A 57,671-nucleotide genomic window follows, 5' to 3' on the forward strand; every position below is an offset into this window, starting at 1 on the left:
CTGCACGAATCGTCTTTAAGGTAACATTACCCGATGCCTCAATTTTAATGTTGTTGTTGCGTACGCGAATTAGCTTAACTGCTACCTCCATCTGCTCAACTGGCATATTATCCAACATGATAATATCGGCATTGTGGGCGATCGCCTCTTCTACTTCTGCGAGGTTTGTTGTCTCTACTTCTATGGTCATAGGATAGGGAATAGTCTTACGAATTCGAGCGATCGCTTCCCCAATTCCCCCAGCGGCTTGAATATGATTATCCTTAATCATCACCGCATCATCCAACCCCATGCGATGGTTAATGGCTCCTCCCACTTGAGTTGCATATTTTTGCAATAGTCTTAAACCTGGAGTTGTTTTGCGAGTATCCACCAACTGGGCGGGCAAATCAGCAATTTTTTCCGCATACTGACGGGTTAGGGTAGCAATGCCACTCAGACTCATAGTTAGATTTAAAGCTACCCTCTCTCCCATCAACAAAGCATCAAATGGTCCGTGAAAACGAGCAATGGCTTGGCTTGGCTGACAACTTTCTCCCTCTGCTACTAGGGGGATGAAGCTGACCTTTTCATTTAATAAATAGAACACCCGCGCTGCAATTGGCAGTCCCGCAATTGTACCTGCTTGCTTAGCGATCCATTGTCCGTTTCCAGAACTAACTTCTTGAGCGAACAAACCTTGGGTGGTGCGATCGCCTCTACCAATATCTTCTTTGAGCCATTGATGCAGTAGAGAGTCTAACACTATTGGGGGAGGTAATATTGCCATAACTCTTAACCAATTTAATTTCCTATGCAGCAATTATACTAATATTTATACTTCCTATATCCGGGAGTATTTCCTATCTTATTGCAAAAAAAAAATAAGGAAATACTCCTCATTTAAGAGTTTAGCAAAAAAGCAGTTAAGTTAATGAAGATGGCACTCCCATTTGTCGTTGCCATTTTTCTTGAATTTTATCGTAATTGCTGTAATAGTCGTCTGGCTCGAATCCTGGCATGGGTTCATAGACATCTATTTCCTGCCACAGAGGCTGCAAGGACTCCATAGATTCTAGAGATTGCTGGACGATTTTTTCTGGCTTGAGCCAATATTTTTTCTCTTCAGCTGTTGCATTGGGTCGCAATTTGTTTTCATTACCTGTGTCTGTAGTACTCACATTGATAAACCGTCCCCTGATTAGTCCTTGCCAGTCTTCTGACTGAGCTAGGTCTTGGATGTAGCTCCGTAAGGTATCTTTGGCGTAAGTATAAGAGCGCCAGAAAGGGATCTTATATTTATCCGTAACAGAACCGAAACCACAAAGAGCAAGGGTCGTCTGGCGATTGCATTGATGCTCTTGGTTAACTTTTTCGACAAGTGGCTGGGCTAGGTTGACAAAGGTATGGTAGTTTGATGAAAATATTTCATCATCAATTCCCTTTTCATCCCAGTCTGCCTCGGTGGTTTCTGTCTCGATTTCATATTTGAATTTGCCTACGCCATGGATAAGGATGACATCAGAAACTTCGGAAAGGTCGAGATTAGTGATGGCTTGCTCTGCGGCTTGGCTATCGAGAAGATCGAATTGGCAATGCAGGGCATCCGTTTCCATAGGCGATCTAGAAATGGCTACGCAAGTGGTATTTTCTTGCTGTATAAAGTGTTTAACAAAACTATTACCCAGAGCGCCGCTTGCACCTGTGACGATTGTTAGTCGAGATTTCATGATTTTTATTAAAAAGGTAAATTTTACTTGATTTTGAAATTGGGATTGGGCGTTGCTTAATAATGGAATGATTTTAAGAGTGAGGTTTAATGGGCTTTTGCTATGTAATAGGCTTTTGCTATGTAATGGGCATCTTGCTGTGTAATGGGCATCTGGCGTGGAACTGGCATCTTGCCAGTTTCAATATATTTTCAGGCGGGCAGGATGCCCACCCCACTCATATTAATTCCTTGATTCAGCAATGCCTGGAATTGGTCACATCAAAATTGTAGAAGCAATGAACGCTCCACGCTCTGCCATGGTGTATAAACCAACATGATGAGCGATTTCCTGGGGATGGATTGCCGTCTTTGGCAAACCCTGCTGGGCTGCCATCTCTGCGGAGAGGTCGAAGGTGGAACAACCTTCGGTATAGACGGCAATATCTTTTAACGTTGGTACCATATCATGATTGCGTGCTGATAGCATCGTAACCACGAAGTCCATTACACAAATATCTGTGCAGATGCCCACAACTACTAAGGCTTCTAGCTTGTGCTGGTTTATCCAGCGAATTAAACTATTGTTGCCACTATCTACATCAATGGAACCAATAAAACCATTGATGCAGTCTTTTTTAATTAAGGTGGTGTGGGGATGAGTTTCTAGCCATTCCAGTTCAGGAACCAGCTTTTCTTCCCCAGACCCTTTCTCGCAATGAGGAGGATAGGGAGGTTCTGGTTTGCCTGGTTCGTGGGTATCTAGGAAAGCTAAGACTGGCCAACCTTTGGCTGTGAAAGCTTTGGCTAGGCGATCGCTTTCTGATACCATGGTGGCTATTTGTTGATTTGGTTCTGTTGGAGCCAAAGGACCAAAACCAACAGTGCAAAAGCCATTGACCACATCCACAACGATCAAACCCGTGGCGCGATCGCCAATAGTATAGGGCTGAGGGTCAATGGGTAAGGCGGCTTCAATTGCTGCTAAGGTTGCATCGGGAGTGCTTAAAGCAGTTACCATCAAAACCTCCTGGTTATTCTTGGTATGGACAATTTAAAAAGCTCAGTTATTATTTCTTATCCTACTGCGAAGTCAGTAAATTTCCTGAGGTAAGGGGCATGATAGGCCAGAACAATATCTTGGTGAGGGATACCGCGTTCAACTAAGACGTTAGCAATCCCAACTTCTGTACCATCATTTTGAATACAAATCTTATTATCTTTAAGGTCAATGTGGATTGTGGAACCATAAATACGGCGATGATTACTCCATCCGGCATGGACAAGCTGGTAGCGGTCTCTTTCGGTATCAAAGATTAATTCCACTTCTACTTCACCATAAGCGGGTTTGTGGCTACTATATTCGGTTATAATTTCTTTGACGAGTTGCCGATATTACTCTAGGTTTGCCATTGAACAATTTCCTACTTAGTTGGCTCGAATACAATCAATTTCAGTTGATACTCTTGGGTAATCATTTGAACGAAGCGACGGGCAAAGAAGGTCTCGTGAATTTCAAGAGGAATAGCTAAATACAAGAGTCTCTCTGGATCTTCGGCTTTGAGGGCAAAGCGATAGTTAAGGAATTGTACCAAAACCGTATGGAATTCAGGGTGACTTTAGGCAACTGCAAACCCTGTGTGCTTCCTCACTCCGGGTGATTTAAAGCCTAGAACAATAAGCTCTTTGGGAATCCCTGCTTCTAGGAGTTCCCCAGCGATGCCATCCTCTGTCCCATTAATAGCAAAATTTTAGTTCAGCGATCGCAATACCTTGTTCCCCTGCTACTGAATAGAGTAAGTACAGCTTTTCTCCCTCGGTGTAGATAGCTGGGTCGTGCAGTTCTCGCACCGGTTCTTCTGCAATACCAACCTCCGAAGAAACAATAGGCAAAGCAACTCCTTCATAATCCATTTCTGGTTCCATAACTGTCACTGGTTCTGAAAGAATCCACTTGTCCCAATCCTTGGTTAAATCCACGTAGCTCATTAAAATACGTTCGGGAGCATCACCATATCTGGAGTAGAATAGGAGCAACCAGTCACCTTTTACCAATACAGCACCGTGTCGTAGGTTAGGTATAAAATCTTGTCCTGGCTCAAAAGCACTAACACCTTCTTTTGACCGCAGTAAAATTCCAGCTATGGGACGATTATTCATCACTGTACCATACCAGTTGTTGGCAATAGCATAGTGGAATTCATTGTGCTGGAAAACTCGAAAATAGTATGGTCCAAGTATCTCTGGCAAAGCAGTAAAATGCAGACCATCTTCAGATTTTGCCAGCATTGTCACCTGATCGTACTTATCTCTCCCTTGATAATCGCCATGAAAGTACATCCGTATTTCTTTGGCTTCATTGTCAACATGGACATCTGGAGAAGCAATATGATCCAAGCAAGCTGTTTCGTCCAAGTGTAGGGTTCCCTGATCATAGATCTTCCACTCTCCTTCTAGAGAGTCGGCATAGGCAAGACGAATATATTTACCCAAGTGATGAGCAAAATAAAGATAATAGCGTCCTAGGGGATTTTCAATCCAGTCAGGAACGCGAATCAGGGATGGACCATTAATATTAGTACCAAGATCGCCTGTATTACCTGGCATTCCCTGCTTAATAATTGGATTTATTGGCAAACGTACAGCTTTAATTGGAAATTTCATCTATCTTAAAATGGGTTTTCCAGGAACATTAAATTGTCAGCTGTTGTGCATCCTAAAGTCTGGGTTCACGACTAAAAATCGATTCGAGTATCGGTCGGAAATAGGACAGAGGCATTGTGTCATAATTTGGGTCAAAAGACAGTTGATCCCAGTCATCGCAAAAAATAATTGTTTGTTCAAAAGCGGGATGCCCTTTGAATTTATCACGCTCATTGCGATCTAGACCCATAAAGTCGCGAAAGTAATAACCTTGAAAAATCTCATGATTTTCTATCATCCAGGCATTTTCCGGGGACACATAAGGTCGTAAAATCGCTGCAGCCACTTGACCATGATTATAGGGCGCAAGGTTATCGCCAATATCGTGTAGCAGGGCACAAACAACCATTTCTTCATCAGCACCACTCCGCAATGCCCGAGTGGCTGTTTGTAAGGAATGTTCGAGCCGGTCTACTTGAGCTCCCATTCTACCACCCCGCAGGTCTAGCAAGGCTTTAACAATCTGATCTGTCACACCATTGACAAGTTCTTCAAGACATTGACTGCTAAAATCCCACTGATCTTTAGTAAGAAGATCCATTCTCGTGTAACCTGTGATTTCCATTATGGTTCTCCTATATTTTGGATGTATTGATCTACAGTTGTTAAGTTACGACAATTTACTTCAGGAAGCAAAACACATTTATTTTTGTAGATATAAATGTTTGAATTGTCTAAAATTTTGTCTTGCTTTAAAGTACTCCCAATCTAAGAATCCTCCTTCAAGATGTCTAGAGCCATAATTAGCATCATAGGCTTTTCTTCCATGCAATATTCTGAAGTTCTGTACCATCAAACAATCTCTTGGTTTTAGGCGAAATTCATATTGATAATCAGGGCTTTTTAAATACTTAAAAAAAGTTTTATAAGCTTCATAAAAAGATTCTAATTTGTCGAATATTAAATTTGGCTTGAAGTTTTTGTGACTGAAGTAAACTTCACTGACTTCACCTTTTTGATTGAGTTTTAATATGGGAGTTTTATTAGATAAATAATATTGACGCAATGAATCAAATTGTTTAAAATGCACTGGGGTTTCAGCTAAGATATTAAAGTATTCAGGATGGTTTTGGCGAAAATCTCTAGCTACACGATAGCCATCTATAACTATTGACTCGCCACCAGAAGCATTGTTTTCTTCACAATAAAGAAACATTACTACTCGCCCTACATTGAGGTAAGTTAAATCCACATGAGGTGACAAAGGATGACCCACAGATGAAAAAGCTAAATCTACCGCTTCAGTACCCTTGATTGGCTTTACTGCTATTAATCTTCCATAGTAAGTTTCATGAATAGGACCAATCGAGCCAAGAAAAGACTCTAATTCTTCTGTGTCTTTGATGTTTTCTAGTATTGTAAAACCCAATTGAAAAAGTTTATTCATCCACACATGAGAATTACAATTTTGAATATCTTGTCTTACCGTTCGCTCTTTTTGTAACTGAGCGTTGTTCCATAAAATAATCTCTTTTGAAGATTCTACTGGATTTTTCAGCTCATTAGCATGAGCCATTAACCAATCAATGGAAAATTCACTTTTGTGAATAGGTTGTTCTTTCCAAGTAATAGTTAATTTCTCGTTATTTTCCACTATAGATAAAGGTTCTGGGGGAGATTGAGCTTCACTAATGTCATAGATTTTCTGAAATGAATTAGAATCGCGACATTCTGGACATAGGCAGTTATCCCGCAACCACATGTAGTCAAAGCGTTTACCATTAATTGTGACAAAATTTTTGTTTACCATGGGTTTAATTGATAATATGTTGATTAACTTTACCATCAAATTTAATCGATAATAAGCTTATGTTCGTAAAGCTTTTCGTAATAAGGCAAACAAAATTTATAAGCATTTTGTAAGTGCTCATTATCTTCCACTGCCACATAATTATCTTTCTTTTGTTCCTTGAAGCCACTACTAGACATTGCGTTATCGATCCAAGTTCCCCCGTCCCAATTAGTAAGTTCGGGACGGGATTTCGGTTCCCATTCTAGGGCTTCTCTAATGAACGGTATACCAACAGCATCGCAGTAAGCTTTAACTGTTGCTTCGGGCTTTTGCACCAAATCGTCCGAATCAATTACCACTGGAGTTTTACCGTTGAATTCCTTAGCCATTTCAAAGAGTTTGTAGAGTTCAGCATAACCAGTTTCCTCTAAAGTAAAATCAGGCCACTTGTCGTAAAATGATGGCAGCATTTTAGCGGGATGACGCACCAGAAAAGTATTTTCAAATATAGACAAAAATTCTCGATCGGCTACGTGGAACATATAATAAGCCATATCCTTGATAAAAACCGCCTGGGAATCTGCCTGTTGTTTTAGCCTTTGCCAGCTTGTTTGGTAATTATATTCAGGATTGAGTTCTATATCTGGATAACGATTAGTATCGCGACGCTCTGGGGAGTTGTAGTAAGATAAGCCAAAAGGTTCGTGAACAATAAGAAAATCTCCTCTTTGGAGCATCATTGTTTCAAAGGCGGTGGAGGTTGAGCGAAGGGTTGCCCATAAAGCTAATATTTTTTTCATGGTTTTTCTATTTGTTGGTAATTTTATAAAACACAAGGGAACAGGGAACAGGGAGTAGGGAGCAGGGAGCTTCGGAAAAGGAAAAGAAATTGGGCTCTTCCATTCATAGGGGGTGATGCACCGCCCGTGGGTAGCTTTCCAGACAAGTCCTAAGGGTTTGGGCTAGAACTCCAACATTTGGTTCTCGCATCATCGTGAAATGGTTACCTGGAATCTTGTGAATTGTCACAGGTTGAGCAGAAATCTCACCCCACCCCCAAGTTGGGTCTTCCAGTATTGTTGTTTCACCGAGGGTAGCTTCAAAGACTTCTGTTTCCATAGCTCGGAAGAAAGTAATTGAAGTTGGGTAACTCTCCTGTGGAATATAGTCAACATCAGCTTGAATACTAGCTTTGTAAACTTTAAAAATGCGTTTTAGTTCACCTTGGCTTAAATTCAAACCAGCTATGGTCAATCTTTCCAGAAGGTAATCTAACTTGCGGTCTTCTCCAATAGATTGAAGTGTTTCAGGATCAACTTTGACCGCTTCTCCCAAAGAACCTTGATAGAAACTGCTTAGATCGTCGATCAGTTTGCTATTGTCCCACTCAGCAAAATCTTGATATTTTTGCAGATTTGTCCCTAAACCATCCATAATGGCAAGTAAAGCCACCTCCTGTCCCTGATTTTTTAACTGTTGAGCCATCTCAAAAACCACCTTTCCTCCTGCTGAATGACCGCCCAGAAAGTATGGCCCTTCAGGCTGAACGGCTTGTAAGGCTTGGATGTGATGGGCTGCTATGTCTTCCATCCGGGTTAATGGCTTTTCCCTCTCATCTAAACCAAGGGCTCGCAAGCCGTATAAAGGTTGCTCTGAATCTAGGTGTTGTGCCAAGGGATAGATATCGAAAACATTTCCCAAGACTCCGGGGACAAAGAACAGAGGAGGTTTAGAGCCATTTGGCTGAATCGATACTAAGGTAGAGTGGTAAGAGTCATCCTCAACTATACCTTGTTTGATGGAGCCATTGCTTAAACTTTTTGAGTCCTCCAAGTGAGCAACTTCTCTCACCAAATAACTAGTCAACGCTTCTGGTGTGGGATAGTCAAAGAGTAAAGTAGAAGGCACAGACAAACCCAGACTCAATTGAAGAGCATTTCTCAACTCAATAGACATCAAAGAATCTAATCCTAAGTCTATGAGTTTTTGCTCTAATGTTATTCGCTCAGGAGAAATTCCCAGTACCCTAGCTACCTGCGCCCGGACGTGAGTAACCAATAATCCCTGACGCTCTCCCACAGGAGCTGTCTCCAATTGCTTGCGGAAGGTAACTGGTGTAGATGATACTTGATTTTGGGAATTATTTTGTTGTTTTACAGATTTAAGCTTGACCCATCGATCGATACGAGTTTGTAAATCTCCACTGGAAACAAGAATTTGATTGAGTTCTTGAGTGGATAAAACCCTTTCAAAGGCTTGGATACCCTCTTCTGGAGTTATGGCAAATTCAGCCAGCCCTGCTGCAATCTCATAATTTTGATCTTGTTTCTCGAATTCCCAAGTCTCCCAGTTCACACTCAGCCAAGGAACGGAATTACTTCGGTTCTGCTGGTGAACGAAAACATCCATAAACAGATTGGCTGCCGAGTAAGCAACGTCCCCCAAACCTCCCAGTACTGATGCTATGGAGGACATTAAGATGCAAAAGTCAAGGTTTTTGTTGTGCAAAACCTTTGATAAAACTATGGTTCCCTGTACTTTTCCTTGAAAGTGCTGCCAAATATCAGTTTTAGTTATCTCCTTGATGGAACACAATGCCTTGTCTCCAGTAAACATAACACTGTGGATGACTCCATTGATGTTACCAAACCGAGCCTCTGCTTGTGCGATCGCTTCTTCCATTTGTTGTCCATCGGCTACATCAGCACTGAGTACCATCACCTCCGCTCCCATAGCCTCCATAGCCTGCAATTTCTGAATTTTGCGACTAATCCGATCCTCTGCATTGTGAGTAGCTAGCCATTGAGACCAATCATCCCTGGCAGGAAACTGCGAACGCCCTATTAGGATTAGTTTGGCCCGTACAGTTTTTGCCAAGTGTAACCCTAGGGACATACCAATCGCCCCTAGTCCACCGATAATCAGATAAACCCCTTCTTCTGTCAGAGGTAATGTCCCTGCTTCCGGTTTTTCTAATCCCATGGGTTCAAACTTTTGCACCCAGCGATGTTTACCCCGGTAAGCGATGGTTAAATCTTCCGACTGTGCTTTAATTTCCCCCAGTAGTTGGGTAACAAGTTTTTCCTGGTTTTGCTTTTGGGATGGCGGAAGAACAAGATCGATACTGCGACAGTTTATATTTGGATATTCTTGTCCAATAACTTTACAGGCTGCCAGCAATGTTGCTTTCTCTGGAGATAATACTTCCTCTCCGCTCACTTCCTGCAGGTTGTTTGATACAATTGTAAGTTGGAGTGGATCAATAAAATTCAGTTTTTCAAGGGCTTGGACAAGAAATATCAGGCTGTATAAACCCAAATCCTGAGATGCTTCAAAAGATTCTATTCCTAATTCTGTGTGGTTATTTGGGGTGACACTCCACAGATGAATAATGCTACTGGGGTTTTTATTCAGTTGTTTCAGTTCTTGGAGTAGGGTATGGTAGTCATCAGCTTGGGTCGGATTAATGGTGTAGACGCGATCGCTTTGCTTAGCAAACTCCGAACCGTGACTCACCCTTACAACGTCACTCCCCTGTATTGCCAGTTTTTCTGCGAGTTTTTCTCCGAGTCCGCACTCATCGATAAATACTAGAGTGTCAGACTCAAGCAGCTTTTCACCTGGTTGATAAGCGGGGGTAATAGACCGTTTCCAAGATGGAATATAAAACCAGTCAGCAATATCCGGCTTTTTACCTATATCTTTTGGTGCGATCGCTTTTAGCCCTGGCGCTACCGCGCCAATCGCTCCTGGGGATGTTGAAGGGGCAGTTATTCCCATTAAACTATCCTCTGGACTCACCCAATAACGTTGCCTTTGAAAAGGATAAGTCGGTAAGGGAATGCGGTGACGAGCAAAGTCTTGGTCAAAACCGAGCCAATTGACTGGCACACCATGCAAATATAGTTCTGCCAAACTGGTTAATATTTGTTGCCAATCTTCTTGTCCAGGACGCAGACTAGGTAACCATAACCCTTGATGTTCTGGGAGACACTGACGACCCATTCCTAATAAAATTGGTTTGGCTCCAATCTCTACCAATACATCTATCCCTTGCTGTGCAATGGTTGACATACTAGCCATAAATTGCACAGGCTGCCGGAGATGATCGCACCAATATTTGCTAGTGGTTATTTCTTCTGTGGCTAGTTCTCCGGTAACATTACTGATTAGTTTTAACTGTGGTAGATTAAACCGCACCTGTGCCACCACCTGCTCAAATTCTCCCAATATCGGTTCCATCAAAGGAGAGTGGAAAGCATGGGAAACAGTTAATTTCTTGGTTTTGACTCCCTTTGCGGCAAGATTGCGCTCAATGGTGTTAATCGCGGCTCTTTCTCCCGAAATTACCACACTCTGGGGTCCATTAATCGCAGCAACAGACACATCCCGGCCATAGGGTTTAATTGCTTCTGCTGCTTCTGCAACTGAAGCTAACAACGCTAGCATTTCTCCGTCTTGGGGTAAGGATTGCATCAACCTACCCCGTTGGGCAATTAGTTTCAGTCCGTCTTCTAGGCTAAAAACCCCAGCAACACAAGCCGCCACATACTCCCCAATGCTATGACCCATTACTACATCCGGTTCGATACCCCAGGATTTCCACAACCCGGCCAGGGCATATTCAATGGCAAAGATGGCAGGTTGGGTATAGCTTGTTTGGTGAATGGGTGAGTCAGGTTCTGTTCCCTGTTCCCTGTTATCTAAATCCGGGTAGAGAACTTCTAACAAGGGAATATCTAAGTAGGAACGGAGGATGCGATCGCATTCGTCTAAAGTTTTGCGGAAAGTGGGCTGAGTTTCGTAGAGTTGACGACCCATACCAATATACTGAGAACCTTGTCCGGTAAACACAAAGGCAATCTGCTTGGTAGAGTCTGCTTTGAGGGAGTGAATTGTTGGGGGTTCGGAACTATCGTTGATATCAACAGGCTTTCCAAACCTTTGCAACTGCTCGAGAAGGTCTTGAGTGGAGCCAGCAATAACAGCCAAACGATGGTTAAAATGCTGACGTCCACCATTGGCAGTAAAACAGATATCACCAATCTCTGCCTTTGGATCGGACTCCAGATAAGTTATATAATTCTGTACCGACTCTGCCACAGCCTGCTCTGTTTGCCCTGATAGAGTCAAAATATGCAGAGAACGTTCACTTTTGACTTTTGCATCACCCCCGTCGATCCCCCTCCCGTCCCCCTTAGCAAGGGGGACGCCATGGGATGCTTCGCTTATGCCCCCCTTATTAAGGCCATGGGATGCTTCGTTTATGTCCCCCTTATTAAGGGGGAAGCCATGGGATGCTTCGCTTATGCCCCCCTTATTAAGGGGGGTTAGGGGGGATCCACTTTCAACTTGTTTCGGGGCTTCCTCTAGAACAACATGGACATTGGTTCCGCCCATACCGAAAGAACTGACTCCAGCACGAAGAGGCGTGACCTTTGGTTCCCATGGGGTGAGGGCTGTATTAACGTAAAAGGGACTATTGGGGAAATCTATGTTGGGATTGGGTTCTTTAAAGTGCAAGCTTGGCGGGATGGCTTTATTGTGGAGTGCCAGCACTGTTTTAATTAGACCTGCTATCCCTGCTGTGACATCGAGATGCCCGATATTAGTTTTAACCGATCCAATCGCGCAAAAATTATTGTCTTGGCTGTTCGTACTTTGTCGAAACGCTTTTGTCAGTGCTGCAATCTCAATTGGATCTCCCAGGGGTGTCCCAGTTCCATGGGTTTCCACATAACTCACCGTCCTAGGATCTATGTTAGCCATAGCCAGTGCTTCGGAAATGGCTGCTATCTGTCCTTCTATACTAGGAGCTGTGTAGCTAACTTTAACCGCCCCATCATTATTAATTGCTGACCCTTTGATGGTGGCATATACATGGTCTCCATCAGCGATCGCTTCCTCTAATCGCTTCAATACAACTATGCCAACTCCACTACCAAATAAAGTTCCTTGACCTTCAGCATCAAAAGCACGACAGTGACCATCGGGAGACAACATCATGCCTTCTTGGTATAAATAACCAGTCTTTTGAGGAACGAAGATCGAAACCCCCCCAGCTAGTGCTAAGTCAGATTCACCACTGCGTAAACTCTGACAAGCTAAGTGAACCGCAACTAGTGAGGTGGAACAGGCAGTTTGAACATTAAGACTAGGCCCTTTTAGGTTCAATTTGTAGGAGACCCGCATGGGTAAGTAATCTCCCCCATTGCCTAGGTCGGTATGGACATCTTTAGTGCCCCTAAATAGACAATGGGTAAGCAAAGGACTTGTCCGAGAAGATCCTAAGCTATGAGATATATTGTTAATTAGATAGGTGCTGGGACTCGAACCCCCATAAACTCCCACCGCACCTGGATAATTTCCAGGATTATAGCCAGCATTTTCCAGTGCTTCCCAAGCACATTCCAGGAAAAGCCGATGTTGGGGGTCCATTAGTTCAGCTTCTTTATCGCTGTAGCCGAAGAACTCAGCATCAAATAGGTCAATATCTGGCAAGATAGGACTGGCTTTAACATAATTGGGGTGTTCGATCCAGTTTGGATCTTCTAGCTCAATTTCGCGATCGCTAAAGAAAGAAATTGATTCTACCCCATCTCGTAAATTGTTCCAGAAAGCATCGGTATTGTTTGCCCCAGGAAACCGACAAGACATACCAACTATGGCGATATCAGACCCATGCCCGATGGATTTCTTTCTTTTATGGTACTGTTTAGCGGCTGTTTTTCCTCCCTTATCTTGCTCCAAGTGTTGAGCTAGAGTAGCGATGGTTGGGTGTTCAAACAGTGTTGTTACAGGTAGATGAATTGCAAAGATTTTGCTCAGGTTTTTGTGAACCCGGATCAGCAGTAAAGAATTACCACCTAAATCAAAGAAATTATCATTAATTCCTACTTCTTCTAACTGAAGTACTTCTTGCCAAATCTGAGCAATACGTTTCTCTGTATCCGATTGGGATTTGACTAAAGGTACTGCCAATTCTGGGCGAGAATGGTCTAGACTTGGTAGTTGGCGACGATCCAACTTACCCATCGGTGTCATGGGAATTTTATCAATTACCACAAACACCGATGGAATCATATGAGGAGGTAAATGGTCTTGTAAATGATGACGTAATCTTAATTTTAGCTCCCTAATCTCCTGGGCTTCAGTGATTTGTTTCTGAGGGACGAAATAGGCGATCAGTTTCTTTTCTGCTTCTTCTTTTCCTTGAATAATAACTACACAGCTTTTTATTTCCGGATGTTCTAATAAGGTGTTTTCAATCCCAGCTAAAGATACATTATATCCCCGCAGATTGACCATATAATTACAACGACCCCTAATTTCTAGTTTGCCGTTGGGTAAAATAGCTGCTAAATCTCCTGTTCTAAAAAAGCGATTGCCGTTCAGGTCAACAAGCTTTTCAGCAGTCAATTCTGGTTTATTAAAATATGCTTGAAATAGGCAGGGACTCTTAATATACATCTCCCCTTCTTTCCCTGGAGTAACTTGCTGCCCATTCTCATCCAATAAAATTATTTCATCGTCTTCAAAAGGAATCCCAACAGCACAGAATCCTGATGGTAAATCTTCGCTTTCTCGCAGGTTATCAATAGTAACTGTAAAACATTCATTTATCCCATAAAAATTGAATAAGCGAGCAGATGGTAGTCTATCTATCAATTGATATTTTAGTTTTTGTGTTAGTGCTTCTCCGGTTACCCAAACAACTTCCAAACCTGATAATTTGGCAGTAATAGTTTCGATTTCAACTGTATTAAATATACTTTGTATTAAGGAAGGAGATATGGTGAGTTCCTTGATTTTATTTTGAAATATTAAATCTAAAAATTGCTCATGATCGTAAATTATTTCATCATGAACAATATATAGAGTTGCACCTTTAATCCAAGGTCTATATATTTCCCATGGAAATAATAAATAGGTTATGGGATATCCTGATTTACTGGAACTTACTTGCTCTCGCCTTAATTCCCCAGTAATAATCGCTTTATGGGTTAATATTATGCCTTTTGGTTCTCCTGTACTTCCCGATGAGTAGATTATATTAGCGATATTTTCAGTAGCTATTGATGGTAGTTTTAAATCTAATGTGGGGGGTGATTTCCAATTATTTTCCCTATCTATAAGTAAATTTTTGATACCAATTTTACTGCTTATTTTTTTTGTATATGTACTTTTGGTAATAATTAAACTAGGTTTAGCATCTGCTAGCATTTTGGCAAGTAAAGCATCAGGATATTTTAATTCTAGGGGCATAAATATTCCCCCAGCTTTCATAATAGCTAGAGAAGCAATAATAAAGTCTTGAGATTTTTCCAGTAAAACTCCAACGGGTTGATTTAAGGTAACCCCTTGTTTTTGAAGGTAACCCGCTAAGTTATCTGTCAACTGGTCTAGTTTTTGATAGGTAATTGAATTTGCCCCATCTACGATGGCAATTTTATCTGGTGTTTTTTTTGCTTGTAATTTAAATAGTTTAGGTAAGCTGATCAAATTTTGTTTTGCATAAATTAAGTCTTTGTAAATTATCATTTCTGATGTTATAGCGGTTTTCACTTTAATTCAATACAATATGATTGGGATGGGCATCACTGCCAGTCAAAATTTTATCACATTAAATCAAATAAATTTGTATTCCATTCAACTGAAAACCGCTATATATTATTATCGAAAATTCATCTAACAACTTTCCGTCTCTAGGCGAGACAAAAAAAGGTTGTAATTAACCTACCATCATAGGCTTATTTATCTAATTAACTAAGTATTAAAGTATTTTGCTACAGGATGATGAGCAACAAACGCCGTGGTAGACTGTTCCGGTAGTAGATGCTCGCTTTCATTCATATACACATCGATGCGAGAGGTATCGAGTAAATCCATTTGTTTGAATTGATCTGCCATATTAGGACAAGCAGGATAACCGAAACTATAACGAGAGCCTCGATAGCGTTGGCGCATTATATCGGTTATATTATCGGGTTCTTCCGCCCCAAATCCTAACTCCTTACGGATTCTAGCGTGCAGCCAGTCCGCTATAGCGTCTGCCATCTGCATCGCCACACCATGGTAATAGTGGTAGTCAAGATAACTATCGGCTTCAAATAGCTTCTGTGCATGGGTGGTTCCTATTTCACCTGCTGTTACAATTTGCATGGGGAAGACATCAATTTGACCTGATTCTTTAGTGGCATAGAAATCCGCAATACAAAGACGTTTTCCTCCCCGTTGACGGGGGAATTCAAAGGTTGTTAGTAGTTTATTGTGATCTTGTGGATCGTAGACATACACTGTATTCCCTTCGGCGTTACAGGGGAAATAGCCATAAATTGCTGCCGGATGTATTAGGTCATCGGCAATAACTTTCTCTTTCCATTCTTCTAAAATTCCATAAGCTTTTGTGGATAAAAACTCATTATAATCTTCTTGTGATTGATCTTTTAGCTTACGGAATCGCCACCGTCCGACGTATAAAAGCTGTACATCTACATAAGGGTAAATGTCTTCAATTGATATGTCTCCATCTTTTAATACTTGAGTTCCCCAAAAAGGAGGAGTAGGGCGTTCTACATCTAAAGTTACTACATGGGAACGCTTAGTATCAATTACCACAGATTTTTTTGCCGATGATTCTTTTGCCAAAGATTCTTCAGTATAAACAAATGAGTCATTCATATAAAGTTTATATTGATTTGCTTCCGCAAATGGCATTTGCCCCATCTCTTCTAAGGTTAGTGGGGGGGGAGGTGAAGTTTCTTCATCTAAAAATCCTTTCAGGTCGTCCCAATTATCTTCAGCTTTTGCTGCCATTAGTTTATCCATAAAATGCCAATCAACAAAAGCATTTTTACCATATACAACTTGACCTTTATAGGTATTTTTGCAATCCTTTTCCACAAACTTAGGAGTTAATGCAGCGCCACCTAAGATAACAGGAACGGTAATGCCTTTTTCATTAAAAATTTCTAAATTCTCTTTCATAACTGCCATAGTCTTGATCAACAAGCCACTCATGGCAATGCAGTCTGGTTGATGTTCTTCGTAGGCTTTGAGAATGTTATCGATTGGTTGGTTAATGCCTAAATTAATTACTTTGTAACCATTGCTAGAAAGGATAATATCAACTAGATTTTTCCCAAGATCGTGAAGGTCACCTTCTACCGTCGCAATCAGACATTTACCCTGAATAATATCCTCAGCTTCTTCCTTATCCATATGGGTTTCTAAATACGCTAGCGCCGTTTTTTTAGTCTCCGCCGATTTTATAACGGACGGTAACGGAATTTCTCTTGAACCATATAATTCGCCGACAGTCCTCATAGCCTGTAAGAGGCAAGTGTTAATAATCTGTCGGGGGGAATAGTCTTTTAAAGCTTGATCTAAAGCTTCCTCTAAACCAATCGATTCGCTATCAATAATATGTTGCTTGAGACGTTCTAAAACGATTTTGTTCATTGTTAGTTGTGGGAGATCGACACCCATTGATAAAATACCTAAAGTTTTTATGGCTAAATCAATAGTGATTTGGTTGATACCCTTCAGTATACAAAGCTAGCCATGTTGCAATTTCCCTATTGTATGTACCTCGGGATATTCCACCATGTGAGTCAACAACACAAATTACAAATTATTATTTAGCAAACAGAATATATATAAAGTTTTCCATAACTTACTAGAGTAAGTCTAGGAAATTGATGTAAATTTTTGTAAAGCAGCATTTTTACCGGCGATTCTACCAAACACCAGGCATTCAGTTAAAGAAGAACCCCCTAGGCGAGAGGCACCATGAATACCGCCTGTCACTTCTCCTGCAGCATACAAGCCTTTTATGGGCTGGCCATTATTATCAATAACTTGAGCTTTATCGTTGATGGTAACGCCTCCCATAGTGTAATGTACCTTAGGCCACAATCGCATAGCATAATATGGAGCATGGAGAGGTTTTGCCTCTAATGGAATAGGCTTTTGCCAACTCTCATCTTTTTTATTCTCGACATACTTGTTGTAGCGATCGATAGTTTCTTTTAAAGTTTGATAAGGCAGAGAATATGCTGCAGCAAGTTCCTCCAAGTATTCAAACCTTTTCACAATATTCCTGCTTAAGTACCGATCCATACTGTGACCAGAAATGTTCATACCTTCCAAATCAGCAATACCAATGCTGGGTTGACCAACGTCTAAAATTGAATCTGCTCTAATTTTTCTGTCCGCTAATTCATTAAAAAACCGCTTTCCTGTTAAGGGATGAACCACTATCCCATAGGGAAAAACTGTATAAAAAAATTCGGTAGCAATTTTATCACGTTTCTCGTCAGGAGAACTCCAAGATGATAACTGAATATATTCTAAATGCACAGAACTAGCACCAATCTTGATCGCCTCTAGCATTCCTTCTGCTGTAGTATCCAAACGATTAGTATTACCTACGGTGCTGGTTAGACGAGCATCATGAAGGATTCGGAAAGCAACATCTCCGCCAAAACCACCAGTAGCTAAAACGACACCGGTATTTGCATAGACTGCTCTGGCTTGGTTTTCCTTTTTGTCATAAACTTCAATCTCTCGAACATCCTTTCCGAACTTTGTGAGGCAAATATTGGTTTTGATATCAATGCCCAACTCCTTTACCTTTGAAAGAAGAGGTTTCACAATTGCTGTTCCAGAAAAATTGTGTAGCAGATGGATACGAGGAACAGAATGGCCGCCAAAGATTATGGGCTTATCTCTAAATTTGACAGCTAAATATTCAGTAAGCCACTCTAGTACAGAATTAGACTGTTGAGCAACTATCTTAGCCAGAGATGCATCATTCATATTCAAGCCAGCTCTCAACATATCCTCATACATGAGTTCCCAAGAATCTAGAATACCGTATTGTTTCTGAAAATCAGTCCCCGCAAGCGCCACCCCTCCATCACTCATGATGGAATTTCCGCCACAGCTGCTGCGTTTTTCCAGAACAACTACCGATGCACCAGCATTTTTGGCTTCAACCGCAGCCGCTAGTCCAGCAACTCCACTACCAACAACTACCACGTCTGCCTCTGTATCCCAATTAGAGAAAGTAGACTTATCCATCACTTCACTGCTATTGTTAATCTGCTGTTATAGCAGTCGCCAGGGCAGTTAGGACATAACAAAAGTCTCAAAGCTAAGTAAGCGCAATAGTTTTACTTCTGACTTCTGACTTCTGACTTCTGACTTCTGACTTCTGCTATAACCTCTCCCTTTAAGAATCATTTTACCATAGGCAGGACAGATAAATATGAAAGCGCCTAAACGGCTCGGTTTAAGTCCCTGCTTAAAATACAGGGGTTTTCACCATCGTTTCTCGGTAATTTTATATGGATTAGCTATTTTTTGAGCAGCTGTTTTTTTTTCGATATGATAGCCTTGAACTAATTTATAATCAATTTATGTAATTGTGCCGAAACAAAATTCTTTTAAACAAATTCCTTCGCCAACTTTTTGGTCGTCTATTTCTAGAATAGCGGGTCTGTATTCCAAGCATAGCTTACTTTCCATAGTCGATGGTTGATTTCGCAGGATACTCGACCAATTGGCAAAAGCATTATTGTCGAATTTCAAGTGATATATTTTGTCTTGAATGCGGCCATGGGCACTTGTTTTGCGATGGTAAGAATCTTCTCCGTTTAACAATATTTCTTTTTCTGTTTGGGAGGTGTTGAGTAGCTTGAAATAATTGTATTTTTCTTCGCCAAATGTGGCTTCAGCACTCCAAATGATTCCGTAATCAGGGAAAAAGGCATGAACAAAGTGGTAGCCCCAAAACTTGGGGTAATCTCCATCATAAATTTTGCAATAACCTATAGCTTTTTGAGTGCGATCGCCTGTGTTCACAGTGCACAGGAGTTTTGGTTGGTGAATGACGGCGCGATGATTTTTTTCAGCGGGAACCGCCCAAGTGAATTCGGCGGCAACTTGGAATTGAATTTCTATATTAGCTTCTGGCAAACAAATGGTTCCGGTTCCATCGTTGTTTTTGATAGAGATGTGTTGATCTGAGCGTTGGTGTTCGGAGGTATTGATAAGTTCCAGGGAGTAGCCCTTGGTGTCGCTCCACCAGGCTGAATAATGCTCGATTGTTCCTGTTTTGAAATATCTTAGAGCAAGTAGAGAACCATCTTCGAGAAAGAAATGGTATTGTTCACTATAGACAGAGGTTACAGAGCAGAAATATGTATCAGGTACTTGGTGAATTTTTGGAACACAAGGTTTTTTTGCAAGGATGGAGGAGCCACCAATCTTCCCGCTTTGAAACAAGTCGCTAATGGTTTGATAAAATTGACGACGGTGTTCATAAACGTTTTCACCGAATAGTTTGATTGATTCTTCTTTTGATTGGAGGAATTTTTGATAGCGTTCTTTTACCCAACCTTTCCATCCTGTTGTTAAATCGATGAAACAAATGTCAGCAAATCCTACACGCTCGAGGTGATTGCGGTAGGTTTCGCGGGTTGGTAAATAAGAGGATTGAACTACTTCTTCTAGAGTGGTTTTAACGTCTGGTGTCAGAGGGCCATTAGCCACGTAGTCTTCGATATAGATCAGGCCGTTGTCCTTCAAAGAGCGAAAACAAATTTCCAGTATTTTATCGCGGTTTTCAATGTGTAAAAATGATAAAAAAGAAATGATGCTGTCAAATGAGCTTGGTAACAGGGCGTCAATGACTTGGGGACTTAGAATATTGCCTGTGAGGTATTGGATGCGTTTGTCAAGTCCCACTCGTTGGGTGAGTTCTTGGGCAATTTCGTTAAAATTATTTCTTAATTCCACACATTGGATGTGACATCCCGTTTTATAACTAATGTATCGAGCAGGCCCACCAACACCGCTGCCAATGTCCAAAACTCGCGAGTTGGGGGATAGTGCCAAACGGTTGATAGCGCGATCGCAAGCTTTGGTGCCAAAGTAGTGGTATTGGTCTAGGTGATCCAATTCTAGCAAATCTTCAATTTGCAAAGGACCTGTGGCTTTTCCTTTTTGTTTCAGTGCTTGGCGAATACTATGGATGCGCCAATCGTAAATCAAAGCTTCATCTTTTGAGAGAGGATATTCTTTTTCTGGTTGTGATAGTGTCATGGTTATTCCAAGGTAATTTCGTGTTTAAAAAGTCAACAATCCTGGTTATGTGGGAAGGATTTCGGATCAAGCATTTCGGATGGAGTACAGAAAAATGGCTCTAGGGAACCTAGTATGCAGAAAAACGCGCTTATTGCCCAGTAAGTATGAGCCCACTAAGTATGATTGGGCAGGTTATTTCTGAAAAATCCTTATCTGAACAACTAAAACTCCCGCCCAATCAAGATTAGATTAATTATTTACTGACAGTTTTACATCCCCAATCCGGTAGAGCCAGAAAACCCTTACAAGCTCCAACTTTAATTAACAGTTCTACCTTTTTCCGGACTGGTTTAGGTACTTTGGGTATGTACCAGTTTTTCGGGCTCTTTTTTAGGTGTTACTGAATCTTTGAATGAATAGGAGTAGAGTGGGCATCCTGCCCGCCCGAAAATATATTGAAACTGGATTGAAACTGGCAAGATGCCAGTTCCACCAAGATGCCCATTCTACAAAATGCTTAAAATCATTCCATTATTAAGCAATGCCCCAAATTCAGTAAGAATAACTGCCTTCATTAACTCTGTCATGGTTGTTCGGAATTCCTCCTGCTCAAGATTCCCTTAAGATAGCTCGGATTTCCATTAAAATTTCTCCCAGGCGATTCTTACCGCTCCTATCTTTACCACAACCCCAATAATAATCCTGGGGAGCATCTTCCACAATTAGTTCGTCCCCTGTCCCCAGCAGAATTTCGCGGATATCAGCATGGGTTTGAAACTTACAGAGTAAGCCTCGCCCCATAACATCCTCTTTGATTTCTTCCCAATCCCTGCGCAGAGGACGAGTACGCTCTCGTCCCATGCTCGCAGCTTCTGCGGGAGTCTTGCAAGAGCGAATTTCTTCTACATGGGACGTACCAGCAAATTTCTGGGCTTGGAAATAATGCTCTGAGGTGGGCCACCAGAGTCCGTCCAGTTCAAACCCATGGGGGGAAAAGTTGGAGAAACAACCATAGGGCTTTTCGCTAATGTCGTAAAAGTAAATGGTCACAGCTTGACTCCCAAAATTTTACCCCAGGCGAAAATGCCAAATGCCCCACTGCATGTACCCTTTTTCGTAATACTCGATCCAGGGTTCAATGCTTTTCAAGGTTTTATCGGCAAATTCGGTGGAAGTAATTCTGACTACCTCCTGATAGCGTACGCGCACTTCTTCCCCAAATCGTCGATAATGGGTAGGCACATGTTCAGAAAGGTCAATAAAGTGCAATTCCTCAAAACCCAATTCCTGGGCTGTCTGACTATAAAAGCGATAGGAACCCATATCCTTGATACCCAGACGGTCAAAGGCTGGTTGCAGTAGCCCTGGTGGACAAGTCTCCCTTTGCATGGGGTCAGTAAAAATCAACTCTCCCCCTGGCTGCAAAACCCTCTTAATTTCTTCAAAGACCTGAGTGCGATCGCTACTGTGTAAAATGGCATCCTGGGACCAGACAATATTAAAGGAATTGTCTGGATAGGGAATATCCTCAAAACTCCCCTGAGTTACCTCAACTAAGTGGGCTAAATTCTGCTCTTGGTTCAGTTGGCGGTTGCGTTGATTTTGCCGCTCGCTTAAATTGAGACAGCAGACAGAACAACCGTAGGTTTTGGCCAGATACCGCGCCGCCCCTCCATAACCAGCACCTAGATCGATGACTCGTGAATCGGGAGCTAGATTTTCCAGAGTTTGGGCAATTGTTTCCACCGTGCGCTTGGAGGCATCATGGATCGGTTCATCCGAACTCTTGTATATCCCATAAGTGATATGCTCACCACCCCAGAAAGTAGCATACAATCGGTCTGTTTCTGCACCATCATAATAGGTTTGCGCTGTTTTCACCGCTTCTGAATAAGTGGTATTCATACCGCTATCTCCTTGGGTTCTAACCTTAGAGAAAGTTGTGGAGATTTCCACCAGCGCTCGCCCTGTAATAAGGTGTGAACTTGCCAACTGGGTGAGGTTTGGGGATAATCCCTGCGGTAATGTCCGCCCCGACTTTCTGTGCGCAATGCTGCACTTTTGAGAATTAAATGGGCAATATCCAGGAGATTGAAGGTTTCTGCAGCCGTTCGCAATTGCTGCTCGGCTAATGGTGACTCAAATTTAACTGTTTGGTTGGGCTGTAAATCGAGCAAGTATTGACTCACCTCTAAGCCAGCCAATTCAGAGCGCCAGGAATTAACTTCAGCAAGGGCTGACTCCAAAACTTCCTGGGAGCGACAAATTCCTGCACTTTGCCACATCAGGGAGGGTAAACTTTGCCTTACTGATGCTATCTTCTCGATGTCCCTTGCCCAGTCACCTTTCTCTTTTATAAAGGGTAGGGATTCCTGCAGAACTGGATTAGGAGCTGTTTGAATTTCAGCTAATTGGGCGGCAAAAACCAAACATTCCAATAAGGAATTACTCGCTAAGCGATTGGCACCATGAACCCCCGTACTAGCTGTTTCACCAATGGCATATAGCCCCGGAATCGAGGTGCAACTGCTCAGATCGCAAGCCACTCCTCCCATCCAGTAATGGGCAGCAGGTGCAACGGGAATGGGTTGTTTGAAGATATCAATGCCCCAATGTTGACATACGTTAATAATATTGGGGAAACGATAGCGAATTTGCTCTGGCTCAATGGGTTGCAAGTCTAAATAAACATTCCCGTGGCTAGGATCGGCGGAGGTTTTTTCTAAGTGACTAAAAATTGCCCGACTTACCACATCTCTAGGAGCCAATTCCCCTGAAGGGTGGTAATTAAAAGCAAAGCGATCGCCTTTGTGATCTACTAAATGTGCCCCCTCTCCCCGGACAGCTTCTGTAATCAAAAATCGAGGTGCCCCTGGTTTGGTTAAAGCTGTGGGATGAAATTGGAAAAACTCCAAATCTCTAACAATTGCCCCAGCCCGCCAAGCCAGTGCTACTCCATCTCCTGTACTTACGGCTGGGTTAGTGGTCTGGGCAAACACTTGACCGCCACCACCTGTTGCTAGGATTACCGCAGAGGCTCTTAGCCAAGATATCTGACCTTGATGGAGGAGGCTAATCCCCTGACAATGACCAGTTGCTGGATTGAGCCATAAACTCAAAGCCACTGCGTGAGATAGCACCTGAATATTTGGACGCTCTAAAACTTTACCAGTCAGCGTATCCACAATTGCTCGACCGGTGGTGTCTGCGGAATGGAGGACGCGGGGACGAGAGTGGGCTGCCTCTAGGGTCATGGCTAGCTTTTTGCCTTTGCGGTCAAAGGCTACTCCCATCTTCACTAGAGAGTCAATGGCAGCAGAGGCATTTTCCACCAGATACGTTACCGCCTCGCGATCGCAAAGACCAACACCCGCTCGCTGGGTATCCTCTAGGTGAAGCTCTGGGGAATCAGATGGGTCAATAGCAGCAGCAATTCCTCCCTGAGCCCAGTTGCTAGAGCCTGTTTTCAGGGTGTCTTTGGTAATCAAACCTACCTGCAAATGAGCAGGTAGACAAAGGGCTGCATAAAGCCCAGCTGCACCACTGCCGACCACTATGATGTCAAATTGGGAGGGAGTATTGGCAGATCTGGAAGACTCGTCAGGGGATGATTTAAAATCTTGCACGATAGATCATATGTCACTAATTTTTGATTAATCCCTAAGCAGTTATTCGTTTTCACAAGACAAATTGCTTAATAAGTTATAAGCTCTAACTTATAACTTATACTTTTGTCAAGTAATTGTGTCAACCTGCTCAGGGGCACTACAGCACTACACTGATAACTCCAACATCCGTTGAATTGGTCGCAACGCCGCTACTCGGATATCTTCCGGCATAGTAATTTCTGGTGTTTTCTGCTTCATGGCTAGATACAGCTTCTCCAAAGTATTGAGCCGCATGTGAGGGCATTCGTTACAGGCACAATTGCTATCCATACCTGGAGCAGGTATGAAATTTTTCTGGGGTGCCCTCTTTTGCATTTGGTGAATAATTCCTGGCTCAGTAGCCACGATAAATTTTTCCGTTGAACTTTGCTGGATATACTTTAACAAACCTGTTGTGGAACCAATGTAACTGGCATGACGCAATAGAGGGGGTTCGCATTCTGGATGGGCAATAAACTCCGCTTCAGGATGCTGTATTTTCAGTTCCACGATCTTTTTCTCAGAAAAGGTTTCATGGACAATACAGCTCCCCTCCCACAGGACTAACTCCCGTCCGGTTTGCTCCATGACATAGCGACCTAAGTTCTTATCTGGGGCAAAAATAATCGGCTGGTCTTTCGGAATTTGGTTGACGATTTTAACTGAGTTAGAACTGGTGCAAATGATATCGCTCATCGCTTTAATGGCAGCGGAGCAATTAATGTAAGATACCACCAAATGGTCAGGATGGGCTGCTTTGAATGCCGCAAATTCTTGGGGAGGGCAACTGTCAGCTAGGGAGCAACCTGCGTTTAAATCGGGGAGTAGTACCAATTTATTGGGGTTAAGGATTTTGGCAGTTTCTGCCATAAAGTGAACCCCAGCAAAGACGATAACATCTGCATCTGTAGCCGCCGCTTGTTGAGAAAGACCTAGAGAATCGCCGAGATAGTCAGCAATATCTTGAATATCTGGTTCTTGGTAATAGTGAGCGAGAATAACTGCGTTTAATTCTTGTTTGAGGTCTTCAATCGCTTCAAAAAGGTCTTTGGGCGGATACTCCAACTCTAGGGTTGTTTTTGGGAGGACATTTGTAAACATCGTATTATTTACCTATTTCTGACTAGTTTACTAGTTTTTGAATATTTTCTTTCTTTAATAATTATTAAATCTTCGGGAGCCCTCCCACTGGGTGTTGTACTACTAAACTTTACTTAAGTTATGCTATCTTTATGCTGTCCTCGACTAGGCTGACCTCATGAGATCGCCAAATGAAATGATCTAGGGCGGTTTGCATAACTATCAGGTACACAGGATTGTTTTCCGACTTCCGACTTCCCTGCTCCCTGCTCCCTGCTCCCTGCTCCCTGCTCCCTGCTCCCTGCTCCCTGCTCCCTGCTCCCTGCTCCCTGCTCCCTGCTCCCTGCTCCCTGCTCCCTGCTCCCTGCTCCCTAAAAACCTAGAACTTTTTACATAACTGAATTCCAAACCGCTGTATGTGCATAACTTCAGCAGCCAGCTCTATTAGCTTTGGGCGCATTTCAATGAATAAAATTAGGAAAAAGTGAGATGCACCCGATTCTATTTAACTATTATTATTTCCTACATCTTTTGTCCGAATTGGTTGTTCGTTAATTTTCAATTACCAATTTTCCCCCTTGATTTAAACCTTATTTTATGAAGGTATCACCAATAGCATGACCCTTAGTTTTGAAAACACTCTTCATTAACAGTTCATGCACCAACACGGCTACAATAAATCCTGGACAAACTTCCGATAGGATGTTATTAAATCCTAAAATTCGCCAGAGGATAGCAGTACTCAATCCCGCCAACATCATAGAGTTCAATGCTAAATAATGAGTGCGCCTTTTCAATAATATCATCAGCATGGCTGGACCGAGGGAACTGGCCACAGCTCCACTAGCAAAAAGAACCAATGAAAACACTGTGGAGGAAATAGAAATCGCGGCAATTACAGCGAGTATTCCCACCACTAAGGTCATGAATTGCTCGTATTTAACGCCATATTTCCGGGACATCCTCCGATGCAAAGCCGGGGAAATATCTCTAGCAAGCGCACTGGAACAAACGAGAAGTTGGGAATCTGCTGTAGAGGCAATCACAGAAAAGACACCAGCCAACACAATACCGACTAAAAAAGGATTAAACTGTTGTGTGGCGTACAAGGGCAAGGCTTGTTCGGGATCACTAATGTTAGGAATTAAAACCCGGCAAGCAATCCCAAACAAAACCATTGCTATCCAGGTCGAATACACGTAACCAAAGTACACCCACTTCGCTTCTTTCACCTCTTGGGGACTCCGCCCAGCTAGCAATCTCACCAGCACTTGCGGCTGAGAGATATCGAATCCCAAGCCAAAAAAGAAAAATCCTACTAGGTAGGCGACTAAGGTTAACCAGCTAAATCCTGCGGTGAGATTCATCAATTGAGGATCAATCTGATTGAGTCCTGAGATAATTTCTGACACCCCACCCCCGTTGATAACGGCTACTGCCAGCATGCCAAAGCAAACAAACATCACCACAAAAGCCTGCACCACATCAGTCCAGATTGAGGCTCTGATTCCTCCCGTTACGCAGTATACTAAAATGGAAGCTGCGGCGATCAAAGCTCCAATGGTAGGGTCAACTCCAAAAAATACATCAAGGGTCTTGGCAGCTGCAGCAAATTGTGCGGCAGTATAGGCTCCGATAAATACAACAGTGATCACAGCAACAATCAACGTGATTATTCGTCTGCCTTGAGGCTTTTTGACTGTAGAGCCTAGGAATTCCGGAATAGTTTGGGAGTTTTGCTTTCTGGAGATCTGGTTGATTTTATCCGGGAAAAAAGTCCAAAAGGTTACCTCACCTAAGAACATGGCAATTACCATCAGCAGAGCAGAAACTCCCATGGAGTAAGCCATTCCCACGGCTCCAATCATAATCCATCCACTGTTTCCCGTTGCGCCAGCACTCAGACCAACAAAGACTTTCCCAAAAGAGCGTGAGCCAAGTAAGTAGTCTGATTCTGTATTATCGGAAGATTTAGCAGCTAGAGCCCCAATCCACAAAAAAATTACTAGAAACAATCCAAAACTTAAAATTGTAATACCTGATTCCATTAGTTTTTATCTAAGGTTTTTGAGGTTTAACTGCTCCGGTTGGCGAACTACCAAGCTATGAATACCATGTATGAATACTATGGGATAAAACTGCTCCCAATTCTCCCGGATGTCTGCCACTAAAAATTTTTATTCGCTTTTGGTAATGGGTAATGGTCGTCCAATTAAGGATTAGCCATGACGCCATAATCAGCTCTCTAATTTCTTTTATAGAAAGGGGATTAGAGAGCTTTAAAATTTCAAGGCGATACCGTTTCCTACAAGCTATTACACCGATCAGGAAAAAGTTTTTCCTATAGTATCATATTCGATTAAATACCGATAATTTCGGGGGGTTGCTTATACCAAGTTGTGTTCTTGCTATGTTAATCCCGTTGTTACTCGCGTTGGAAGAATAATATTATTGCAAAGCTTAGTGTTCAGTGCTTAGTGTTCAGTGTTGTGCAGGAAGCGTAAATTGACACTCCCCGCCCGCTTATGAGCGGGGATTCTTGGCTCTACGACTCGTCGTGGCTCTTTCAAACCGGAGTCAGAAAAAGTAGAGGACAAATCTCCCCAAGCGTTTAGATCATAGATCTAGGTTTCGGTGTGCCCCACCGTACCTTTTTTATATGAATAGACAGAGGTGCGACCCGTGGCGAATTAAATTCGCCAAGGTCAAGCGCACCTTTATACTTTTTTATCTAAGTTTTTCATAGACGTTGTAGTCGTTAGACCAAATTACGCAATACGTATCTCATACATATTTTTTACGTTGTCTACTTATGATTAGATAGTATTTATCTAGCTTTTTAGTTTATTGTAAGGGTTTTTATTATAACACGCTCTGTGAAAACTGTCAAGTTTTAGCTGAAAAAGAAAGCCGTCCTATAAGGACGGGGCGCGATTACCCAATTTTTTCGGTAAAACGTACTTCCCACTCCAGGCTCAGACTCTACCCCAATCTGTCCCCCGTGATTTTCCACAATCTTCTTGCAGGTGGCTAGACCAATACCAGTGCCAGGATAGTCTACGGGCTTTACTGAAACCTTGACTTGGGGGGATTTCCCTGGTGCTTGAAATTTAATGGCATTGCTGATCAGATTTTGAAAGAGAACAACTTCTAGCTGCTGCGCGAGTATCAAATGAGCGATTGGCAATTGGCTCATCAACCAGAGTCCATAATCTTTCTGCTGGTTGCAATTCCGGTGAGTGAGAAGGTAAAAATATTAAATGCAATCCCTCTGGTAATTCTACCCCCTTACTGGTATGCCATCCAGGGTAAGCGCAAGAAAAACGAACTCATAATATGCTAGGGGAACCGATGTCACAATCAAGGTATCCAATGGTCATTGGCTTCGATCAACCCACTAAAACCACCGCAACTTGGATTCAGTTGTCTCTATTCGACCAGTGCGGGACTTATCGCTCCCCCAAACCCCCTCATCAGTTAACTTGCACTGCCCTAAGCAACTGATTTATTGTTGACGGTTAACGGTTAATGGTTGAGGGTTAACACTCAACCCTCAGAATCTTTCTAGGTGGTGAGATCCCCTTCAACTCAACCCAGTTAGATACATAGAAAACCTGTTGTAGTTTTTTGAGATAAGTGGTATAAAGCGCTACAGAAAAAAAAACGGGGTGTAATCAGGAGTGATGGCTCAGTCAGTTGTGGTTGACTGGTGCAGACGCGATCGCTCCTGTTTTCTTTTGTTATAGGAATTACACAGTTGACTTGGTTTTGCCTACCTAACCCCCTTCCTCTGCCTGAGCAACCCCAGTTTGCGGAGATCCAGTATGGGTAGTGAGCAATGCGCTAGAGTAGGATAGATAGGGTAATTGAGATTAATTAACGGCGTAAGTCAGCCGACAGAAGGATGAGCTCTTGGCGCGATCGCTTAAATAAATTTGGTGGCAAAACTAGATTTGTAGTTTTTCGTTTGTTTGTACACTTAGCTGGTTCAGAAGTAACACCCTTGTTGGGGGTACTCAATCGTGCGGCACGGGAAGCCGTTGAATCAGATGGGGATTTGAAGGTATTAGGGGAAGAACTGGTAGCAATTTGTCAAAACCTCCTACAGCTGCAGATCTACTGGCAATCCGCAGCGAATGAAGGGGATGTCTTCTGGAAAGAAGGAGAAGCTGGGGACTACGTTAATGAACTGTTTACTGACTCAGCTGGGCGCTATCTGTCTGAACCAGATTTCACTACACCCTTAGGTGAAAACGAACCTTTATCCCTACCTGTGACCCAAAACGTAATTGTTATGATCACAGTAGCTTACGAAGGGGAAGTTCCTGAACTAGAAACTAACCTAGCTAGTGTTGAGTACCTCGAAGCAGGTCTAAAGGCATTGATTAATCTCCACTATCAGGAAAGTTTGCAAGCTATTCAGGTTCACTTCTCTCCAGCACAGTTGGGTGATGAACTGACTGATGAGCAAATTTTACTCAATTTCCCGGAACTGGTTCCCCTGTAATCATAAGTAAATTAAATAAATATAGATAGTGTTATAGTTGTCACTATCAGTAAATCAGGTGATGGGGTGATGGGGTGATGGCCAAGACGAACGAAACATCATCCCCAAGTTTTCGTCTTGCAAAGAACGCTAGCCCATAGCAAAGCGCGATTAGACAATAATGATTTAACAGAACAATAGTGATTTAAGAAAACTTTTTTAACTATATGTTACGTACAATTGCGATTTTTGTTCTATCTCTAACCCTATGTTGGACTACAGTAGGGTGTGGTTCTCCTAACTCAAGCCAAGTGTCGCTGAATCGGGGTGGCAATACTTCCTTTACTCCGACTCGGTTGAGTGATGGGAAATATCCCGTACAACAGGCAACCTACGATGATGTTAATGGGGTATATACCCTAATGGTGCTCAATACTCCTGCGGGTAGTCCACCAGTGTTTCGGAGCAGGGATTTGCAGATGGCACGTCTGACTGATGAGCAGGTTGCTGCTGGGGAAAATACGTATCTGAGTATTGATGACAATCAGCCGGTGATGTACCTGACTGAAGACTTCCGGATTGAATATGTCCACAATGTCACTGAGACTAGACCTAATCCTCAAAGTGGTCAACAAGAAACAGTAATCGTGCGTCAGCAATCCAGTTTCTGGGCTCCGTTTGCTGGTGCTTTGGCTGGTCAAGCTATCGGTAGTATGCTATTTCGACCTCAATACTATGTTCCACCAGTTTATCAACCGGGAGGAGTTTTAACTGGTTATGGTGGGTATGGTAACAGCTATAGTCAAGCAGTGAAGCGATATGAAACAAGGTACAAAGCACCGCCACCTGTGGTTAAAAATACTCGCTCTTTCCGCACGACTGGTAGCTTAAGAAAATCTCCTGCAGCTAATCAAGCAACTACTCGTAAAGCCTCACCCAACGCTAATCGCTCCACAGGAAAGGGTTTCGGCTCAAGTCAGTTACGCACCTCTAGTCCATCGAGTACTAAGAAAGCCAAACCCAGAAGCAGTGGTTTTGGCAGCACGAAGCGGACGCGTTCTGGCTTTGGTAGTAGTCGTGGTGGTAGTCGTTCCTTCAGACGCCGCCGCTAGTTTTAACGCCCCTTAAAAACCTAAAAGAAGCTTCTTTTGACTTTAGAAGCTTCTTTTTTTGCTGCACTATCAGGCTAGTTTGCCACTGACTAATATAACTGGGGTGCTAGGATTCGAACCTAGGAATGGCGGGACCAAAACCCGCTGCCTTACCGCTTGGCTACACCCCATTGATTCCACTTCTAAGATGATAACAGATTTGACTGGGAATATGTCAAGTATTTTTTTTGTTATTTTTCCTTTGGCTTAAAGGGTGATGGGGTGATGGGTTGATGGTTACCGGCCGGAAGGAAGACAAAGAGATATTAATGGCATGAGCTATCTTGTCTTTGTCCCCCCTCTTCCTCTTTAACTTAGATTCAGGCCGGATAAATCCGTAAACGTCGATTGGGTTCATCGCCAAAGCTAGAAGACTTGAGGCGATAGTGTTCAACTAACTCGTGTTGCATCTTCCGCACTTTAGGCGATCGCGGCAACAATTCTACGGGTTGGCCTTTGGGAATCACAATTTGCTCAACTGCTAAACGGGCTTCTTCTAGAGCCTCGATTTCATCCTCGCTACCGTTTTGGGCAAATAACTCCAAATCAGCAGCATCGGGAATTGTGGGGTCATCCATGTGCAACAGACGCCTTAATGCCCGAGTAATCTGGGGTATGGAGCTAGCTTTGATGGCGTGAATCGGGATCTGACGAGATTTAGCAATGGACTTGAGCTTGGAGTGGCTTTTGACATGCGATCGCAACCCTAAAACCACATCAGCACTATCCATGTTTTTTGTCAAGACCACAGGCAAATTTAGGATTTGGATCACTTGCTCGATTTGATGACGACTAATCCCGTAAGGATACACCTGTAGTGGTAAATCCTCACCATTGGGTCCTAACATCTCCATCCCTTGACCCAATCGATCTTGCTGTGACCAAGATTCAGCCAGCAACTGTTCAAAGGTGCTATTGTCCCGATCTGGCTCCGGTTCTTGAAGGGATAGGGGCTTCATCTGCCCAGATGAACGCCAACCTGTTGGTTGGCTAGGAGTCGTTAGGGTAAGGTGACCCCTGCTCCGACCATTTAGGGGAGTGGTAACTGGAGCGCTAGGTAATTCTCTGGTAATGGTGACCTTACCATTTTCATCCTCTGTCCTAACTGGGGGATTGGGTTGACGTCCCCTGAGCAAATTATCAACCGTGTCCGCAACACTTTCATGTACTACCCAACGCTTACGTTCTAGCATTTCTACAGCGATTTCAAAGGTTGGGGGGGCTTTTCGCTCCAAAACGGTTTTCTGAGAGCCTCGCCGTCTGGCTTCGTCATCGCCTAGGGTGACAGCCTGGATACCGCCTACTAAATCGGAAAGGGTGGGATTTTTAATCAAGTTTTCAATCCGATTGCCGTGAGCAGTCCCCACCAGCATCACCCCCCGTTCCGCAATGGTACGAGCGGCCTGAGCTTCTAGTTCTGTGCCAATTTCATCGATAACGATCACCTCTGGCATATGGTTTTCCACCGCCTCAATCATCACCTGATGCTGATGTTCTGGGCTAGCCACCTGCATCCGTCGGGCTCGACCAATAGCTGGGTGGGGAATATCGCCATCTCCAGCAATTTCATTAGAGGTGTCGATAATCACGACCCGTTTGTCTAATTCGTCTGCCAGAACTCGGGCAATTTCCCGTAAAGCAGTGGTTTTGCCTACACCAGGACGCCCGAGCATCAAAATTGACTTACCAGTTTCCACCAAGTCACGAATCATGCCGATGGTACCAAAGACCGCTCGACCAACACGACAGGTTAAGCCAATAATTTCCCCTGGACGGTTCCGAATCGCACTAATGCGGTGCAAGGTGCCCTCAATTCCTGCTCGGTTATCACCGCTAAAGGATCCCACTCGCTCAACACAGTGATTGATTTGTTCGATAGTAACTGGTGTATCAGAAAGGTACTCTGCCCGATCACGAAAGCGCACTTCTGGGAAGCGACCGAGATCCATAATCACTTCGATCAAACTTTCCCGTTCAGGATGTTGCTCCAATAATGAGCGAATTTCGGCTGGCAAAATGTCTAGTAATTTTGGCAAGTCATCTGTAATTTGTTGACAGTTTGAAATCCTCTGAGTTTTGTCCACTGTGTCTTGGTGTTCCTTGGTAGGTATAGTGGCACAATCTAGTTGAAGATTGTCACTTACCTCTGAGGATTGAGCCCTTACGGTCATCGCCTCAACCAAGTTATTTTCATAAACCACTGGTGATTCTTGATTGAATGACACTTGTTGCTCTGAAAACTTGCTTAGTGGAAAATTCACCATTTGTTTTGCTCAAATAAAGCGATTTCTGCTGTTACGTTTTGCCCTGTTTAAATTGCGGTTATTGGTCAGGTCTTGGATTTACTTCATGTCTAATTTAACTCCTAATACTTGACGATTTTTATCCCAATTTAATCGAACAGTATTCCTCGATTAAAGTCAATAAAATCAGATACTCTCGGGGATTTTTTTTACTGATTTGAGTTGAGCAACCAGGGCATGGGCAGTTGCCACAGCCTGCCAGAGCCGAGCTGGTACATCTTCAAGGTTTCTAGAGGAGGGATTAGGAACGAATCCCTGGTGGTGATCAACGTCTTTGTCATAGTCTTGTTCTAATTTTTCTACAATCGGTGAGAGTAGAACTCGGGCGTAGCTACCGTAAGCCACACCGGCAATGTAGGATAGGTTATTTGGTTGTTCGCCCTTGGGGTTCGAGTAGGGTAGGTTATTTGGTTGTTCGCGTAGGGTAGCCTTTTGGCCAAGGTTGTTGTAAGAACGTTCAACCGGCAACCTGCCAACTTTCAACAATTCTTTAGAACCTTCAACGGGCAACCTACCAACTTGGCAATGGTTCAACAGCTTAGCTGCTCTTAGTTTGCTGACGGTGTGGTTATTGGTACCACCAGCTAACTGTACGTATCCCGGTAATCTAGCAGCGATGACTTTATGAGCGAGTTTGACAGCAGCATGAGTTGTGCCCATGCCTATATCCCCACTCATAGGACGTCCATCAGTTTGCCAGATTAGAGGACAGGGTAAAGGCTGGATGAGTTGGTAGATTTCTTTTAGGTAGTCAATCAAATCTTTACCATCTGGGCAGCTAATGGCTAGGAGTTTGAGTTGAGCGCACCAGGGTGCGATCGCATGCCAGAGTCTTTTAAAATCTGGTAAATTCCCGACTTTGGTGTGAATTTCTATAGCATCAACGCCATTGCTTAGAATCAGGGGTGCGATCGCAAAAGGAGCTGATACGTATGACCGAGTAGTGATCAGCTGATGGGGGCAAACTGGCAGACAACGACCACAGCCATAACAGCGTTGGTCGAGCACACCAGAGTAAGCTTCACTGCCATTCTGGAAAGTAATTGCTTGTGCTGGGCAAATCTTTTCACAGGGACGAGGGCAGTCCCCTGGACACAAATCCGAGTCAAATTCGGCTTTCCGGAAATGGGGGTCTTCCCCATCATTCAAGCTCACCATCAGCCATGGTCTGCCAAGGAAGCCAAACCCTCGCTGTTTGGCTTCTTTTCCCATGGTGCTGGCGACTTGTAAGGCATCTTTCGCCGCCGAAATGACCGCCGGGTCAGCTGCCACATCAATACAATCGGCACCGGCGAGGGTGTAAGCCAAGGTTAGGCTTCTAACAGCAGGGAGGTGTTGAAAACTGGCTCCGCAAATGAGCTTGAACCAATGACCCTCCCTTAAGGAATGTAAGGGATAGTAAAGTTCAGTCACTCTTATATGCTAAATCTTTAAGCCGAAAATGGGGAGACTAATTTTACAATTCGAGTAATGAAAAAGGTTTTTTTTGAGGCGCTTACCAACCTTTCCGGGGGGGAAACTCCCTCAATTTTTTTCAAAAAATGCAGATTTAGGGTAGTTGGTTTTCTTCTTACACTAAATGTAGCGGTTGATTTTTTACAGCTGATCTCAATAAAATAATGGTGTCAATTAATTCAAAATTCTTTTTAATTCAAAATTATTTTGATTACAAGCCATCCCACGTGATAGTTAGTCGTGGGATGGAGTTTAAGCATTGGGAATCTTGGCTAGCTTAGGTTAATCAATAATCGCGTTAAGCAGAACCTCGGCTAAGGTCATATTCTCCATGTCTTCCAGAGTGACTGTGTCCACGATGTCAAATTGAGCCCCAGCCCCTTCAAGATCATCATCAAGTGCTTTCAGAAACCGAGTTGCCATGGAATCATTGCCCACTTGGATCAGTGAAATGCCTAGTTCTTCATCCCGGTCTATTTTCCGAGATGCTTCAATGATGACTCGCATTACGGCTTTGCGGTCATCTGGCTCACCATCGGTTATCACCAATAATGTTTCCCCATTGGGTTTGGTTTGCCCAGCCGCTTTGCGCTTAAAGTAGTCATCGGTGGCATCCTTAAGCACACCAGCGAGATCGGTGCGACCCATGGGATCATTTTCTTGGAAAATTTGTTCTACTTTATCTGAGGTAACATTATCGTACCGTCTAAAGCGACTAGAAAACAGGTAAACCGTAATCCCATCTGGATCGAGCTGTTCACATTTTCTGGCCACTGCTAAGGTAGACTCTTGGGCAATCTGCCATCGACTTTTGCTCCGATCTTGGTAGTCTGGGCTAGACATACTGCCGCTTTTGTCGATGATTAACGTATAGTCACGGTCTTCCACGAGTGAACCTCCCACGAAAAAATTTCCTCCTTACCTTAACTGCCACGATTTCTTAATCTAGCTTAGCTAATACTCCCACAGCTCATCTGGGTGTTTTTGCCCTAAAATCCTTGGCAGGAGTTCATTTATGCCAAAAATATCTAACTATTATTACAAGCATCCTTCAACGGCAGCACCCTAGACTTGCTGATCATGGTACGTTAAGGTTGATTTATTTGATTGACTATTGTCTCTATATTTCTATTATAAATTAAGATAATAATCTTAGAGATTAATCCTCAAATTATGACAGTTTACTTAGGAGCTGTGTTACCTGATCACCATCAGATGATACTTGACCAGTCTACTAGTCAAGATTGAGTTTCTTTCAAGGCTTGCAAATAATCAATTGCTGCCTCCAGTTTGGAAGGATAGGAATCAGAAAATTCTTCAAACCATAAGCCTTCGGCTGAGTTTGGACTTAAGTTTTTTAGCCACTCAGTCGCTTGCTGATTAAGGGCTTCTCGTTCTCTTTGTTTTTGCTGCTGAACTCGTTTTTGTTCAGCTTCGAGTTCCTGCTGTTGTTTGAGAGCGTCTTCTTGGTCTTTTTTATCAAACTCTGTTCTCATCTCAGCCAGCTCCCGATCCTGAGCAGTAGATACCCAATCAGGGATCTTGGATGGTGATTCACTGGTTGGTGGATCAGTTAGTGGCAAATCAACTGCTTGTTCCTGAAACAGAGGTTTTTTTTGCGGTTGAACACCAGCATCTTTTTGTTGATACTCAGCTTTGAGTTGGGCTAACAAGTCATCCATTGATTCCATGACTTAACTCTCCTATTACGTTGTTAACTGTTGAGGGATATTTTTTAAACAGTTAACTTCCAGCGCCTCGAACCCTAACGGGAGAAATCCCACTAACTTCTGATACTTTAGTCAATAATAGCATTGATCAAAACTTCAGTTAGGGTCATATCCTCCATCTGATCAATAGTTACGGTATCTACGATATCGAACTTAGCCCCAGCATTTTGCAGCTCATCATCTAATATTTTTAAGAATTTAGTTGCCTGGAGATCATTCCCGATTTGGATGAAGGAAATTCCTAGTTCTTCATCGACATCAATACGCCGTGATGCTTCTATGATCACCTTCATCACAGCTTTCCGTTCATCAGGCTCCCCATCAGTGACGACTAAGATGGTTTCTCCATTTTCTTTAGTTTGGCCACTAGCCTTACGTTTAAAATAGTCGTTGGTTGCATCGAGTAAAACACCAGCTAAATCCGTGCGTCCCGATGGTTCATTTTCCTGGAATATCTGTAGCACTTTATCTGCGGTTACATTGTCGTAGCGTTTAAAGCGACCAGCAAAGACATAAACCGTGATGCCATCTGGATCTAATTCTTCACATTTATTGGCTAAGGCAAGGGTAGACTCCTGCATGATTTGCCAACGGCTTTTTCCAGCCAGTTGATCCCTAATCGACATGCTGCCACTTTTATCGATGATTAAGGTGTAGTCACGTTGTTCGAGCATTGCTAGTCTTACCCACTATCATCCTACACCTCTAGGGTATCAAACTTATCATTTTTGACTAGTCACGGGGTTGGGTATCTAGAAATATCAGCATTCAGCTATCAGCATTCAGCTATCAGCTTTCGGCTATCAGCATTCAGCTATCAGCATTCAGCTATCAGCATTCAGCTATCAGCATTCAGCTATCAGCATTCAGCTATCAGCTTATGCCTTAGGTCACAGCGTCGAAGCCTGTTCCACGCTACTGTTCGCGCAGCGTGCGCGTAGCGCAATCGGTGCTTTTGAATAAAATAAGCTGACCGCTGACCGCTGACCGCTGACCGCTGACCGCACCTCAAGTAGCACCATCTGTAGCGCATTAGCTGATAGCTGATACGCGACACGCTGATACGCGACACGCTGATAGCTGACGTCATTGATACTGAGACTAGACATTGGCTACAGAAACGAGTCCTGGCAAAGTCTCTTTGAGGGGTTGCCAACGGAAAGCACGATCCCCTCCCATCTCTAGGATTACTTTTACTCGTGGTTCTTGCTGGGGCAATGTCGTTAAATACTCAACTTCTTGACTAGATAGAATAATTCCTTCAATAATCCACAGCACCAACCCTTTAGAGTTGGGATATAGGGCTGAGAGTTGGTAGTTTACCAAGGGCGGCAGGTAGTAAACATCACCGACTGCAGCTGATTTACCCATATTTTTCTTGCCCAGATGAGGAGGGCGAACACCGTGAATTCCAGTTAGATAAGCAGCTGGATCCCCTAGTCCTTTGGCAGTAATGGAAACGGTGGTATAGCCAGCAGCCCGCAAACGCCGCTGATAACGACCTTCAAACCCACCTTCTAATGGTGCATAAACTGCTAATGCACCAGACTTTTCTAGTGCCCGGATGAATGACTTGCCGGTGGTGATCAGTGCCATTGCTACCTCTGCTTCTCCCTTAAGTTTTGTTAACTCCTGTCAGCCTCCTATTATAAGGGACTGTTGGCAAATTACCTCCAAGGTGATGGCAAGAGGGCAAGGTATTGGAAGTGGGGCAACAGCAGCACAAATCTGACCGCTTTTCAAGAATCAATAAGGATTTCAGTATAAAAAAACCTGCTCAAAATTGCCAAATTCAAAAAAAACTATACTAGAGATAGTAGGGAAATTTACATAGATCTAGCAGATGGCATTCATCGTATCCCATGGATACATAGTATGTTTTCCGGTTCGGTGATGTCCGACCTGTCCGACCTTTCTGTTTGATAAAGCTATTATCTTTGAGCGCAACAAGTATTATAAAACATAATTATGGCTCCCTTACCCACCATCATGAAAGCTGTTGAGCAGCTAGGCTACCGCGTCACTGTTGGGGATGTTGCTGCCCAAGTGGGTTTAAACATCCATCAAGCCGAGCAAGGTTTACTTGTCCTGGCCTCGGAAGTAGGTGGACATTTACAAGTGGCAGAGTCAGGGGATATTGCTTATCTGTTTCCCAAAAACTTTCGCGCTATTCTCCGCAACAAGTTCTTAAAGCTACGGTTGCAAGCATGGTGGGAAAAGGTTTGGGGTGTTCTATTTTACCTGATTCGGATTTCTTTCGGGATTTTCCTAGTGCTTTCCATTGTGTTGATGATTGTTGCGATCGCATTTATTGTTCTGAGCCTCAAAGCTGGCAGTGACAATGATTCTGGCGGAGGAGGTGGAGGAGGAAGTAGTCGTTCTGGTGGTGGTGGCGGTGGCATCGTGTTTTTGCCTCGTTTCTGGATTGGACCGGATCTGTTTTGGTGGTTCAACCCATCTTACTCCCACAATAATTATCCCTCGAGACGGCGAAATTCCCGTTCTAACCAGGATGACGACTATGAGATGAATTTTTTAGAAGCTGTGTTCTCCTTTCTGTTTGGTGATGGCAATCCCAATAGTGATTTAGAAGAACGTCGCTGGCAAACTATTGGTTCTGTGATTCGTAACTCCGGGGGGGCTGTGGCAGCTGAACAGATTGCTCCCTATCTTGATGACCTTGGAGAAAGCTACCAGCGGGAGTCTGAAGACTATATGTTACCGGTACTAATCCGATTCGACGGACGCCCAGAAGTTAGCCCGTCAGGGGATATTGTCTATCACTTCCCTAAATTGCAGACAACTGCTGCCAAACAGAATCAACAACCGGTGCCAGCTTATCTTCGTGCCAAGATATGGGAGTTTTCTCAGGCAAGGAGTGAGCAGATTATGCTGGCAATTGGGTTAGGGAGTGTAAACTTTGTTCTAGCATTAGTCCTCGGTTCCCTGTTGCAGGGGGGTGAGATTGCTGCACAGCTAGGGGGATTTGTACTATTTGTGGAGCTAATTTACCCTCTGTTATTGGCTTATGGCGTAGGATTCTTGGCCATACCGTTGCTTCGATATTTCTGGGTTCAGTGGAAAAAGGAGCAGATTAGAACTCAGAATCGAGAACGGCAGGAAAATGCGATCGCACTTAATCAACCGGATGAAGCTTTACAGAACAAGATTGCCTATGCCCAACAGTTTGCCGATCAAAATGTGATTCGGGAAGACAATTTGGTTTATAGCAGTGAGAAGGATTTATTGGATCAGGATATCGAAAGGAAAGATCAAATTGATGCGGAGTGGGAACAGCGTTTAGAGTTAGGGTCTACTCAGAATCTTGACACAACTAACTAATTACGTAAGTATTCAGCGGTCAGCGGTCAGCGGTCAGCGGTCAGCGGTCAGCTTTGTGGAACAGGCTTTGGCCTTGGCCTTTTGGCCTTTTGGCCACGCTACGCGAACGGCCACGCTACGCGAATGGCCACGCTGTGCGAACGAGGCTGTGACGTAACTCAGATTTGATTCAAAATCTGACTTCTAACTTCTAACTTCTAACTTCTAACTTCTAACTTCTGACTTCTGACTTCTAACTTCTGACTTCTGACTTCTAACTTCTGACTTCTGACTTGCCCGTAGCGCTATATCAGTAATTACCGGGAGATGATCGGAACCAAGATCAGGGCCAGTTCTCATCTTGATCACCTTAACATCTCGACTGACTAAACAGTGGTCTACAGGAATAGCTAACCAAGGGTTGGCTGGTGAAAATTTTGATAAAGTTGGTAGAATCCCAAACCCAGCACGAGCGTCACGCAATCGAGAACTTTCAATTAGACTTTTATAGTAGGGTGACCACATCGTAACGTTTAAATCACCAATTAGCACCACTGGCTTTTCAATTTGTCTGATATAATTCCCAATCTCTTCTTCTAAATCTTGATTGCGCCACTGCCAACCTTGCTTTTCCAAATCCCCTTGCTTACCAAAATCCCCTTGGTTTCCAAAATCCTCTTGCTTTCCAAAATAAAATTGTGGATAGGAGTGAGTAACAATGACTGAAGCGTCTGCCCCAGCAATCCTTAAATCTAATTTGACCAGACCACGAGATTTTCCGTATTCCAGAATTTCTGATTCTTGTAATGGTAAACGACTGTATACTTCAATTTTAAGTTCTGGAATACTGATATTATAGGGTAAAACCTCTCTTAAAGCTTCTAATTGTTCAGGCCAAGGGTCTTTGGCTTCTAAAAAAGCAGCAATAGTCGGCTTTTCTTCTTTCACCAGAGCAATAGCATCACCATACTGGGTATTGGAAAACGAGACATTGAACAGAAACAGACCCATGGGTTCACCGGAAGCGCCAAAGCTTAGTTTAGGTATATACCAAGGAATGATTTCTGTCAAGTTAATTAATAAGCAAAATAACGTGACTATCAACCAAAGTTTACGGCGAGTTAGGGCAAAATAACTTAATGGTAATGCCCCTAATCCCAGATATTGATGTTTAAAATTAGTAGTGAATTCTAAGTAGATGTTATCTCTAAAAAAATAGCTAGTTATGGAGAGTAAGGTAACAACAATAGATAAACTTATGAATAACGATAAAATCCAGTTGTTTAATACCTTAACTAATGGATTATAATTTGAGGTAGTCATAAACTCTGCCTCTACCGTACTTGTTATGCTAAATAAACAGTCTGTAATAGGGAACAGGGAACAGGGAATAGGGAACAGTGGGAAGAGGCCGTATTCATAAATTTTTTTTAGTTGAATAGCCTAAGTTTACTGGAACTTTAGCACAAAAGGTACTGAATAACCATTACTCTAAGCTGTTTAAATTTAACAACTGGTTCTCTTGATTAGATTAGGTATATAGGGAGAGGTAGGAGGGTTTTAAGATTTTTGAATAATTGAGCAATAGGCAATTTAAAGCAACACCAGCTTACTCCCTACTCCCTACTCCCTACTCCCTACTCCCTACTCCCTACTCCCTATTGCCTATTGCTAGCATGCCTATTGCCTTGCGCGTAGCGCCATATCAATCCATCTGGGATAGTTGAGCACTAGAGTAATAGTGACTCAAAATTTGTAGGTAATTCAATCCCCGACGGGCTAAGTTGTAGGCTCCCCACTGACTTAATCCTAATCCGTGACCATAACCACGACCGTTGAATTGGAAACCATTTTCGGTTTGAGACACCGTAAACAGCCGACTTTTCAGACCTAGGATTTTGCGTAATTCCTTGCCCTTAATAGTCTTTGTATTCCTACTGCCTTCTACTTTAAGAGTGATCACTCTGCCTCGGGGTGTCCTCTCCACTGGGGTCATGGCGATAATATTACCAACACCAGGAATCTTCTGGCTCAGTTGACTAGCAGAAAAGCTTTTTGTCCACTGGTAGACTGGTGTGCCCTGATCGTAATCAGGTACACCCTGTAGGTAAGGAATCGGTTCACTCCACCAAATATCTTCTACATTTTCTGTATGTCCTCCAGACGCAGCATGGAAAACAGCGAGAATCACTTTATTACCATACGTCATTATCTGTCCCGCTGTACCATTAACTGCTTGATGGGTGGTTACTGTTTCGCTATTTAGACCTTTGTAAACTTGCCAGCGCTGGGTATCCCCTACATCATAGATATCACTCTTGGATTTGCTCCGTTGATGGAGCACATAGGAACGAGCTGCTACTGCTTGGGCTTTCAAGGCTTCTATAGGCCAACTGGGACTCATTTCTGCGCCAATGACACTATAGAGATAGTGTTCTAAATCAACATGGTTGACTGCTGTTAGCTTATTGTCAGAACTAACCAGTCGAGTGCGTCCCCGGTACCAGCGATCGCCTATCCAAACATAACCATTGTCTTTCGGTTCAATCCAGAGGGATTTCCCTTGCCACTGACCTAACTTAATTCCACTACCGTTAGTTTCCGCAGTCATACCCGCCATGGCGTTTAAGTTTCCCACGGCTTGACCTGTCCCATCTCGGACAATAGCTGTGGTGGAACTCCCCAAGGTTACCTGTTTGACTCCCTGCTCAACCGCTACCCGCAGTTCTAGCGCTGCCTGAACTGGTGCGATTAGAACCATCCACAATAAAAAAGAGAGCCACCAATGACGCCCTCCTAGAACAATGATTGACTTGAGCATAGATACAATAAAGATGGGAAAGCCTTTTGATGCCATATTCACTAATTACTGATTACTTATACGAAGACGAATCGTCTTGTCCTGATTAACAGCGATTCCATCTTACTCTCAGTTGTTCCAATCAGACTTCTGTTGTTGAGGCTTGACGGTTAGAGAAAAGTCTAATACTTAATTCCTCTAAGACTTTCAACCCTCGTAGGGAACCTCGAATTAGTCTAGTAGCTGCTATTGGTTGCTTTAGCATACCCATGGCTAAGGGCAAGGGTTTCAATGATCCATCAGCACTAATGGCTGAGGTAAGGTCTGGGATATTGTAATAGCTATCATCACTAATTACTCTTACCATTGCTACAGCAAATCCTTTGGCATTAAGTACCGATAGGGTAGCAAATCCTTCCATATCCACTACGTCAGCTTGGTAGCTCTGACCGAGTTGACGCTTTTCTAAGCTAGACCAAATTATGCGATCGCTACTCAATCCCCTCACTAAATTAGCCTTTTTGCCCAGTTGCTGCTGAACTAAGCTAGTCAGTTGGCTGCAGCACTGTTGCACCAGTGGTTCAGGTCTATCTTGGTTTCGGTCGATAGCAACACAATCGTTATACACAACAATATCACCAACGGAATAGTTAGGAGATAAGCTGCCACACAATCCCATCAAAAGTACTTGAGGTTGGGAGTGCTTAGGAAAATTTGTTGTAGTTTGTAACCATGTTTCTAGATACTGAGTTACAGGCTCTGCTCCTATCGGAATAGATAGAATCCGAGGTAATGGACGACCAGTAATCTGGTTGATTCCTCGACAAATTGCTTGATATTCTGCTCCTTGGGGAACAAGAATGATCGTGACCGGAATAGTTAGTTGGGAAAGGTTCATCTATCCGCCTTTCTGGAGACTCCCGCTATAATCTTTGACCCACGCGGTGAGAGGAAAGGGAGGACAGGGTCTAGTTTGTATAAGCATAACCATCCTTCCTGTGAATAAATTGGCAATATTTGTGACTAATTCCTTGTACCAGCCCTAATTTAGTTGAGATGTTGAAAGATCCTGATTTTCGAGTGGCTACTCGCCCAACGTAAGTACCGACCTTCTTTCCTTTAGTTACCACGGCGCGGACAATATCTCCTGTCTGAAAACCTTTGTGAAACTTGATTCTGGAGCAATGACGAATAGGAAAGCCATACTTGTTGGTTCTACAGAGCTGACGAGTACCGTGTCCCTTGGCAGTTATTATCAAAGGATGGGTTACTTCAACAATCAATGTTTCAACTTTTCCAACATTGGCCGCATCCAACCAATGAGTTTTGGGAAGATTTTGGCGGCACCTATTGAATTTTGTTAATCCGCCGCTACCCACTTCAACAGGCAATCCTATTGATTTCAATTCGTGGTACAACTTCCAGCGAGTTGAATTGACAGAAGCCGCATCAACCAGGGGGCGTTTAGCTTGACTCAGTATGCGTTTCAAGATACTAGGCTTCAAAGACAAGAAAAGCTCAATGTCTTGGTTAGATTTAGCCTGGTTACATGGATGACACGCAATGGTCAAATTAGAAGCCCGATCGGAACCACCTTTAGATAATGGTTTAATGTGTTCAATTTCTAGCTGAATACCTGTTGCTCCACAATAAGCACATTTGCGATTCCATTTTTCAAGTAAATATTCCCGAAGTTCGTAACCGTAAAGTGTACCCTGCTGATACTCAATCCCAGAGATTTCAGGATTTTGCAGTTTTTGAGTGTCAAATCTGACTAACTCTTGAGATATGCCTGCAACAGGACATAGTCGAGTCAGTTTTTTAACCCAAGTTAAAATATTTTGAACTCTAGACATCAGACTAGGGGGTAGCCAACCTTCTGGTCTGGTTCTATTAAGAAATCTGGGCTTGCGGTATCGAGTTTTTCGATTCCGTCTACTGCTCCTTAATTGCCTACGAAAGTTCAACGCATCTCGTATTTGAAAGCCCCTATGGGTAAGTTCGGCTCCCCAGATTACTCGTTCCCCATGGACAATAGCTAGACCGCTTGTTTTTGCGCCAGGGTCTATTTTTAATTGATGCTCGTGAGTGATTGGTTCCTTTATTTCCTCCCTCAAAACTATGGTGAATGGGTAACGACGATAGACCTTTGCTTTACCCGTTGAAAGCAAAATTCTTGCTCTTGCAGGTTTACAGGGGTCTAAAGGTTGTAGGTTCTTATTGAGTACAAATACACGCATAATTGTGCATTCTCCTATTGCTAGGGTAAGGTTAGCTTCGTCAATGTTATTTCTCGGTACTTTCCCAATTACACTGGCCTAACTCAACTACGCCTGTTTAATAATTGGGTTCTAGAGCTGGGGACTAGCTACGCATCCCCAGGTAGGAATTTAAACGCTTGAAAATAACGTAGTTCTCTAAGAACTCAGACTGGTCAACTAAGAGCTTTCACAAGCTCCCGCTATACTCGTGGGTGAGTTAGCGGTGAGTTATTGACGGAACATTGCTAGTGTTTGATGACGTGATTTTATTATAACATAAAAATAAATTTATATTATAACATATTTTTATAATTTTTGTTACAAATTTTCTAGGCAGCAGGGAGTAGGGAGTGTGGAAAGTTTGGGGATAACTTCTAGATTTGAGCCGAATTAGTGATCGTAAACCAGTAGAAAATTATGACATTTATAACATTTATCACTTTTTTTAGGGTGCTATAGAGCTATCAGCTAAAGCGCTACGCGCACGCTACGCGAACAGCTGACGGCTGACAGCTGACGGCTGACAAGATAACTATAAAGGAAAAGAAAACGCTGACTAGTCAATCAATTTGCTCATCAATCTCATGCCAGCGGAGTTGATATTACCCATTACCAACCCCTGACAAAATAAATGCTCCCTGGCATGATAATATTAAAAAAAATACTGGTATTGTTGTGTTGAAATCCTTGACTCTATCTGTTTTCCTGACCGCCAAGAGCCAAGGAGGTCTAGATATTGTACTGAACCCCTTTGAGCTTTATACCTTACCCCTCCAGCAGTGGATTACTGCTGCAGTGAATTTCCTGGTTGACAATTTTCGTCCTTTCTTTCAAGGGATTAGTCTACCGATTAGCATCACCCTGGAGAGTATAGAATGGCTGTTGCTATCGATTCCTCCATTAATTTTACTGATTCTGATTGCCTTGATAGCATGGCAACTGGCTGGTGGCAGAATTGCGATTTATAGCGTTGCTGCTTTGAGCTTGATTGGCTTTTTGGGAGCCTGGACCCAAGCCATGGTATCTCTTTCCCTAGTGGTGACTGCTGTAGTGTTTTGCATGGTGATAGGCATCACCTTCGGTATTGCCTGTGCCAGTAGCGATCGCATTGAGAAAGTGCTGCGACCCCTGCTAGATGCCATGCAAACCCTACCCTCCTTCGTCTATCTTGTCCCAGTAGTGATGTTGTTTGGGATTGGTGCAGTGCCTGGAGTAATGGCAACCTGTGTCTTTGCCATACCCCCCCTGATTCGGTTGACTAACCTAGGGATTCGGCAAGTGTCTACAGAAGTTGTCGAAGCTGCGATCGCATTTGGCTCAACCCCGACACAAATGTTATTTGAAGTCCAAATTCCCCTAGCCATGCCAACCATTCTGGCTGGAGTCAACCAAGCCATCCTCTTAGCCTTATCCATGTCGGTGGTAACCTCCATGATTGGAGTAGGAGGACTTGGACAGATGGTATTGCAAGGACTAGGTCGGGTGAATGTGGGACTAGCTGCTGTCGGAGGATTGAGCATCGTTCTAATCGCAGTGATGCTGGATCGGATCACTCAGATAGTCAGTCAAGGCAACAACCAAATCCCTTGGTTGCAACGAGGACCAATTGGTTTGGTGCGCTCTTCATCAACAGGTCAAAAAGTGACTGGGGCTATTGTTTCAGGAACAGTTTTACTGGCACTCCTGGGTTTTATCACTTGGCAACAACCCTCCCAAGCCCAAGTAACCACAGACTCTAATTTAGCCATGCCTGGTAAAGGGGTGAGCGTACAATCGGTCTATAGCAGCTTGCAAGAAGAACAATTCCAAACCGAAATTGTCAACATCGGTCTGGAAAAACTTGGTTACACTATCAAAGAGCCAAAACAAATTGAATACGTCACCGCTTACCTGGCTTTGGGCAACGGCGACCTAGATTACACTGCTGTCAATTGGGACATCGGTCATAGACCCTTTGTTGAAAAAAGTGGTGGTGATCAGAAGTTAGAACGACTCGGAGTAATCACCTCTGATCTCTGGCAAGGTTATCAGATTGATAAAAAAACTGCTGATAAATACAACATCACTAGCCTAGAGCAACTCAAAGACCCAAAAATCGCTAAACTCTTTGACTCAGATGGGGATGGTAAAGCAAATTTGATTGGCTGTAATTCCGGTTGGTTTTGTGAAATTATGATTGAGCATCATCTTAAAGCTTACGGACTTGAAGACACGGTTGAGCAAGACCAAGGAACCTACTCAGCCTTAATTGTAGATGCCATTACTCGCTACAACCAAGGACAACCAATCCTATACTACACCTGGACTCCCATGTGGATGGCAGCAGTGTTAAAACCAGATCAAGATGTAGTTTGGCTAGAAGTTCCCTTCACTGATCTACCAGAATCGCAAAAAGACTTGACCGCAAAAGATACCTCAGTAAATGGTAAAAATCTGGGATTTGCCATCGATCGGATCCGAATCGTAGCTAATAAGAAATTTGTATCTGCTAACCCAGCCGCCAAGCGCTTGTTTGAACTGATTCATATTCCCGTTCAGGATATCAATACCCAAAATGAATTACTCAACCAGGGTGAAGATAGCTCAAAAGATATCCGTCACCATGCCGAAGAATGGATTGAAAACCATCAAGACCTGTTTGATAGCTGGGTCGAAGACGCTAGAAATGCTTAGAGCGATTAATATCAATCTAGTAAAGATCGGTCTTGTGGCAAGCTCGAACTAGCCATCGGGACTATCAAGAAAGTAAGGCGAGTCCGCAAGACCTGGCACAGCAATGAGCCGTTGTGTCGGGTTTTTTGTAGATTATTGCGAGACAATAACCATTTTACTGTAAAATAAAACCCGTAATTTTGGCTAAGTGCTGACTCCAAATAGAAGTCGGAACTTTTTTCCATGCTTATCCGTAGAGACTAACCCTCAACGAGATAACGTACAAAATTTTCGGTTGTTCATTCATTCCATTTCTAGAAAAAAATGGTCAATCAATATACAGAAATTACCAAATATTACGATTTGTGGGTGACATCTGGTTACTACGATTTTCAGAGCCTAGCTAAAGAAGCCCACTCGATAGTGGGTGATGGTCGTCAAGTTCTAGAGTTGGGTGTAGGAACAGGACTACTAGCTCAAAAGTACATCGAACTCGATCCAACCTGCGAGTTTACGGGAATTGACTTTACCGCATCCATGCTTGAAATTGCCAAACAACGTTTGGGAAATCAGGTTAAATTGATTGAAGCTGATGCCGTAACAATGGACTTAAACGCCAAATTCGATGTAGCGATCTCCAATGGAGGAGTTTGGGGAATTCTTGATCAGGGAGATCAAGCTCAATGGCAATTTGGGGGTCACGTTCCCGGTCTTGAAGCCAATCGTCAAGGGTTAGCAAATGTAGCTCGCCACTTAAAAGAAGGGGGATTATTATTGCTACACCTGCAAAAACCCCATGATGACTTTGACAAATACCTAGGTGAAGGGATTGTTTATTCCCAGTGTATTACAGAAGGGGAAGATACACCAAAATATTATACCTTTGAAAAAAGGTATTTATTTAAAAAAGATGGAGAAATTGTAGCTCAAGAACAAATCACAATTACCGTTTTTAAACCGGAAACTACTCGTCAACTCTTAACAGAAGCGGGATTTGATTTTCAAGGCACGAACAATGGCGATCGCTTTGCAATTTACAAAAAGCGGTAATCTTCAATGACGGTTTATAAAATTAAAATTAAGCATCTCAGCCCTCTGGGTTTTTCTTGGCTATTACTCATCAGGATGACAGAATTACGTTAACAGTGATTCAGTCCTATTTACCATGGCTTTATCGAGGGGAAGTGGTTAAAAAATTCCCTGTTTTAACAGACTAGAACAAAACGACTATCCATGACCATTTCGATTCGACAGGTTAGCATCTCTGAGGAATTAGACTTGTGCCATCAAATGCAGGTCTCCATCTTTCACCAGGAGTTAGAGTTGTTCGGGATGCAGATACCTGATGACTACGATCCTGTCTCAGTGTATATACAAATTCTTGATTCCAACGCTGTTGTGGGAACTTACCGAATTGTCTTCCCTAACAACTCTCTTGGACTACCGATAGAGGAAAGTGGGTTTGACCTCAAGCAGTTTGATCAAAAAAAAGTCTGTGAAATGTCACGTCTGGTCGTCCTCAAAGAAAAGCGAGGAAAAATCCCCTTTAATCAGATTATTTCTTCAGCTGTTAGGGTAGCCAACCAGCATAATGCCTCGATTATGCTGGTTGCGCTTTTACCTCATAATCTTCCCCTGTTTAAAAGGTATGGCTTCTCACAGGTGGGACCACCACTATATGATCCCTCTGTTAAGTCTACCTACACCAAAGACCCGAGCATCATCCCCATGCAAATCCATATTTGATCACAATGATGTCGAAAACTTCAATTTAGATTCCCCTTGAGCTGAGGAGGTGTTTGTAAATAAATATTAACAATAATTGACAAACACCTCCTCAGCTAACTTTTTGATTTATAATAGTGATATCGGAAGAGTAAAGGAAAAGCACTCATGAACAAGTCCGTTTGTACTACTGAAGCCGCTTCTCTGTTAGGTATTTCTTCTCGACGCTTGCGTCAACTCCTCAATGATGGTCGCGTCCGGGGTGCTTATAAAAGCGGAAAATTCTGGATTATTCCCCTGTTCAACCATCTGCCTCAAATCATTGAGAAGAAGCGTGGACCAAAGGGCAAATGGCGTACCACTCGTCCTCCTGCTCTGGCCAAAATCAATGTCAACCGCAATCGGATTGGCAGCAACAATCACAAAAGTCCCGAAGAGCGTCAGCCAGTCATTTCAGTAAAACGAAGCGGCAACAATCTCTACGGCAATCAAGTCGAAATCCTCGGTCCTTGTCGGATTGTCTATCAGCCCGATAAGCCACTGGGTTGTGGCGCTCGTCTGTGGATCGAAACCTTTAGTGATATCCATTTCATTGGTGGCAGTTTTCCTGCTACTGCCTAATGGTCACTACCAAAATTAAATCATAGCGTTTCTCGCAGTTATGAGGTACAGTCTTCTGTGACGTTGATTCTGTGTCTTGATGCAACCCATCGCTATTCCCGATTCTCTCTTCCCGATTCTCTCTTCCCGATTCCCGATTCCCGATTCCCGATTCCCGATTCCCGATTCCCGATTCCCTTTGCTATCCTGAACAGGAGCAAAAGGATAGTTCCGACTAATCCCAGATGGGACGGTGAGATAAAAAACTCGCTATTAGAAAAAATAATCAAATTCACAGCAATCGATATCGGAATAGAAGTGGTCAGTAATCCTAGAGCAAATTCCGTATCAAATGTCGGGTTAGTACGCCGATGTTGCTCTTGGTCGAGCATATTAATCTGGGAAGCGTACAGCAATGGCCACAAACTGCACCCGCTTTGGGGGAAAACTACAGCTAGTAACATTTCTGCCAATGTATCTGGTTTAAACAAAATCAGTACTGCTGCACTAAACCAGAATCCTGCTGCTGAGCGGACGAGTAAAATTAGTAAAATTTTCCGTAATTGTAAGGTTTTCGGCTTCAGAGAAATCCCTACAAAAAACAGAATCATGGGAGTAGTGCAAGCCGCTAACCGTTGCAGGGCCTGCAACACTATTTCTGGGATAAGTGTTTTACCTAGATTTAATGCTCCTATGGACAAACCCAGTAACAACGCTAAATTTGCTGGTTCTTGGATCAGTGTCAATCCAATCCTTTTAAATTTGCTGAAATTGATGTGGAAATTATCAACACTGCGTTGGTGTAGATAGATAGCTAAAGCATAAAGACCGATTAGCACAAAACATTTATTCCCTACATCCATCAACCCGGCTAGAGCTAGTCCTTGCTCACCTAAAAATTCCTGAGTAAACGGATAAACTGTTAAGCCAGGAGCCAAAGAGGCAAACATCAATATCAACGAGCGGGCTTTGGCTTTTTCTTTGCTAGGAATCACCAAACCTGTCAAGAACCATCCAATTCCTAACAAGAAGACATTGATAGCAAGTCCGAAAGCCGGTAGAGAGAGTAAGCCTTGACTTATATCAATTTTGATCGTGGATAGGAATAGAGCAGCAGGCAGTAAGGCATTGATAATTAACGTTTTAATGGCACCAACTGCTACAGGTTTTTGAAATTTCCCTTTCAGAGCATAACCAACAGCAATGAAAAGCACTAGGGGGATGACTTTATCAATAGCCAAAGTCCTCAACCTTTACTGGATTTAACAGTGTCTTGACGCAGCAGTACCAATTCTCGATCCAAATCATCGTAAAATCCCTGACGAGCTCTTACTGCCATGGCCACGCCCTGCCATACTTGCCAAAGGGTTTGGGGAGAATTAGCGGTCTGCTCAATCACATCTAAGATTTCCTCAGCATGGTCTTGATCACAGTCGCAGTGAACGGCAAAGAATTCTTGTCCTTTTGTGGAAATACCCAGTTTTTTCAGACCTGCTAAAATCAGTTGGTTTTCATAGGGTAGGATAGATTCCGTGAAAGCCAGTATCCCCAATCCAAAGGCAGCGGGGTATTGGAAGCAAGCAGTTGTGTAGATTTGCAGGTAGCGTTGGGTTCCTGGTAGTAAATCTTGTGATGACTTAGGTAGAGGTATGGACTGACCTGGTGCGATCGCTGATAATTCTTCAAATAACTGCTGCCACATTTGAGGATGGGGTTTGCTATGGCCAGGTTTCCCCGATAATCCGTGTTCTTCATAGAGATTCTTTAATAAAGGGATTCGGGTTTGGGGTGTAGGTAACTTAGAAGCAACAGCAGTGAGCCAATTGGGGAAACACCAACTAATCAGATAACGCTGCTTGAGCCAAGTTTCTAGGTTACGACTTACGCCAGTTTCCCTGATTAAACAGGATAATCGGGGATGATCAGCAACTAAGACTCCTAATTTTTGATCAGTAGTGGGTAAATCCTCTAGGTGAGTGTGCCTTAACGGTGGATTTTGGAAACTCAGCAACCAGGGATGCTGGAGTAGAGCATGATTTCGGGCATAATGGGGAATTTGCTGGGGAGAACCCAGACTTTGGATGGTAGCGATGGAAACGGTGTTGGCTGATTCGGCTTGGGTGGGTCTATCTAACTCCTGCGAGACCTGTAGAGTCCGCATATATTCTAGAAAGTCTTGCATGACCTAATTTCACTAGTAGTAATAGTGTTTTTACTGTTTTCTACAATGAAAGCTTAGTCCCAACAGGAAGAAGTCAGAAGTCAGAAGTCTGAAGTCTGAAGTCTGAAGTCAAACTCTGGCGCTTACTTTGGGCTTCCACACTTATACAGCAAGCCCGAATTATGATTTCATGGCGGTTTAGTCAGATTAACGGTTTTACTATACCGATAACGCTCGGATTAATACGGTGTAGGTGATTGTGAAAAAGGTTTCGCCCCCCACCTGGCGTGTCTTCTTGCCTCGGAGATCCCCCTAAATCCCCCTTAAAAAAGCTATGCTTTATAAACATCTTTCTTAACATAAAACTTGACAAAAAGAGTCAAGTGTGCATAGAGAGGCGATCGCCCTAAATTGACAAAAAGAGTTAAGTGTGTATAAGAGTGCGATCGCTAATCTTGGTATAATTCTGGTATCATTCTAACTTGATAGGTCGTCTTGACAATTTCTGACCTATCTTTTTTTACCATAATTCGCTCAATTTAATATATATCAAGGTTTACGGGGCGCTTGTCGCCCCCCCAGCAATATCACCTGGGGTGACAATTGCTTGGACAACAATTTTATTGGCAGTTGAAGTCCCATTAGTCACAAAAAAAGTTTGCCTGGAACCAAAGCTTTTCGCTGCTAAATTTTGAGCCTCCTTTAGGGGACCAGTAGGATGTAGTAATGAGTCTAATCCTCCACTGGTTGCTGAAGTTTCTGCTAAAAATAGATTTTGACCGTAGAACTCTCCCATATCCTGAATCCAATCAGACTTAAAGATGGAATTTCCCCGGGAAATGGGCATGGCATGAAATACCCCTGTGGGTTCTTTGCTGTAATTTCTTAAGGCATCGAAGAAAGGGGTTTCGTAACGTTTTTCGATGCCTTGAATAATACTTAAGTGTACTTCAAGATAGTCTTCCTGATTGTAGAAAACGCGGCGGAAATTCTGATGGGTCTCAGCATCCACATCAACCACGGATACATCGCTCAACAAGTATAAATCCAACTCTGGACGTAACTTATGTATAATTTCACCTAAAGTAAGACCTCTCGGTTGGTAATATTCCCCAGCTAATTCAGCTTGTTCTAACCGACTCATGTATTTTTCGAGCAGTGACAAACGGTTGTTTGAGCGCAGGGGAAAGTCGTAGCCGATAACACAGCATTGAATGCTGTGATTCAACATCAAAGCTGTCAGGGCATCTTCAACATTAGAAAGGACGATGATCTGATAAATAAACTTGTCTTTGTTCGAGGATATTTCTGCCAGTTTATGGCGTAATTCTTTTTCTTTTTCCGGTGTCATGTCGTCTTCGACAAATAAGACGGTAAAATCGAGTTGATTAGAGTTTTGATTGTACTTATCGACCGATATAATTTGCTGTCCATCTTTCTGTTCGCTTGCAAAAATCTGATCCATGTATGCTTCGGCATACAGTTCAGCACGGCTAGACATCAAACGTATAATTTGAGTCACTTCCCAGGAAAGTCGGGAATATTCCTGGCGCTCAAAGTGCTGCTGCAATCGTCGAAATGCATTTATCCCTGGAAATTTCCAGTAGAGTTCGATGGGTTCGAGAATTTTGAACCCAGCTGCAATTTTTTCCTTTAAGGTGGAGATATCCTGGCCACAGGCGTCAAGAGATTGCAAACGATCTGTTGACAATTTGAGTTGGCTCCAGATATCAAGACGCATTGGTAAGCTATTTTTATAGCTGCTGATATACAAGCAATCAAGAATGCGAGTACATGAGTTTTTGGACACAGTTATATTGGATTTAGTTATTACGTTGGTTATTATATATAAATTGGTATTATAGCGTTGTAAGCATTCAGCTATCACCCAAAGGCCAAGGCCAAGGCTGATAGCTCAATGCTTACCCTATTGATAATGTATTGATAATCTCTCAATGGCTGATAGCTGAGAGCTGATAGCTGAGAGCTGATAGCTTAATAATGCTGACTACTCTTAGATGCCAAACTCGCCACCACTTTAACTCCAAATTCCTCTTCAAATACCGATTTTTTATAATCAAAATTCCACAGTTCCAAAGCACAATCATCATTCCCAAAAGCGGGAACTAGATCTAGATAAAGTGCCTTATCATCGGAGCGATAATCAGACTTAACTTGCCGAATTGCTCCAATCTGTCTACGGTCTAAAGCAACAGCTAACCGTAACAAAGCACTGAGCTGACTCACCAAGAGACGATGCTCTTGATTGGCCAGATTATTGTAATTCTCATGCTTTTTCTTCGGAGGACTCTTGCGATGGTAACGAGCCAGATTAGCAATGATTTCAATTTCTGGCTCCAGAAAGCCCAACAGTTCAGCATTGCGAATTAAGTAATAAGAATGCTTGTGGTGGGACGAATGACTCACATACACGCCACAGTTGTGTAAAACTGCTGCTGCCCAAAGTAATTCCCGTGCCTGTGTTCCCCAATTGTGGAGTTTTCCTTGGGTTTGGTCAAATAAGCTCAGGGCAAAGTTAGCCACCCGCTGACTATAGTCCAGGTTGACCTGATATTTCCCAGCCACTGCGATTACACTCCTTTCCCTGACCTCATCTTGGTAGCGTAGCCGGTCTTCAATCAATCCATGGGTAAGCATCCAGTCAACGATTAAGCCTTCCCGGAGTGATCGTCCACAAATTATGATCGACTCCATTCCCAGAAGCTTCATGGCTTCTAATAAAATGATTGTGCCAGCAACAATAATTTCTGAACGCCTCTCGGACATCTCTGGCAGGGTTGAGCGTTCAGCCAAACTCATAGCAGCTAAGCGCTTGAGCATTTTTTCCAAATCTTGACGAGTCAGCTCATAACCCGTTAGGGGATTAGGTAACATACCCAGATGTTCATAGGCGTGCATCTTGGCTAGGGTCTCAATAGTGCCAGATGTCCCCACTAAACGAGGCTGTTCACTGAGTTTCAAGTTACCCTGGATGTCGTCAACAGCTCGCTCTAACATTCCCCTGATATAGGCTTGCAAATAGAGAAACTCACTTTGGCTGATGGGGTCTGTAGTTACAAACTCCTTTGTAAGACGAACGGCTCCTATTTTTGTGCTACTTAGGGAACGGGGGTTGTGACTATCCCCGAGGATCAATTCCGTTGAACCACCGCCAATATCAATAATGATATGGGGCTGGTTGTTGAATTCCATAGCCGACAACACACCTAGGTAGATGCGTCGTGCTTCCTCCTGACCAGAAATTAGGTTGACCAATAAACCCAATTCTGTATATACCTGCTGTAAAAAAGCCTGGCCATTCCGAGCTTCCCGCACAGCACTGGTTGCTACAGCAACGATGTTTTCAGCATTGAGGCTGGCTGCCAGTTCCTTGCAGCGTTGTAGAGTTGCGATCGCTCTGTTCATGGCTTCGGGGGTCAACTCACCGGTCCGGGGGTTGCAATTTCCTAACCTGACCGTGTCCTTTTCTTTACCAATAATCGTGAATGCCGGTAGTTTAGGATCAATTCGCACTACCACCATGTGAATGGAATTGGTACCAATATCGATGGCAGCAATAATGCGCTCTTGCTCTTTGTCAGGAGTGGAAACATGTAGGAAAATGTCTTGGGTCAGTGAGTTAACCATATTGATGTATCCTGCTTACAGATATCAACCCGAAACCTATCAATAACGATATCTTTAAGGAGACTAACAAAAAATAGGCACTATCTCCTATTGTGAAATTCCTCTGATTCGAGGAAACAATCCGGAAAATTACCTACAAACAAAATTACCAACAAACGAGTCACCATTCCTGCTATGCTTACCCAGCCAAAACCCAATCCCATACCCACCTGGCTAGCCATTATGCGACTGTTGCGATGGGACAAGCCAACTGGACGATTGATTTTAATGGTGCCAGCACTGTGGGCAGTTTTTTTAGCAGCCCAAGGGAAACCACCGATTCCCCTGGTTAGCGTGATTATTCTTGGAACCTTAGCCACCAGTGCTGCTGGCTGTGTAATTAATGACGTTTGGGATCGCAATATTGATCCCCAAGTGGAGCGAACTCGCTCACGCCCTTTGGCATCCAAAGCCCTATCGGTCAAAGTTGGTGTAGTAGTTGCCTTAGTTGCTATGGTCTGCGCTGGGGTGATTGCTCTGTATCTTAATGCTTTCACCTTTGGGCTTTGCGTGGCCGCTGTACCAGTAATTGTGTTTTACCCATCTGCCAAGCGAGTGTTTCCTGTACCGCAACTGGTTATGGCCATTGCTTGGGGTTTTGCTGTACTGATTAGTTGGAGTGCCATTACTACTACTCTAGAACCAGCTACCTGGTTACTCTGGGGAGCAACGGTACTTTGGGCATTGGGATTTGACACAGTCTATGCCATGCCAGACCGGGAGGATGACCAGAGGATTGGGGTGCGCTCTAGTGCCTTGTTTTTCGGTAAGTATGCTGCTGATGCCGTAGGTGTGTTCTTTGCTGGTAGTGCTAGCTTGCTTGCTGGCCTGGGAGTTGTGGTGGATCTCCAACTGGGCTTTTGGTTAGCGCTAGTGATAGCGACAGTAGTCTGGATTTGGCACTATACTAGACTACGAAAGCCCAATCATCCCACATCTGTCTATGGAGATATTTTTCGCCAAAATGTCTGGATTGGCTTTGTGCTACTGGTCGGGATGATTATTGGTAGTAATTAGGGACTTGCATCTAAAAAAAATACCAATTAAAGTGGGGTGGGCGAAGTAATCTCAGGAAAGTTGCTAGTTATTCCGTGAGCATTCAGCAGTCAGCGGTCAGCCGTCAGCTTATTTTATTCAAAAGCTGAAAGGTAAGCATTCAGCCGTTGGCCTTGGCCGTTGGCCACGCTACGCGAATGGCTGATAGCTGATACGCGACACGCTGATAGCTGATACGCGACACGCTGATAGCTGATAGCTTACGTTATCCTGATAACTTTTAGCTTTTGATACCAATAATCGAAAATTGAGTATCTAGGAATACTACTATTTGGTGTGTGGAAGGGATTTTGAGGTAATTTTTGATAATTACTCACTGATAACTAGCAACTGAGATAATCTAATCTAGACCTACCCTACAAGCTAAAAACTGGTATTGTGTTTCTTGGCTAGTCTTTTAGTCCTTTGGAAATTGCTAACAGTTAATTGTTGATTATCTGTTTTGTCTGGGAGCATGTCAGTTTTGTTAATCCCTGATTCAGATCCCCCTAAATCCCCCTTAGTAAGGGGGACTTTTGAATCTCAATCTCCCTTAGTAAGGGTAAATTTTGAATCTAATTCCCCCCTTGTTAAGGGGGGTTAGGGGGGATCTATATACATAATTACAAAGGTGACATGTACAAAGGTGACATGGTTCCGTTTTGCATGTTCCCTGCAAGCCTTTTGCCTAATGTTTCTTTCAGAGAAAAGATGGGAAACCTAATAGTGTGCAATTGTTAAAATAGTCCGAATGGGCTAATTTCTGTAGAGGTTAAAAAGCATGAACATCAAACGATACCAGCTATCAATTATCAGTGCCTGTTTGTTTGCTCTCGTCAGCCCAACCGTGGGTTATTCCCAAGAAACTGAAACTATTCCTGAAGAAGCTGAGACTATTCCTCAAAAACCATTGACTATCCCTAAAGAAGCTGAGACTATCCTCCAACAATCTGAGATTGGTTATACACCTGAGTTTGTCAATTTTTACATGGGGCAATGTGTTGGGACTAAGGGCTCAGAGGCTGAGAATTTTTGTCAGTGTACCATTGATAAAATTCAAGAAAAATACCCCTATGAAGAGTTTCTAAGTATTGGTCTGGAAATTACTGGTGGTGCGGAACCTCCTGAAGATTTCAATAAACTGATTAAGTCCTGTGAAGCTGATAATTAGTAATTAGACATCATAGGTGAAAATTAGCGATTAGCCGTTGTTATGTCAAATTTATGGCATTGCTGAGGGGCAGGATAAATATCAGTGGGGTGGGCATCCTGCCCGCCTGGGAATTGTAACGGGCAAGATGCCCGTTTCACAGCCAGATGCCCATTCCATCAAGATGCCCGTTCCATCAAGATGCCCGTTCCAC

44 protein-coding genes, 1 tRNA gene and 7 pseudogenes (1 of these 52 cut by a window edge) are annotated in these 57,671 nt (G+C 43.1%); 12 read left to right on the forward strand and 40 right to left on the reverse strand.

Going from position 1 to position 57,671, the window contains the following annotated elements; translation table 11 throughout:
• From nadC to nadA, 20 genes and pseudogenes are all read right to left on the reverse strand, one after another.
• The coding region (gene nadC / locus F6K63_RS04760) for a carboxylating nicotinate-nucleotide diphosphorylase (RefSeq protein WP_287311033.1) at positions 1-769 on the reverse strand (769 nt) is incomplete at its 3' end.
• Between the two features lie 136 nt (positions 770-905).
• Positions 906-1,709, reverse strand: a complete 804-nt coding sequence (locus tag F6K63_RS04765) for an SDR family NAD(P)-dependent oxidoreductase (RefSeq protein WP_071106655.1) — start codon at positions 1,707-1,709, stop codon at positions 906-908.
• Positions 1,710-1,964: 255 nt separating this feature from the next.
• Entirely contained in the window at positions 1,965-2,708 is a 744-nt protein-coding gene (locus F6K63_RS04770) for an isochorismatase family protein (protein WP_008190782.1), read from the reverse strand.
• Positions 2,709-2,764: 56 nt separating this feature from the next.
• Positions 2,765-3,070 (reverse strand): annotated as a pseudogene (locus F6K63_RS04775) (XisI protein); the annotation flags it as partial.
• Between the two features lie 41 nt (positions 3,071-3,111).
• Positions 3,112-3,285: pseudogene (locus F6K63_RS04780) on the reverse strand (element excision factor XisH family protein); the annotation flags it as partial.
• Positions 3,286-3,306: 21 nt separating this feature from the next.
• A pseudogene (locus tag F6K63_RS04785) lies at positions 3,307-3,420 on the reverse strand (element excision factor XisI family protein); the annotation flags it as partial.
• Positions 3,421-3,424: 4 nt separating this feature from the next.
• A complete protein-coding gene (locus F6K63_RS04790) occupies positions 3,425-4,351 on the reverse strand; it encodes a glycoside hydrolase family protein (protein ID WP_287311035.1) in 927 nt (308 codons plus the stop codon).
• 52 nt (positions 4,352-4,403) lie between these two features.
• The gene (locus F6K63_RS04795) at positions 4,404-4,931 is read right to left on the reverse strand and encodes an HD domain-containing protein (RefSeq protein ID WP_287311037.1); all 528 of its coding nucleotides are present in this window, start codon (positions 4,929-4,931) and stop codon (positions 4,404-4,406) included.
• Between the two features lie 102 nt (positions 4,932-5,033).
• A complete protein-coding gene (locus F6K63_RS04800) occupies positions 5,034-6,140 on the reverse strand; it encodes a TauD/TfdA family dioxygenase (RefSeq protein ID WP_287311039.1) in 1,107 nt (368 codons plus the stop codon).
• A gap of 41 nt (positions 6,141-6,181) precedes the next feature.
• Complete coding sequence (locus F6K63_RS04805) at positions 6,182-6,922, reverse strand: sulfotransferase-like domain-containing protein (protein WP_287311041.1); 741 nt, start codon at positions 6,920-6,922, stop codon at positions 6,182-6,184.
• A 103-nt stretch (positions 6,923-7,025) separates the two neighbouring features.
• Positions 7,026-11,255 (reverse strand): SDR family oxidoreductase, encoded by a 4,230-nt coding sequence (locus F6K63_RS37615; protein ID WP_502708281.1) that lies wholly within the window; start codon positions 11,253-11,255, stop codon positions 7,026-7,028.
• A gap of 225 nt (positions 11,256-11,480) precedes the next feature.
• Positions 11,481-12,812: pseudogene (locus F6K63_RS37620) on the reverse strand (type I polyketide synthase); the annotation flags it as partial.
• A gap of 69 nt (positions 12,813-12,881) precedes the next feature.
• Positions 12,882-14,663 (reverse strand): annotated as a pseudogene (locus tag F6K63_RS37625) (AMP-binding protein); the annotation flags it as partial.
• 225 nt (positions 14,664-14,888) lie between these two features.
• A pseudogene (locus tag F6K63_RS04815) lies at positions 14,889-16,580 on the reverse strand (vitamin B12 dependent-methionine synthase activation domain-containing protein); the annotation flags it as partial.
• Between the two features lie 231 nt (positions 16,581-16,811).
• On the reverse strand, positions 16,812-18,206 hold the full coding sequence (locus F6K63_RS04820; RefSeq protein ID WP_287311044.1) for a flavocytochrome c: 1,395 nt from the start codon (positions 18,204-18,206) through the stop codon (positions 16,812-16,814).
• 336 nt (positions 18,207-18,542) lie between these two features.
• Complete coding sequence (locus F6K63_RS04825) at positions 18,543-20,231, reverse strand: methyltransferase domain-containing protein (RefSeq protein WP_287294003.1); 1,689 nt, start codon at positions 20,229-20,231, stop codon at positions 18,543-18,545.
• Positions 20,232-20,822: 591 nt separating this feature from the next.
• On the reverse strand, positions 20,823-21,263 hold the full coding sequence (gene ybiA, locus F6K63_RS04830) for a riboflavin biosynthesis intermediates N-glycosidase (protein WP_008190762.1): 441 nt from the start codon (positions 21,261-21,263) through the stop codon (positions 20,823-20,825).
• A gap of 18 nt (positions 21,264-21,281) precedes the next feature.
• The gene (locus tag F6K63_RS04835; protein WP_287311046.1) at positions 21,282-22,118 is read right to left on the reverse strand and encodes an SAM-dependent methyltransferase; all 837 of its coding nucleotides are present in this window, start codon (positions 22,116-22,118) and stop codon (positions 21,282-21,284) included.
• A complete protein-coding gene (gene nadB, locus F6K63_RS04840; protein WP_008190757.1) occupies positions 22,115-23,839 on the reverse strand; it encodes an L-aspartate oxidase in 1,725 nt (574 codons plus the stop codon). The genes F6K63_RS04835 and nadB overlap by 4 nt, the downstream gene beginning before the upstream one ends.
• 147 nt (positions 23,840-23,986) lie before the next feature.
• Positions 23,987-24,961 carry a quinolinate synthase NadA gene (gene nadA / locus F6K63_RS04845; protein WP_008190756.1) on the reverse strand — a complete coding sequence of 325 codons (975 nt, stop codon included), beginning with the start codon at positions 24,959-24,961 and terminating at the stop codon, positions 23,987-23,989.
• Between the two features lie 215 nt (positions 24,962-25,176).
• Here nadA and F6K63_RS04850 point away from each other — a divergent pair, with 215 nt between their 5' ends.
• Complete coding sequence (locus F6K63_RS04850) at positions 25,177-25,323, forward strand: hypothetical protein (RefSeq protein ID WP_287311047.1); 147 nt, start codon at positions 25,177-25,179, stop codon at positions 25,321-25,323.
• Between the two features lie 207 nt (positions 25,324-25,530).
• Here F6K63_RS04850 and F6K63_RS04855 read toward each other — a convergent pair whose 3' ends face one another.
• The 3 genes and pseudogenes from F6K63_RS04855 to F6K63_RS04865 all read right to left on the reverse strand — a co-directional run.
• Entirely contained in the window at positions 25,531-26,988 is a 1,458-nt protein-coding gene (locus F6K63_RS04855) for a sodium/proline symporter (protein WP_287311048.1), read from the reverse strand.
• Between the two features lie 845 nt (positions 26,989-27,833).
• The gene (locus F6K63_RS04860; protein WP_044495539.1) at positions 27,834-28,136 is read right to left on the reverse strand and encodes an ATP-binding protein; all 303 of its coding nucleotides are present in this window, start codon (positions 28,134-28,136) and stop codon (positions 27,834-27,836) included.
• A pseudogene (locus tag F6K63_RS04865) lies at positions 28,051-28,245 on the reverse strand (transposase); the annotation flags it as partial. The gene F6K63_RS04860 and the pseudogene F6K63_RS04865, both read right to left, overlap by 86 nt.
• A 599-nt stretch (positions 28,246-28,844) precedes the next feature.
• Here F6K63_RS04865 and F6K63_RS04870 point away from each other — a divergent pair.
• Both F6K63_RS04870 and F6K63_RS04875 read left to right on the forward strand, forming a co-directional pair.
• Positions 28,845-29,447: a DUF1517 domain-containing protein gene (locus tag F6K63_RS04870; RefSeq protein WP_008190740.1), complete on the forward strand. Its 603-nt coding sequence runs from the start codon at positions 28,845-28,847 to the stop codon at positions 29,445-29,447.
• Between the two features lie 206 nt (positions 29,448-29,653).
• The gene (locus F6K63_RS04875; protein ID WP_287248018.1) at positions 29,654-30,538 is read left to right on the forward strand and encodes a hypothetical protein; all 885 of its coding nucleotides are present in this window, start codon (positions 29,654-29,656) and stop codon (positions 30,536-30,538) included.
• Between the two features lie 98 nt (positions 30,539-30,636).
• Here F6K63_RS04875 and F6K63_RS04880 read toward each other — a convergent pair.
• From F6K63_RS04880 to F6K63_RS04915, 8 genes are all read right to left on the reverse strand, one after another.
• Positions 30,637-30,708: transfer RNA gene (locus F6K63_RS04880), tRNA-Gln, on the reverse strand.
• Between the two features lie 189 nt (positions 30,709-30,897).
• On the reverse strand, positions 30,898-32,841 hold the full coding sequence (locus tag F6K63_RS04885) for a R3H domain-containing nucleic acid-binding protein (protein ID WP_287311049.1): 1,944 nt from the start codon (positions 32,839-32,841) through the stop codon (positions 30,898-30,900).
• Between the two features lie 165 nt (positions 32,842-33,006).
• A complete protein-coding gene (gene ldpA, locus F6K63_RS04890) occupies positions 33,007-34,293 on the reverse strand; it encodes a circadian clock protein LdpA (RefSeq protein ID WP_287311051.1) in 1,287 nt (428 codons plus the stop codon).
• Positions 34,294-34,617: 324 nt separating this feature from the next.
• Entirely contained in the window at positions 34,618-35,238 is a 621-nt protein-coding gene (locus tag F6K63_RS04895; protein WP_287311052.1) for a vWA domain-containing protein, read from the reverse strand.
• Between the two features lie 335 nt (positions 35,239-35,573).
• Positions 35,574-36,026: a salt stress protein, Slr1339 family gene (locus tag F6K63_RS04900; RefSeq protein ID WP_287311054.1), complete on the reverse strand. Its 453-nt coding sequence runs from the start codon at positions 36,024-36,026 to the stop codon at positions 35,574-35,576.
• Between the two features lie 107 nt (positions 36,027-36,133).
• Positions 36,134-36,739: a vWA domain-containing protein gene (locus tag F6K63_RS04905; RefSeq protein WP_071105200.1), complete on the reverse strand. Its 606-nt coding sequence runs from the start codon at positions 36,737-36,739 to the stop codon at positions 36,134-36,136.
• A 216-nt stretch (positions 36,740-36,955) separates the two neighbouring features.
• Positions 36,956-37,174 carry a hypothetical protein gene (locus tag F6K63_RS04910; protein ID WP_137985595.1) on the reverse strand — a complete coding sequence of 73 codons (219 nt, stop codon included), beginning with the start codon at positions 37,172-37,174 and terminating at the stop codon, positions 36,956-36,958.
• Positions 37,167-37,661, reverse strand: a complete 495-nt coding sequence (locus tag F6K63_RS04915) for an NAD(P)H-quinone oxidoreductase subunit N (RefSeq protein ID WP_071105201.1) — start codon at positions 37,659-37,661, stop codon at positions 37,167-37,169. The genes F6K63_RS04910 and F6K63_RS04915 overlap by 8 nt, the downstream gene beginning before the upstream one ends.
• A 372-nt stretch (positions 37,662-38,033) precedes the next feature.
• Here F6K63_RS04915 and F6K63_RS04920 point away from each other — a divergent pair, with 372 nt between their 5' ends.
• The gene (locus F6K63_RS04920; RefSeq protein ID WP_071105202.1) at positions 38,034-39,407 is read left to right on the forward strand and encodes a hypothetical protein; all 1,374 of its coding nucleotides are present in this window, start codon (positions 38,034-38,036) and stop codon (positions 39,405-39,407) included.
• A complete protein-coding gene (locus F6K63_RS04925) occupies positions 39,391-39,564 on the forward strand; it encodes a hypothetical protein (RefSeq protein ID WP_271968627.1) in 174 nt (57 codons plus the stop codon). The genes F6K63_RS04920 and F6K63_RS04925 overlap by 17 nt, the downstream gene beginning before the upstream one ends.
• A 47-nt stretch (positions 39,565-39,611) precedes the next feature.
• On the opposite strand, the gene F6K63_RS04930 is transcribed toward F6K63_RS04925, so the two are convergent.
• Entirely contained in the window at positions 39,612-40,709 is a 1,098-nt protein-coding gene (locus tag F6K63_RS04930; protein ID WP_287311057.1) for an endonuclease/exonuclease/phosphatase family protein, read from the reverse strand.
• A 254-nt stretch (positions 40,710-40,963) separates the two neighbouring features.
• Between F6K63_RS04930 and F6K63_RS04935 the strand changes: the two genes are divergently transcribed.
• A complete protein-coding gene (locus F6K63_RS04935; RefSeq protein ID WP_287311058.1) occupies positions 40,964-41,113 on the forward strand; it encodes a hypothetical protein in 150 nt (49 codons plus the stop codon).
• On the opposite strand, the gene F6K63_RS04940 is transcribed toward F6K63_RS04935, so the two are convergent.
• From F6K63_RS04940 to iscB, 3 genes are all read right to left on the reverse strand, one after another.
• Positions 41,092-42,243: a SpoIID/LytB domain-containing protein gene (locus F6K63_RS04940; protein ID WP_193431592.1), complete on the reverse strand. Its 1,152-nt coding sequence runs from the start codon at positions 42,241-42,243 to the stop codon at positions 41,092-41,094. The genes F6K63_RS04935 and F6K63_RS04940 overlap by 22 nt on opposite strands.
• Positions 42,244-42,328: 85 nt before the next feature.
• Complete coding sequence (locus tag F6K63_RS04945) at positions 42,329-43,084, reverse strand: 5'-methylthioadenosine/S-adenosylhomocysteine nucleosidase family protein (protein WP_287311060.1); 756 nt, start codon at positions 43,082-43,084, stop codon at positions 42,329-42,331.
• A 70-nt stretch (positions 43,085-43,154) separates the two neighbouring features.
• Positions 43,155-44,426 carry an RNA-guided endonuclease IscB gene (gene iscB, locus F6K63_RS04950; RefSeq protein WP_008190703.1) on the reverse strand — a complete coding sequence of 424 codons (1,272 nt, stop codon included), beginning with the start codon at positions 44,424-44,426 and terminating at the stop codon, positions 43,155-43,157.
• 696 nt (positions 44,427-45,122) lie between these two features.
• On the opposite strand from iscB, the gene proX reads away from it, so the two are divergent.
• The 4 genes from proX (at position 45,123) to F6K63_RS04970 (ending at position 49,445) form a co-directional block, all read left to right on the forward strand.
• Entirely contained in the window at positions 45,123-47,120 is a 1,998-nt protein-coding gene (proX, locus tag F6K63_RS04955) for a glycine betaine/L-proline ABC transporter substrate-binding protein ProX (RefSeq protein ID WP_287311062.1), read from the forward strand.
• Positions 47,121-47,423: 303 nt separating this feature from the next.
• Positions 47,424-48,149 carry a class I SAM-dependent methyltransferase gene (locus F6K63_RS04960; RefSeq protein WP_287311064.1) on the forward strand — a complete coding sequence of 242 codons (726 nt, stop codon included), beginning with the start codon at positions 47,424-47,426 and terminating at the stop codon, positions 48,147-48,149.
• 183 nt (positions 48,150-48,332) lie between these two features.
• On the forward strand, positions 48,333-48,845 hold the full coding sequence (locus F6K63_RS04965; RefSeq protein ID WP_008190697.1) for an N-acyl amino acid synthase FeeM domain-containing protein: 513 nt from the start codon (positions 48,333-48,335) through the stop codon (positions 48,843-48,845).
• 147 nt (positions 48,846-48,992) lie between these two features.
• Entirely contained in the window at positions 48,993-49,445 is a 453-nt protein-coding gene (locus F6K63_RS04970) for a helix-turn-helix domain-containing protein (RefSeq protein WP_008190695.1), read from the forward strand.
• Positions 49,446-49,537: 92 nt separating this feature from the next.
• On the opposite strand, the gene F6K63_RS04975 is transcribed toward F6K63_RS04970, so the two are convergent.
• The 4 genes from F6K63_RS04975 to F6K63_RS04990 form a co-directional block, all read right to left on the reverse strand.
• Complete coding sequence (locus tag F6K63_RS04975; RefSeq protein WP_287311065.1) at positions 49,538-50,665, reverse strand: AEC family transporter; 1,128 nt, start codon at positions 50,663-50,665, stop codon at positions 49,538-49,540.
• A gap of 5 nt (positions 50,666-50,670) precedes the next feature.
• Positions 50,671-51,606: an iron-containing redox enzyme family protein gene (locus F6K63_RS04980; protein WP_287311067.1), complete on the reverse strand. Its 936-nt coding sequence runs from the start codon at positions 51,604-51,606 to the stop codon at positions 50,671-50,673.
• Between the two features lie 535 nt (positions 51,607-52,141).
• The gene (locus F6K63_RS04985; protein WP_287311068.1) at positions 52,142-53,395 is read right to left on the reverse strand and encodes a hypothetical protein; all 1,254 of its coding nucleotides are present in this window, start codon (positions 53,393-53,395) and stop codon (positions 52,142-52,144) included.
• Positions 53,396-53,580: 185 nt separating this feature from the next.
• On the reverse strand, positions 53,581-55,233 hold the full coding sequence (locus F6K63_RS04990; protein ID WP_287311069.1) for a Ppx/GppA phosphatase family protein: 1,653 nt from the start codon (positions 55,231-55,233) through the stop codon (positions 53,581-53,583).
• A gap of 174 nt (positions 55,234-55,407) precedes the next feature.
• On the opposite strand from F6K63_RS04990, the gene F6K63_RS04995 reads away from it, so the two are divergent.
• Positions 55,408-56,289: a 4-hydroxybenzoate solanesyltransferase gene (locus F6K63_RS04995; RefSeq protein WP_287311071.1), complete on the forward strand. Its 882-nt coding sequence runs from the start codon at positions 55,408-55,410 to the stop codon at positions 56,287-56,289.
• Between the two features lie 799 nt (positions 56,290-57,088).
• The gene (locus F6K63_RS05000) at positions 57,089-57,478 is read left to right on the forward strand and encodes a hypothetical protein (protein WP_287311072.1); all 390 of its coding nucleotides are present in this window, start codon (positions 57,089-57,091) and stop codon (positions 57,476-57,478) included.
• 81 nt (positions 57,479-57,559) lie between these two features.
• Here the strand turns inward: F6K63_RS05000 and F6K63_RS05005 are convergent, their stop codons facing one another.
• Positions 57,560-57,671, reverse strand: the final stretch of a protein-coding gene (locus F6K63_RS05005; RefSeq protein WP_353737205.1) for a sigma-70 region 4 domain-containing protein. The gene runs 224 nt beyond the window's last position; only the last 112 of its 336 coding nucleotides appear in the window; its start codon lies beyond the right edge, outside the window; the stop codon is at positions 57,560-57,562.

Source organism: Moorena sp. SIO1G6, from assembly GCF_010672795.1.
GTDB classification, from domain to species: domain Bacteria; phylum Cyanobacteriota; class Cyanobacteriia; order Cyanobacteriales; family Coleofasciculaceae; genus Moorena; species Moorena producens.

Bases quoted from the DNA above. Each gene is read 5' to 3' on its own strand.
- F6K63_RS04930 (WP_287311057.1), bottom strand. From the start codon at position 40,709: ATGACTACCTCAAATTATAATCCATTAGTTAAGGTATTAAACAACTGG.
- F6K63_RS04875 (WP_287248018.1), top strand. From the start codon at position 29,654: ATGTTACGTACAATTGCGATTTTTGTTCTATCTCTAACCCTATGTTGG.
- F6K63_RS04940 (WP_193431592.1), bottom strand. From the start codon at position 42,243: ATGGCATCAAAAGGCTTTCCCATCTTTATTGTATCTATGCTCAAGTCA.
- F6K63_RS04910 (WP_137985595.1), bottom strand. From the start codon at position 37,174: ATGTCTAGTCTCAGTATCAATGACGTCAGCTATCAGCGTGTCGCGTAT.
- F6K63_RS04990 (WP_287311069.1), bottom strand. From the start codon at position 55,233: ATGGTTAACTCACTGACCCAAGACATTTTCCTACATGTTTCCACTCCT.
- F6K63_RS04765 (WP_071106655.1), bottom strand. From the start codon at position 1,709: ATGAAATCTCGACTAACAATCGTCACAGGTGCAAGCGGCGCTCTGGGT.
- F6K63_RS04805 (WP_287311041.1), bottom strand. From the start codon at position 6,922: ATGAAAAAAATATTAGCTTTATGGGCAACCCTTCGCTCAACCTCCACC.
- F6K63_RS04995 (WP_287311071.1), top strand. From the start codon at position 55,408: ATGCTTACCCAGCCAAAACCCAATCCCATACCCACCTGGCTAGCCATT.
- F6K63_RS04965 (WP_008190697.1), top strand. From the start codon at position 48,333: ATGACCATTTCGATTCGACAGGTTAGCATCTCTGAGGAATTAGACTTG.
- F6K63_RS04980 (WP_287311067.1), bottom strand. From the start codon at position 51,606: ATGCAAGACTTTCTAGAATATATGCGGACTCTACAGGTCTCGCAGGAG.
- F6K63_RS04960 (WP_287311064.1), top strand. From the start codon at position 47,424: ATGGTCAATCAATATACAGAAATTACCAAATATTACGATTTGTGGGTG.
- F6K63_RS04915 (WP_071105201.1), bottom strand. From the start codon at position 37,661: ATGGCACTGATCACCACCGGCAAGTCATTCATCCGGGCACTAGAAAAG.
- F6K63_RS05000 (WP_287311072.1), top strand. From the start codon at position 57,089: ATGAACATCAAACGATACCAGCTATCAATTATCAGTGCCTGTTTGTTT.
- F6K63_RS04825 (WP_287294003.1), bottom strand. From the start codon at position 20,231: ATGACACTATCACAACCAGAAAAAGAATATCCTCTCTCAAAAGATGAA.
- F6K63_RS04900 (WP_287311054.1), bottom strand. From the start codon at position 36,026: ATGGAATCAATGGATGACTTGTTAGCCCAACTCAAAGCTGAGTATCAA.
- iscB (WP_008190703.1), bottom strand. From the start codon at position 44,426: ATGCGTGTATTTGTACTCAATAAGAACCTACAACCTTTAGACCCCTGT.
- F6K63_RS04920 (WP_071105202.1), top strand. From the start codon at position 38,034: ATGGCTCCCTTACCCACCATCATGAAAGCTGTTGAGCAGCTAGGCTAC.
- F6K63_RS04835 (WP_287311046.1), bottom strand. From the start codon at position 22,118: ATGAATACCACTTATTCAGAAGCGGTGAAAACAGCGCAAACCTATTAT.
- F6K63_RS04770 (WP_008190782.1), bottom strand. From the start codon at position 2,708: ATGGTAACTGCTTTAAGCACTCCCGATGCAACCTTAGCAGCAATTGAA.
- nadA (WP_008190756.1), bottom strand. From the start codon at position 24,961: ATGTTTACAAATGTCCTCCCAAAAACAACCCTAGAGTTGGAGTATCCG.
- F6K63_RS04820 (WP_287311044.1), bottom strand. From the start codon at position 18,206: ATGGATAAGTCTACTTTCTCTAATTGGGATACAGAGGCAGACGTGGTA.
- F6K63_RS04905 (WP_071105200.1), bottom strand. From the start codon at position 36,739: ATGCTCGAACAACGTGACTACACCTTAATCATCGATAAAAGTGGCAGC.
- F6K63_RS04885 (WP_287311049.1), bottom strand. From the start codon at position 32,841: ATGGTGAATTTTCCACTAAGCAAGTTTTCAGAGCAACAAGTGTCATTC.
- F6K63_RS04790 (WP_287311035.1), bottom strand. From the start codon at position 4,351: ATGAAATTTCCAATTAAAGCTGTACGTTTGCCAATAAATCCAATTATT.
- F6K63_RS04795 (WP_287311037.1), bottom strand. From the start codon at position 4,931: ATGGATCTTCTTACTAAAGATCAGTGGGATTTTAGCAGTCAATGTCTT.
- F6K63_RS04800 (WP_287311039.1), bottom strand. From the start codon at position 6,140: ATGGTAAACAAAAATTTTGTCACAATTAATGGTAAACGCTTTGACTAC.
- F6K63_RS04945 (WP_287311060.1), bottom strand. From the start codon at position 43,084: ATGAACCTTTCCCAACTAACTATTCCGGTCACGATCATTCTTGTTCCC.
- F6K63_RS04855 (WP_287311048.1), bottom strand. From the start codon at position 26,988: ATGGAATCAGGTATTACAATTTTAAGTTTTGGATTGTTTCTAGTAATT.
- F6K63_RS04860 (WP_044495539.1), bottom strand. From the start codon at position 28,136: ATGAGCCAATTGCCAATCGCTCATTTGATACTCGCGCAGCAGCTAGAA.
- F6K63_RS04970 (WP_008190695.1), top strand. From the start codon at position 48,993: ATGAACAAGTCCGTTTGTACTACTGAAGCCGCTTCTCTGTTAGGTATT.
- F6K63_RS04870 (WP_008190740.1), top strand. From the start codon at position 28,845: ATGAGCTCTTGGCGCGATCGCTTAAATAAATTTGGTGGCAAAACTAGA.